Source organism: Saccharopolyspora thermophila, from assembly GCF_014646075.1.
GTDB lineage: Bacteria > Actinomycetota > Actinomycetes > Mycobacteriales > Pseudonocardiaceae > Saccharopolyspora > Saccharopolyspora thermophila.
The window spans coordinates 514072-571742 of record NZ_BMMT01000002.1 but is presented as its reverse complement, the minus strand read 5'-3'; the positions used below and the strand labels follow the sequence as shown (position 1 = coordinate 571742).

General features: G+C 70.6%; 51 protein-coding genes and 1 pseudogene (1 of these 52 running past the window's edge). 27 read left to right on the top strand and 25 right to left on the bottom strand.

Annotated features, from left to right (window positions below; all coding sequences use genetic code 11):
* From IEY17_RS25230 to IEY17_RS06045, 3 genes are all read left to right on the top strand, one after another.
* Positions 1-347, top strand: the 3' portion of a protein-coding gene (locus IEY17_RS25230; RefSeq protein ID WP_229679867.1) for a sugar phosphate isomerase/epimerase family protein. The gene continues 265 nt to the left of window position 1, outside the view; 347 of the gene's 612 nt are visible here — the last part of the coding sequence; its start codon lies off the left edge, out of view; its stop codon occupies positions 345-347.
* Positions 348-382: 35 nt separating this feature from the next.
* On the top strand, positions 383-547 hold the full coding sequence (locus IEY17_RS25225) for a hypothetical protein (RefSeq protein WP_229679866.1): 165 nt from the start codon (positions 383-385) through the stop codon (positions 545-547).
* A 181-nt stretch (positions 548-728) separates the two neighbouring features.
* Positions 729-1745, top strand: a complete 1017-nt coding sequence (locus tag IEY17_RS06045; protein ID WP_188986236.1) for a hypothetical protein — start codon at positions 729-731, stop codon at positions 1743-1745.
* Here IEY17_RS06045 and IEY17_RS26015 read toward each other — a convergent pair.
* On the bottom strand, positions 1718-1951 hold the full coding sequence (locus IEY17_RS26015; RefSeq protein ID WP_188986235.1) for a 3,4-dihydroxy-2-butanone-4-phosphate synthase: 234 nt from the start codon (positions 1949-1951) through the stop codon (positions 1718-1720). The genes IEY17_RS06045 and IEY17_RS26015 overlap by 28 nt on opposite strands.
* Before the next feature lie 83 nt (positions 1952-2034).
* Here IEY17_RS26015 and IEY17_RS06035 point away from each other — a divergent pair, with 83 nt between their 5' ends.
* On the top strand, positions 2035-2838 hold the full coding sequence (locus IEY17_RS06035) for an IclR family transcriptional regulator (RefSeq protein WP_188986234.1): 804 nt from the start codon (positions 2035-2037) through the stop codon (positions 2836-2838).
* 217 nt (positions 2839-3055) lie between these two features.
* Here IEY17_RS06035 and IEY17_RS06030 read toward each other — a convergent pair whose 3' ends face one another.
* On the bottom strand, positions 3056-4471 hold the full coding sequence (locus IEY17_RS06030) for an LLM class flavin-dependent oxidoreductase (protein WP_188986233.1): 1416 nt from the start codon (positions 4469-4471) through the stop codon (positions 3056-3058).
* A gap of 414 nt (positions 4472-4885) precedes the next feature.
* Here IEY17_RS06030 and IEY17_RS06025 point away from each other — a divergent pair, with 414 nt between their 5' ends.
* From IEY17_RS06025 to IEY17_RS06000, 6 genes are all read left to right on the top strand, one after another.
* Entirely contained in the window at positions 4886-5419 is a 534-nt protein-coding gene (locus IEY17_RS06025) for a flavin reductase family protein (RefSeq protein WP_188986232.1), read from the top strand.
* The gene (locus IEY17_RS06020; RefSeq protein WP_229679865.1) at positions 5416-5853 is read left to right on the top strand and encodes an ester cyclase; all 438 of its coding nucleotides are present in this window, start codon (positions 5416-5418) and stop codon (positions 5851-5853) included. Before IEY17_RS06025 ends, IEY17_RS06020 begins: the two co-directional genes overlap by 4 nt.
* Before the next feature lie 44 nt (positions 5854-5897).
* Positions 5898-6716 (top strand): 2-keto-4-pentenoate hydratase, encoded by an 819-nt coding sequence (locus IEY17_RS06015; protein WP_188986231.1) that lies wholly within the window; start codon positions 5898-5900, stop codon positions 6714-6716.
* A 206-nt stretch (positions 6717-6922) separates the two neighbouring features.
* On the top strand, positions 6923-8428 hold the full coding sequence (locus IEY17_RS06010) for an MFS transporter (RefSeq protein WP_188986230.1): 1506 nt from the start codon (positions 6923-6925) through the stop codon (positions 8426-8428).
* Positions 8429-8492: 64 nt separating this feature from the next.
* Positions 8493-9296, top strand: coding sequence for an HpcH/HpaI aldolase family protein (locus IEY17_RS06005; protein WP_229679864.1), 804 nt, complete (start codon positions 8493-8495; stop codon positions 9294-9296).
* A 40-nt stretch (positions 9297-9336) separates the two neighbouring features.
* Positions 9337-10443 carry a mandelate racemase/muconate lactonizing enzyme family protein gene (locus tag IEY17_RS06000; protein WP_188986229.1) on the top strand — a complete coding sequence of 369 codons (1107 nt, stop codon included), beginning with the start codon at positions 9337-9339 and terminating at the stop codon, positions 10441-10443.
* Between the two features lie 133 nt (positions 10444-10576).
* Here the strand turns inward: IEY17_RS06000 and IEY17_RS05995 are convergent, their stop codons facing one another.
* Positions 10577-11911: an MFS transporter gene (locus IEY17_RS05995; RefSeq protein ID WP_188986228.1), complete on the bottom strand. Its 1335-nt coding sequence runs from the start codon at positions 11909-11911 to the stop codon at positions 10577-10579.
* A complete protein-coding gene (locus tag IEY17_RS05990) occupies positions 11908-13182 on the bottom strand; it encodes a lyase family protein (RefSeq protein ID WP_188986227.1) in 1275 nt (424 codons plus the stop codon). Before IEY17_RS05990 ends, IEY17_RS05995 begins: the two co-directional genes overlap by 4 nt.
* Positions 13183-13305: 123 nt before the next feature.
* Between IEY17_RS05990 and IEY17_RS05985 the strand changes: the two genes are divergently transcribed.
* On the top strand, positions 13306-14205 hold the full coding sequence (locus IEY17_RS05985) for an IclR family transcriptional regulator (protein ID WP_229679863.1): 900 nt from the start codon (positions 13306-13308) through the stop codon (positions 14203-14205).
* Positions 14206-14288: 83 nt separating this feature from the next.
* Here the strand turns inward: IEY17_RS05985 and IEY17_RS05980 are convergent, their stop codons facing one another.
* Genes IEY17_RS05980 through IEY17_RS05960 form a run of 5 tightly spaced genes read right to left on the bottom strand, consistent with a single transcriptional unit; the run spans position 14289 to position 19956 of the window.
* Entirely contained in the window at positions 14289-15413 is a 1125-nt protein-coding gene (locus IEY17_RS05980; RefSeq protein ID WP_188986226.1) for a mandelate racemase/muconate lactonizing enzyme family protein, read from the bottom strand.
* Between the two features lie 32 nt (positions 15414-15445).
* Positions 15446-16567 carry an alcohol dehydrogenase family protein gene (locus tag IEY17_RS05975; RefSeq protein WP_229679862.1) on the bottom strand — a complete coding sequence of 374 codons (1122 nt, stop codon included), beginning with the start codon at positions 16565-16567 and terminating at the stop codon, positions 15446-15448.
* Positions 16564-18081, bottom strand: a complete 1518-nt coding sequence (locus IEY17_RS05970) for an aldehyde dehydrogenase (NADP(+)) (protein WP_188986225.1) — start codon at positions 18079-18081, stop codon at positions 16564-16566. The genes IEY17_RS05975 and IEY17_RS05970 overlap by 4 nt, the downstream gene beginning before the upstream one ends.
* A 40-nt stretch (positions 18082-18121) precedes the next feature.
* The gene (locus IEY17_RS05965) at positions 18122-18625 is read right to left on the bottom strand and encodes a flavin reductase family protein (protein ID WP_188986224.1); all 504 of its coding nucleotides are present in this window, start codon (positions 18623-18625) and stop codon (positions 18122-18124) included.
* A gap of 29 nt (positions 18626-18654) precedes the next feature.
* Positions 18655-19956: a flavin monoamine oxidase family protein gene (locus tag IEY17_RS05960; protein ID WP_188986223.1), complete on the bottom strand. Its 1302-nt coding sequence runs from the start codon at positions 19954-19956 to the stop codon at positions 18655-18657.
* Between the two features lie 350 nt (positions 19957-20306).
* Here IEY17_RS05960 and ribA point away from each other — a divergent pair, with 350 nt between their 5' ends.
* Complete coding sequence (ribA, locus tag IEY17_RS05955; protein WP_188986222.1) at positions 20307-21521, top strand: GTP cyclohydrolase II; 1215 nt, start codon at positions 20307-20309, stop codon at positions 21519-21521.
* Positions 21522-21735: 214 nt separating this feature from the next.
* On the opposite strand, the gene IEY17_RS05950 is transcribed toward ribA, so the two are convergent.
* Positions 21736-22839, bottom strand: a complete 1104-nt coding sequence (locus tag IEY17_RS05950) for an NAD(P)-dependent alcohol dehydrogenase (protein WP_188986221.1) — start codon at positions 22837-22839, stop codon at positions 21736-21738.
* Between the two features lie 121 nt (positions 22840-22960).
* Between IEY17_RS05950 and IEY17_RS25220 the strand changes: the two are divergent.
* Both IEY17_RS25220 and IEY17_RS05940 read left to right on the top strand, forming a co-directional pair.
* A pseudogene (locus IEY17_RS25220) lies at positions 22961-23146 on the top strand (response regulator transcription factor); the annotation flags it as partial.
* A gap of 480 nt (positions 23147-23626) precedes the next feature.
* Positions 23627-24865 (top strand): MFS transporter, encoded by a 1239-nt coding sequence (locus IEY17_RS05940; protein WP_188986219.1) that lies wholly within the window; start codon positions 23627-23629, stop codon positions 24863-24865.
* Between the two features lie 88 nt (positions 24866-24953).
* On the opposite strand, the gene IEY17_RS05935 is transcribed toward IEY17_RS05940, so the two are convergent.
* From IEY17_RS05935 to IEY17_RS05915, 5 genes are all read right to left on the bottom strand, one after another.
* Entirely contained in the window at positions 24954-25322 is a 369-nt protein-coding gene (locus IEY17_RS05935; protein ID WP_229679861.1) for a DUF742 domain-containing protein, read from the bottom strand.
* Positions 25323-25332: 10 nt separating this feature from the next.
* Entirely contained in the window at positions 25333-25758 is a 426-nt protein-coding gene (locus IEY17_RS05930; RefSeq protein ID WP_188986218.1) for a roadblock/LC7 domain-containing protein, read from the bottom strand.
* Between the two features lie 26 nt (positions 25759-25784).
* Positions 25785-27920 carry a sensor histidine kinase gene (locus IEY17_RS05925; protein WP_188986217.1) on the bottom strand — a complete coding sequence of 712 codons (2136 nt, stop codon included), beginning with the start codon at positions 27918-27920 and terminating at the stop codon, positions 25785-25787.
* 334 nt (positions 27921-28254) lie between these two features.
* Positions 28255-28974: a dipeptidase PepE gene (gene pepE, locus IEY17_RS05920; RefSeq protein ID WP_188986216.1), complete on the bottom strand. Its 720-nt coding sequence runs from the start codon at positions 28972-28974 to the stop codon at positions 28255-28257.
* 176 nt (positions 28975-29150) lie between these two features.
* Entirely contained in the window at positions 29151-30197 is a 1047-nt protein-coding gene (locus IEY17_RS05915; RefSeq protein ID WP_188986215.1) for an LLM class F420-dependent oxidoreductase, read from the bottom strand.
* A 245-nt stretch (positions 30198-30442) separates the two neighbouring features.
* On the opposite strand from IEY17_RS05915, the gene IEY17_RS05910 reads away from it, so the two are divergent.
* From IEY17_RS05910 to IEY17_RS05900, 3 genes are all read left to right on the top strand, one after another.
* Entirely contained in the window at positions 30443-31408 is a 966-nt protein-coding gene (locus IEY17_RS05910) for a Ppx/GppA phosphatase family protein (protein ID WP_188986214.1), read from the top strand.
* Between the two features lie 73 nt (positions 31409-31481).
* On the top strand, positions 31482-31871 hold the full coding sequence (locus IEY17_RS05905) for a phage holin family protein (RefSeq protein WP_188986213.1): 390 nt from the start codon (positions 31482-31484) through the stop codon (positions 31869-31871).
* Between the two features lie 96 nt (positions 31872-31967).
* Complete coding sequence (locus IEY17_RS05900; RefSeq protein ID WP_229679883.1) at positions 31968-32702, top strand: ESX secretion-associated protein EspG; 735 nt, start codon at positions 31968-31970, stop codon at positions 32700-32702.
* Between the two features lie 373 nt (positions 32703-33075).
* Here the strand turns inward: IEY17_RS05900 and IEY17_RS05895 are convergent, their stop codons facing one another.
* The 3 genes from IEY17_RS05895 to IEY17_RS05885 all read right to left on the bottom strand — a co-directional run bounded on the left by IEY17_RS05895 (position 33076) and on the right by IEY17_RS05885 (position 36522).
* Positions 33076-33861, bottom strand: coding sequence for a methyltransferase domain-containing protein (locus IEY17_RS05895; RefSeq protein ID WP_188986211.1), 786 nt, complete (start codon positions 33859-33861; stop codon positions 33076-33078).
* A 425-nt stretch (positions 33862-34286) separates the two neighbouring features.
* On the bottom strand, positions 34287-35480 hold the full coding sequence (lhgO, locus tag IEY17_RS05890) for an L-2-hydroxyglutarate oxidase (protein ID WP_188986210.1): 1194 nt from the start codon (positions 35478-35480) through the stop codon (positions 34287-34289).
* Positions 35481-35553: 73 nt separating this feature from the next.
* Entirely contained in the window at positions 35554-36522 is a 969-nt protein-coding gene (locus IEY17_RS05885; protein WP_188986209.1) for a D-2-hydroxyacid dehydrogenase family protein, read from the bottom strand.
* A 102-nt stretch (positions 36523-36624) separates the two neighbouring features.
* Here IEY17_RS05885 and IEY17_RS05880 point away from each other — a divergent pair, with 102 nt between their 5' ends.
* From IEY17_RS05880 to IEY17_RS05870, 3 genes are all read left to right on the top strand, one after another.
* The gene (locus IEY17_RS05880; RefSeq protein ID WP_188986208.1) at positions 36625-37401 is read left to right on the top strand and encodes a cupin domain-containing protein; all 777 of its coding nucleotides are present in this window, start codon (positions 36625-36627) and stop codon (positions 37399-37401) included.
* Positions 37402-38075: 674 nt separating this feature from the next.
* Positions 38076-38462, top strand: a complete 387-nt coding sequence (locus tag IEY17_RS05875) for a hypothetical protein (protein WP_188986207.1) — start codon at positions 38076-38078, stop codon at positions 38460-38462.
* Between the two features lie 225 nt (positions 38463-38687).
* Positions 38688-40187, top strand: coding sequence for an amino acid permease (locus IEY17_RS05870; protein WP_188986206.1), 1500 nt, complete (start codon positions 38688-38690; stop codon positions 40185-40187).
* A gap of 43 nt (positions 40188-40230) precedes the next feature.
* On the opposite strand, the gene IEY17_RS05865 is transcribed toward IEY17_RS05870, so the two are convergent.
* Positions 40231-40503, bottom strand: coding sequence for a UBP-type zinc finger domain-containing protein (locus IEY17_RS05865; RefSeq protein ID WP_188986205.1), 273 nt, complete (start codon positions 40501-40503; stop codon positions 40231-40233).
* A gap of 101 nt (positions 40504-40604) precedes the next feature.
* Here IEY17_RS05865 and IEY17_RS05860 point away from each other — a divergent pair, with 101 nt between their 5' ends.
* The gene (locus IEY17_RS05860; RefSeq protein WP_188986204.1) at positions 40605-42170 is read left to right on the top strand and encodes a Na+/H+ antiporter; all 1566 of its coding nucleotides are present in this window, start codon (positions 40605-40607) and stop codon (positions 42168-42170) included.
* Between the two features lie 53 nt (positions 42171-42223).
* Here the strand turns inward: IEY17_RS05860 and IEY17_RS05855 are convergent, their stop codons facing one another.
* Positions 42224-42967, bottom strand: coding sequence for an IclR family transcriptional regulator (locus IEY17_RS05855; RefSeq protein WP_188986203.1), 744 nt, complete (start codon positions 42965-42967; stop codon positions 42224-42226).
* A 219-nt stretch (positions 42968-43186) separates the two neighbouring features.
* Between IEY17_RS05855 and IEY17_RS05850 the strand changes: the two genes are divergently transcribed.
* Positions 43187-44383, top strand: coding sequence for an NAD(P)/FAD-dependent oxidoreductase (locus tag IEY17_RS05850; protein ID WP_188986202.1), 1197 nt, complete (start codon positions 43187-43189; stop codon positions 44381-44383).
* A gap of 72 nt (positions 44384-44455) precedes the next feature.
* On the opposite strand, the gene IEY17_RS05845 is transcribed toward IEY17_RS05850, so the two are convergent.
* The 4 genes from IEY17_RS05845 to IEY17_RS05830 are packed head-to-tail and all read right to left on the bottom strand — an operon-like array spanning position 44456 to position 49392.
* The gene (locus tag IEY17_RS05845) at positions 44456-45073 is read right to left on the bottom strand and encodes a sarcosine oxidase subunit gamma (protein WP_188986201.1); all 618 of its coding nucleotides are present in this window, start codon (positions 45071-45073) and stop codon (positions 44456-44458) included.
* Positions 45060-47894 carry a sarcosine oxidase subunit alpha family protein gene (locus tag IEY17_RS05840; RefSeq protein ID WP_188986200.1) on the bottom strand — a complete coding sequence of 945 codons (2835 nt, stop codon included), beginning with the start codon at positions 47892-47894 and terminating at the stop codon, positions 45060-45062. Before IEY17_RS05840 ends, IEY17_RS05845 begins: the two co-directional genes overlap by 14 nt.
* Positions 47891-48148 (bottom strand): sarcosine oxidase subunit delta, encoded by a 258-nt coding sequence (locus IEY17_RS05835; RefSeq protein WP_188986199.1) that lies wholly within the window; start codon positions 48146-48148, stop codon positions 47891-47893. The genes IEY17_RS05840 and IEY17_RS05835 overlap by 4 nt, the downstream gene beginning before the upstream one ends.
* Positions 48149-48171: 23 nt before the next feature.
* Positions 48172-49392 (bottom strand): sarcosine oxidase subunit beta family protein, encoded by a 1221-nt coding sequence (locus IEY17_RS05830; RefSeq protein ID WP_188986198.1) that lies wholly within the window; start codon positions 49390-49392, stop codon positions 48172-48174.
* Between the two features lie 96 nt (positions 49393-49488).
* On the opposite strand from IEY17_RS05830, the gene IEY17_RS05825 reads away from it, so the two are divergent.
* The 5 genes from IEY17_RS05825 to IEY17_RS05805 all read left to right on the top strand — a co-directional run bounded on the left by IEY17_RS05825 (position 49489) and on the right by IEY17_RS05805 (position 56737).
* Positions 49489-50145, top strand: coding sequence for a GntR family transcriptional regulator (locus tag IEY17_RS05825; protein WP_229679860.1), 657 nt, complete (start codon positions 49489-49491; stop codon positions 50143-50145).
* Positions 50146-50389: 244 nt separating this feature from the next.
* A complete protein-coding gene (locus IEY17_RS05820; RefSeq protein ID WP_188986196.1) occupies positions 50390-52870 on the top strand; it encodes a GcvT family protein in 2481 nt (826 codons plus the stop codon).
* 111 nt (positions 52871-52981) lie between these two features.
* Entirely contained in the window at positions 52982-54178 is a 1197-nt protein-coding gene (locus IEY17_RS05815) for a glycine cleavage T C-terminal barrel domain-containing protein (protein ID WP_188986195.1), read from the top strand.
* Between the two features lie 28 nt (positions 54179-54206).
* On the top strand, positions 54207-55043 hold the full coding sequence (locus tag IEY17_RS05810; protein WP_188986194.1) for a methylenetetrahydrofolate reductase: 837 nt from the start codon (positions 54207-54209) through the stop codon (positions 55041-55043).
* The gene (locus IEY17_RS05805) at positions 55040-56737 is read left to right on the top strand and encodes a formate--tetrahydrofolate ligase (protein ID WP_188986193.1); all 1698 of its coding nucleotides are present in this window, start codon (positions 55040-55042) and stop codon (positions 56735-56737) included. The genes IEY17_RS05810 and IEY17_RS05805 overlap by 4 nt, the downstream gene beginning before the upstream one ends.
* On the opposite strand, the gene IEY17_RS05800 is transcribed toward IEY17_RS05805, so the two are convergent.
* Complete coding sequence (locus tag IEY17_RS05800) at positions 56738-57157, bottom strand: ArsR/SmtB family transcription factor (RefSeq protein ID WP_308423952.1); 420 nt, start codon at positions 57155-57157, stop codon at positions 56738-56740. It lies immediately after the preceding gene.
* Between the last annotated feature and the right edge of the window lie 514 nt (positions 57158-57671).

Sequence of the window (57671 nt, the reverse complement as noted above, 5' to 3'; positions counted from 1 at the left end):
TCGGCATCGCCTCCCTCGGCGACACTCCCGGTGAGTACATCGGCCACATCGAACTTAACGATGCTCCAATGAACTTCGAAGGCGACATCATCGCGGACACGTTCACCGGACGGACCTTCTGCAGCGGCGAAGGAGAGTTCGACGTCGCAGGGTTCTCATCGATGCGATCAAGAAGACGGGCTTCCGCGGCCCCTGGGGTGTGGAGCTCCTGGGCTCCGCATACCGAAAGCTGCCCCTTGACGTCCGCGCTGCTTGCGACAGGATGCCGTGGCCCCATTGCCGCAACCCGACGAGTCCCCTGGTTCCTGTTTGCCGAGTCCGCGGCCCAGCCACCGAGACCTCGGTGATGCGGTACTGGTCCAGTGGCGGCAGGAACTTCTCCGTGCCGCTTCTGCCGACGATCGACGACCGCCTCTCCTACAACTGGCGTGTCACGCCGGTGGACGTCGGCTGGGAACTTCCCGAGCCGGCTGCTCTCCTGCGCTGCCTGCAGGAGTACCTGACCGACGGCGTCCGCCACGAGGCGGACGTGCCGATACCCGTGTAGGCACCGAGCGGTCGCGGGGCAGTCCCCGACCTGCCACCCCGAACTGCGACCGCTCGGGCGTCGGTGGGAGACCGAGGAGTGCGCAGTCCCCCACCGACCATGTTCCTGCTGCACGAGCGATTGCGCCGTCTGTGTGGTCGGGAGCTGGAGGGTTGTCGCTGGGTTTTGGGATCCTGCGGACATGTCGATCGGTGATCAGGCTCAACGGCCGGCGAGCACGTTGTCCAGGTTCTTGAGGCGTCACTTGCCTCATCTTGGTGATGTCGAGGCCAGCTGGAGGGAGTTGCTGCAGGCTTCCCCTGGGCCGGAGTGTGGTTTGCGCGATCGGTGGGAGGATGTCGGGCGGGCTTTCGAACTTCGGATTGGCCTTGATCTCGGTCATCATCCTGAGCCTGCGGAGTTGCTGTCCTACCTTCCTCCGGATCGGTATGTGGAGCTGCTGACGTCGGTGGGCATGGAGCGGAAGAGCGGGTGTGCGTCACGAGCTGCAGGTGCCACCAGTGAACCACTACTGTGGGAATGGGAACGGGTGCCCGGAAACTCCGAATCGGAGTGCGTCGACGAGGAGAAGGAACAAGGTGCCCTCACGACCTGCCTGGACCTGATGGAGGTCAGCGGTCTGGCCCACAAGCACCCGGATTGGTCGGTCGAGCGGCGGCGATTCTGGTTCATCACGAATACCGAAGACCGTTCCCTTGGGGAAGATCCCGAGGCGCGCGACGCGTTGGGCAAAGCATGGGCGCGGTACGCGGGGCAAGCGCGTGAGACGTTCCGGGACATGGGGGCTCCCGTCCTCGTGGCCCCCGAGATTGCTGGTGGGTTTGGCATTGCCGATCTCGTCGTCGGTGATGCGCTGGTCGAGGTCAAGATCACCACGCGTCCCGTGCCGCCGGTGGATGAGTGGCTGCGGCAGGTCCTGGGGTACCTGCTTGTGGACTGGGATGACGTGCTGGGCATCAGCACGCTGGTGGTGTACGCGGGTTGGCAGGGGGTCATGCTCACGTGCACTGTCAAGGAGCTGCTCGCGGCTGCGAGTTCCGGGACGACTCCGCGGTTGGCTGAGCTGCGTGAGGAGTTCCGCGCTGCCGTGCGCCCTGATTTCGCCACGTTCATCAGGAACAGGAAGCTGCAGCAGCAGAAGCGCGTGCTCCGCAATCCACGCCGGGGAACTCAGCCGCGGCGTGGTGGTGCGGAGTGAGGAGTCCGCAGCCGTAGTCTTTGGCAGGACCGGTGCCGTTGGTGACGGCTGCGATGCGCAGCGTCGGAGTTGGTGACGACGAGGCGTCTACCCCCGGCTTCGGTATGCCCCACCCGCTCCAGCACACCGCCAGGCTTCGCCCGCAGCGGCATGACGCGCCAAGGCGGGGCAAATCTGCACACGGGACGAGCGTCGAGGACAAACACTCGGCATGTCGTTCAGTATTTGGACAGCATGTACACTCCAGGGCGATGCAGCGAGGGAATACAGGCGGACTGAGGGGTGGCCGATGGGTGAGGCGTCCGAGCCGGCGGAGCTGCTGAACAAGTCCGTGTTGAAGGCGGTACGCCTGTTGCGGGAGCTTGCGATACAGCAGAAGAGCGGTGCCACGGCATCGACGCTGGCCAAGGCGGTCGGCCTCTCGCGCCCCACCGCGTTCCGGCTGCTCACCAGCCTCGAACGGGTGGGCATGGTGGATCGCATCGGCAACCACTACGTCCTCGGGTGGGAACTCGCCCGCCTGGGACAGAAGGCCGACCCCTACGCCGGCCTGGTCGCCCGCGTCCAGCCCTACCTGCAGGAACTGGCCGACGAGTTCAACGAGTCGATCACCTTGTCGGCGGTCAACTCCGCGGACCGGCTCGATCTGGTGGCGGAGGCACAGGGGTCGCACGTCGTCGGCGCCACGTCGTCCAGCCTGGCGCGGATGGTCGGGCAGCAGTACCCGCTGCACGCCAGTTCCAGCGGAAAGGTGCTCCTGTCCGAACTGCCGATCGAACGGGTCAACGAGCTCCTGCCCGCCGAGCTCGAAGCGTTCACCCCGCACACGATCACCGACCGGGACGTCCTCTTCCGGGAGCTCGAGCACGTTCGCGAACAGGGTTACGCGGTGATCGACAACGAACTCGAAGAAGGGCTGATCGCGCTGTCCTGCCCGATCCGGGACTCCGGCGGGGCGCTGGTCGCCGTGATCAACCTCAACGCACCGCGCTACCGGTTCGGCCGGGACAGGATTCCGCAGGCGGTGAGCCGGCTGCGCGCTGCCGCGGACCAAATGACCAGCGCACTGTGGACCACTGACGCCGAAGACTGACATTGCCCGGCAGGGCCGGGGGACGCACCGGGCTCGTCCACAGTGGAACCATCAGCGCCCGGCGGCGTCGGGGTCGCCGCGGCCCCGGAGAACCGCGCTGATGGGAATGTCCTCGGCCGTCCGGCATGTTCAAACGCGGGGAGCGGAGCACCCGGTGGTCCTGGTGCTCCGCTCCCGGACGGCGGACATGGCGGCAACCCTGCGACACGGGGTGCCGTCAGGCGAGTGCACTCGCCTCGGTCAACGGGGCCTCGGTGTGCCGGCCGCGCAGCGCGGAGGCCGGGTGGTCGGGCAGAGTCAGGTTCTGGCCCGCGCCGTAGAGCTTCTCCCGCAGGGTGACCGCGCTGCGGTCATAGCTGTCCTGCACGAGCTCCTGGCGGCGCAGCTCGGGCAGCGCGAGGTCGATGAAGTCGATCCAGCTGGCCGGTTTGCTGGCGTAGCTGAGGTTGATGCCGTCGATGTCGGCCACGTCCCGCCAGCGGCGCAGCTCGGCGGCCACGGTCTGCGGCGATCCGACGACGACCGCGCCGGTGCCGCCGATGCCCAGGAACTCGGCGATCTGACGCGGAGTCCAGGTCCGGCTCGGGTCGGCCTTGGAGAACATCTCGACGAGCGACCGCGAGGCGTCGGTTTCGACGTACTTCAGGGGCATGTCCGGGTCGTACCCGGACAGGTCGATGCCGGTCCACCCCGCGAACCGCGCCAGGGCGCCCACGTAGCTGACCGACCGCAGGTGGGACTCGTACTTCTGCTGCGCCTGCTCGTCGGTGGGGGCGACGATGACCGTGATCAACGCGGTGATCTTGATGCTGCGGGGATCACGGCCGGCAGCCGCGGCCGCCTGACGCACCTTGTCCACGCTGCGGCGGGTGAGCTCGGGCGTCATGGTGTTGATGAACACCGCCTCGGCGTGCGTGCCCGCGAACGTGACACCCTTCGACGAGGTGCCCGCCTGGAACAACACCGGGGTGCGCTGCGGCGACGGCTCGCACAGGTGGAATCCGGGCACCTGGAAGTACTGTCCGTGGTGGTTGATCGGGTGGATGCGGCTGGGCTCGATGTAGGTCGCCGTCTCCGGGTCCCGGACCACCGCGTCGTCCTGCCAGGAGTACTCCCACAGCTTGTAGCAGACCTGCAGGTACTCCTCGGCGCGGTTGTAGCGCTCGTCGTGGGGAATCTGCTTGCCCAGCCCCAGGTTCCGGGCGGCCGAGTCGGAGTAGGAGGTCACGATGTTCCAGCCGACCCGCCCACCGGTCAGGTGGTCCAGGGTGCTGAACTTGCGTGCCAGCGAGTACGGCTGCTCGTAGGTCAGCGAGCTGGTGACCCCGAAACTCAGGTGCTCGGTGACCGCGGCCATCCCCGACACCAGCAGCGTCGGATCGTTGATCGGGAACTGGGCGGCGTCCCGCAGGGCCGCGTCCGGCCCGCCGGCGTAGACGTCGTGGTAGCCGACGGTGTCGGCCAGGAAGAGACCGTCAAAGCACGCCTCCTCCAGCAGCTTCGCGGTGTCGGTCCAGTAGCGCAGGTCCGTGTAGCGGTGTCCCTGGTCGTCAGGGTTGCGCCACGAACCGGCGGTCAGATGCGCCGGGGCCTGAACATCGAAAGCGAACAGCTTGAGCGGACGATCGCCCATCACGCCTCCTTGGCGAGAACCTGGCCGAACAAGAACAGTGAACGAGTTGTTCAATAAGTGAACTATAGGCGCCAATTGTGCCCCGGCCGTGTGTCCGCGTCAAGGGTGCGGGCATGGGGCGCGAACTCACGAGAAGACGGCTGTGCAGGCCGACATCCGCGGGCGCGCGACCCCGGCTTCGGTATCGATTCGGGTGTTGACACGCGCCCGGCGTCGAAGCAGTATCTGAACGCAATCACCAGTAAGCGAACTGAATTCGCATCGTGTCAGGGGCCGACGAGGCTTACCCGTCCGGTCGGACCGGGCGGCCCGCATCGGGGGCCAGCGGCGGATTCGCGGCCTTCATCACCGGCTGGGCACCGCCCGCACCACGTCTGCATCTGCCACTCGTCAGGCACGGTAAGGAGACCGATCATGTCCGTCGTCGTCACGCGGAATCCTCCGTCCATCGATCCGGCGGTCCAGCGTCAGGTCTTCGGCGCGCTCCCCACCGGCGTCACGGCGATCACCGGCCTGACCTCGGATGGCGCTCCGCGTGGTTTCGTGGTCGGCACGTTCCAGTCCCTGTCACTGGACCCGCCGCTGGTCACCTTCTGCGTGGACAAGAGCTCCAGCACGTGGCCGACACTGCGCTGCCTCGGGCGCTTCACCGCGAACATCCTCTCCACCGAGCAGCTGCCCGTCTGCCGCGCGCTCTCGCGCAAGGGCGAGGAGAAGTTCCGCGGCATCGAGTACGAGGAGAGCCCGCTGGGGACCCCGCGCATCCCCGGCGCCGTCGCCTGGGTCGACTGCGAAGTCCTCTCCGAGGTCGTGGCCGGCGACCACTACGTCATCGTGGGCTCGATCGAGGAGCTCGTCGCCGGACAGGGCGAGGCCCTCCTGTTCCGCGGCGGCAAGTTCGGCGAATTCACCCTGTGGCCGACCCCGGCCTCGGACGGAAAGGCATGACGGTCATGACCACGATGCTCGAACGCGTCACCGACGCCTGGACCAGGGCCTGGGGCAACGGCGACACGGCCGCCTTCGAAAAGCTGGTCGACGCCGGCTACGTACGTCACTCGAAGTCCGGCGAGGAGTCCATCCAACAGGTCGTTCGCCAGATCGAGGAGCAGCACGCCGCGTTCAGTGGCTTCAGCATGCGGATTCTGCGCGCCATCGAGGACGACAACCTCGTCGCGATCCACTGGGAGAGCACCGGCACGCACACCGGCGAGTACATGGGCGTTCCCCCGACCGGCCGCACGGTCACCGTCACCGGCGCCTCCTTCGTGGCTCACCGCAACGGGAAGATCACCGACGAGTCCGTCGTCTGGGACCCGCGGGAGCTGCTCTCCGCCGTCGGAATCTGGCACCTGGGCGACCAGCGCAAGCGCAGCACCTGACCGGCGCTGTCCGGAAATCACCAACCAACAAAGGAATTCTCACCGTGGCGATCAACATCGTCGAGACCGCGGAGCGCATCATCGCGGCCCAGCAGTCCCGTTGCCCCGTCGACAAACTCATTGACGAAGCGGACGGCCCCACCAAAGCGGACGCCTTCCGCGCCCAGGAGGAGGTCATCCGGCGGCGCGTGGCTGCTGGGGACGCGGTCGCCGGTTTCAAGCTGGGCAACATCGCGAAGGCGATGCAGACCAAGTTCGGTGTGGACGAGCCCGACTACGGCTACCTGCTGGCCAGCCAGTTCCGCCCGGAGAACCTGACGATCACCGCTGACGAGTTCATCGAGCCGTTCGTCGAGGTGGAGCCGGCCTTCGTGCTGCACAAGGACGTCGGCGGTCCGCACGTCACGGCCGTGGACATCATGGCCGCCACCGACTTCGTCGTCCCCGCCCTGGAGATCATCGATTCCCGGGTGCGGAACTGGAACATCGGGATCTACGACACGCTGGCCGACTGCGGCTCCAGCGGTGCCGTGATCGTCGGTGGCTGTCCGCGCAAGCTCTCCGAGGTCAACCTCGCCGATACCCCCGGGGAGGTGCGCTTCGATGACGAGGTCAAGGCCACGGGCAACACCAACGCCGTCTACGGCAACCCCATCGGCGCGCTCGCCTGGCTCTGCCGTCGCATCGCCGAGTACGACGTCACGCTCAAGGCCGGCCAGCTGATCCTGCCGGGCAGCATCCTGGCGGCGGAGAAGCTGGTGCCGGGACACCGCATCACGGGCAGCTTCGCCGGGTGGGGAGAGGTGAGCTTCGAGTACGCGGCTGCCGCTGACTCCCACCTCGACCCGATCGCCGCGCGCTGAGTCCGGAAAGTATCGGCCGTGCCGCCTCTCGCTCATCGCCACCGCGACGAAGGGACCGACCCGACCACGGAGATCACTTGTCGGGTTAAGCCGGCTCCGCTCCCCGCGCTGTTCGGCCACAAAGGAAGCGCCCCTGGCTCTCCCCACCCCGAAGCCGCGGCCGCACCACGCTGACTCGCGGCAACCGCCAGAAACGAGGGACAACGATGTCTGATTCACCCAGAAGTCTCCGCTCCGGAGCCCGCAAGGGCACGCGCCGGCTCCGCGAAGAGGACTGCATCATCGTCGACAAACCGGCGCTCGTCCGCGCGCAAATCGGTGCTGGGGTGGGCAATTTCATCGAGTGGTACGACGTCGGGGTCTACGGCTACCTGGCCGTCACCCTGACCAAGGTGTTCACCGAGGGCATGGACCCGCAGCTCGGCCTGCTCGTGACACTGCTCGGTTTCGCCGTGTCGTTCCTGGTCCGGCCCCTCGGCGGCATGATCCTCGGCCCGATCGGGGACAAGATCGGCCGCCGCAAGGTCATGTTCTTCACCATCGCGCTCATGGCCGCTGCCACCACGCTGATCGGCCTGCTGCCCGAGGCGAGCACGATCGGCGGCTGGGCCGTGGTTCTGCTCTACCTGCTGCGCATGGCGCAGGGCTTCTCCACCGGCGGCGAATACGCCGGCGCGGCGACCTACGTCGCGGAGTTCTCGCCGGACCGCAGCCGCGGGTTCTGGACCTCGATGCTCAACAGCGGCTCACAGCTCGGATTCGCGGCAGGTGCCGCCGTCGTCGCGGCGACCACCGGCATCGCCACCCACTTCTGGGGCCCGGACGCCATGCTCAACGGCGGCTGGCGCGTCCCGTTCCTCATGGCGTTCGTCCTCGGCATCATCGCGATGCTGTTGCGCAGCCGCATCGCGGAGTCTCCGAGTTTCGAGGCCACCCGGGAGAAAACCGCGGTGCAGGATGTCGACCCGATCTTCGTGCGCCACAACCTGTCCGGAGTCCTGCGGCTCTACTGGCCGCAGGTCCTCATCGGCGTGGCCCTCATCGGTGCCGACGGCGCGTCGTCGTACACCCTGACCAGCTACATGCCCACGTACCTCGAGGTTGAAGTCGGAATCGCCTCGGTCCACACCGCGATCGCCACCGTCGCCATCCTCATCCTGCAGGCCATCCTGCTGCCGGTCTTCGGACGCATGTCGGACAAGCTCGGGCGCAAACCGGTCTACCTCATGGCGGCCATCGGCAACCTGATCCTGCTGACTCCCGCGTTCGCGCTGATGCACCTGGGGACCACGTGGTCGCTGTATGTCGCGCTGGCACTCGTGATGATCCCGGGAACGCTGTTTCTGAGCATGAACGCCGCCATCATGGCCGAGCTGTACCCGACGGCCTCGCGGTACTGCGCCGTCGGGTTCACGCAGAACATCGCCGCCTCGCTGTTCGGCGGCACCGTGCCGCTGGTGTCGCAGCTGCTCGTGGAGCTGACCGGGAACAGCTATGCGCCCGCCTTCTACGTCATGGGCTTTTCCGCCCTCGCCCTCGTCGCCGCCCTGTGCATGCGCGAGACCGCCTCGCGGCCGCTGCTCGGCTCGGTCCCGGTGGTGTCCAGCAGGGCGGAGGCCCGAGAGCTGGTCGCCGGCCAGGACACGAACGAGCGCCTGGACACCTCGACCATGCTCCTGGCGCCCCTGCCGGGCGTGAACGAGCGCGCCTGAGCCCACCGACACCGTGCGGCCAGCGGCCGGGCGCTGGCCGCACGGACCACGACGAGGAGGAAACTTGACGAGGGCGAACCAGTCAGCGACGCCGGTCGCGGACTTCGTACGGCGCGTGCGCGAGCGCGAGCCGCTCGTGGGGTACTGGCTGCTGGCCGATTCGCCCGTGATGACCGAGCGGCTGGCGCGGACCGGCTTCGACTACCTGTGCCTGGACCAGCAGCACGGGCTCATGGGCTACAGCGGCATCCGCGACGGCCTCATGGCCATCGATGCGGGCGGCGCCCTGGGTCCGCGCCCCACGGTGGGGCTCGTACGCACGGCCGCGAACGACCCGCGTTGCATCGGCCAGGCACTCGATGCCGGCGCGGCCGGCGTGATCGTGCCGATGATCGACGACGCGGAGGCGGCGCGCGAGGCGGTGCGGAACGCGAAGTACCCGCCGCTGGGGCGCCGCTCGTACGGGCCGATGCGTTCCGAGCTGCGGCGCGGTTCGGACCTTGCGGTGGTGAACGACACGACGCTGGTGGCCGTGATGATCGAGACCGCGGCGGGCCTGGACAACGTGGCGGAGATCGCAGCCGTGCCCGGCGTCGATGCGCTCTACGTGGGCCCGTACGACCTCACGCTCGCGATCGGCGGCGGCCACCCCGACGATCCGGCCGCCGTCGAGGCCCGGGACGCGGCGCTGCACCGCATCCTGCGCGCCGGACACGCCGCGGGCAAGGCGGTGGGCATCCACGCCGACGACGGGGACACCGCGGCAGCGCGCCTGGCCCTCGGCTTCGACTTCATCAGCATCGAGGGCGATCTGGTTCACCTCGAGCAGATCGCGCGGTCGCACCTGGACCGCGCCCGCCGGGTCTGACGGCCCCCACCCACGACCGCCATCAGCTGAGGGAGAGCGCGTGAAGATCTCCGAGATCGCCGTCTACTCGCACCAGATTCCCGTTGTCCACGGGCCCTACCGGATGTCCGTCGGCGAACTCACCACGCTGGAGACCACCCTGGTCAAGGTTGTCACCGACAGTGGCCTGGTCGGCTGGGGCGAAACCTGCCCCGTCGGCCCCGTCTACCAGCCACACCACGCGGCCGGCGCGCAGGCGGCGTTGGCCGAGCTGGCCCCGGGCCTGATCGGCGCGGACCCCACCCAGATCCTCAGCCTGCACCGCCGCATGAACGCGCTGCTGGACGGCCACGAGTACGCCAAGGCCGCCATTGACATCGCCGCGCACGACATCACGGGCAGGCACTTCGGCGTGCGCGTCGCCGACCTGCTCGGCGGAGTGCAGACCGAACGTGTGCCGTCGTACTACGCGCTGAGCGTCGGGGAACCCGATGAGGTCGCCGAGCAGGCCCACCAGCGCGCGAAGGAGGGTTATCCGCGCCTGCAGGTGAAGATCGGCAACCGTCCCGTGGACGTCGACATCGAGGTCGTGCGCAAGGTGTGGGAACGGGTAGGCGGGCGCGTGCGGCTGGCGGTGGACGCCAACCGCTCGCTGGTGACGCGGGACGTGCTGCGGCTGAGCCGCGAGTGCCGCGACATTCCGTTCATCCTCGAGCAGCCCACCCGCACCATGGACGAACTGCACGGAATCCGTGACCGGATCGAGCACGCGATCTACCTCGACGAGACCACAGTGGACGTCAACGCCGTGCTGCGAGCAGTGGGGTCCAACCTCTGCGACGGGTTCGGTCTCAAGGTCACCCGTCTCGGTGGTTTGCTGCCGATGACGACCGTGCGCGGGATCTGCGAGGCGCGGTCGCTGCCGCACACGTGCGACGACGCGTGGGGCGGGGACGTCATCGCGGCGGCCTGCACCCACATCGGCGCCACGGTGCATCCACGGCTCAACGAAGGCGTGTGGATCGCGCAGCCGTACCTCGGTGACCACTACGCCCCCGAGGGCGGCCTCAGGGTCGTCGACGGCCACATCGACCTGCCGTCCGGAACCGGCCTGGGCATCACGCCAGACGAGCGCCGGTTCGGCGCTCCGGTGACGGTCGTTGGCTGACGGTGCGCGCGAGCGGGTCTTCTGCGAGGGAAAGCGAGCCGACGGAACTGGCGAGCTGCCCGGAGCCTCTCGCCGGGCGCGGACAGCCGTATGGTGGTTGTCCGCGCCGGGCGAGGGTGGAGCTGGGGTGAAATCAGGTGCGGGTGTCGATGTCGTCCAGTGATTCCGTACCCGTCTCGGGTGCCCATGCCCAGCAGACGAGGGCACCGAGGACCAGCACGACCACGCAGCCGCCCAGCGCGACGTCCATGCCGTAGCCGCTGGCCACGAGCGGAAGCAGGAACGTGCTCGCTGCGGAGCCGATCCGGCTGGCGGCCACGGCGATGCCCACACCGGAGGCGCGGAGGTCGGTGGGAAAGAGCTCGGGCGGGTAGACGAACTCCAGATTCACCGCTGCCGCCAGGACGAACGCGAATGCCGTGAACAGGCCGACCGAAACGACCGGTCCGCCGATGTCGGCGAAGGCCGTCAGCGCGGCCAGCAGTGCGGCGCCGACGACGAAGGTCCCGATCAGAAACAGGCGTCGGGAGATCTTGTCGATGATGAGCAGGCCGACGATCGCGCCGGCCAGCAGGAAGACGTTGTAGAGGGCTCCGGCTCCCAGCTTGCTGGTGACCCCGAGCGCCTCCATCACCTGGGGTGAGAAGGTGCCGAGAGCGAAGAACGGGATGACCTGGCAGACGTAGAACAGGGCACCGACGGCGGTGCGCCTGCGGTGGGCCGGGCTGAACAGGGCGCGCATCCCGCGTCGGGCCGTGGCCGGTGTTGCGGTGGGTGGGAGCACGTTCGGGCCGAGGTGGCGCCGGACGACCGCGGCGGCTTCGGTGTCGCGCCCGTGCCGCGACAGCCACAGCGGCGCTTCGGGGACGCCGAGCCGGAAACCGAAGACGAGCAGCGCGGGAACGGCGCTGGTCGCGAGCATGAAGCGCCAGGAGTCTCCGCCCTGATCGGTGAGCAGGAAACCGATCAGGTAGGCGAAGACGTAGCCGGCGGCCCAGGCGACGGCCAGCAGACTCGTCAACCTGCCGCGGAATCTGACCGGTGCGTGTTCGGTGACCAGGGATTTGCTGACCACGTAGTCCGCCCCGAGAACCAGGCCCAGCAGCAGCCGCAGGACCAGCAGCTGGCCGGGTGTCTGGACGAAAAACTGCGCCAGCGACAGCACGGCGAAGGCCAGCATGTCCCAGGCAAAGATCTGGCGGCGTCCGATGCGGTCGGCGATCGGGCCGGTGAGGACCGCGCCGAAAAACAGGCCGGCCAGGGTGGCCGCGCCCAGCAACCCGACCCACAGCGGGGTCAGTCCGAGGGATTTGGTCGCCGCGGCGATGACGATCCCGATGATGCCCAGGATGAAGCCGTCGCTGAACTGCCCACCGGTACCGGCGATGGTCACCCTGATGTGGAAACGGGTGAGGGGTGCGTTCTCGTAAGCCAGCGGGGCGGTGGTGTTTCGGGCTGAGGTGCTCATTGCGTCGGTCCTCCGTTCCCGGAGACACCGCGCCGTCGGCTGGTGGCGGTCTCGTATCCCTCTGCCGCGGACAGCTCCACCCACTGGTCCAGCGCGCCGGTGAGGTTGCGTTCCCGGTGGACGCCGTTCCACGCCAGGCCGTCGACACAGCGCCGAGCGAAGGTGTCGGCTGCGGCGGCGATGTCGTCGAAGATGGTCGTCAGCGCGTCCAGGATGACCGGCTCCATCACGTTGAGTTCCAGTTCCCCTGCCGCGACGGCGCAGTCCACCGTGTGGCTCTGGCCCCGGACCCGGTAGCTGAGCTGCATGACGTACTCGGGGATCACCGGGTTGACCTTGGCCGGCATGATGGACGATCCGGCCTGCACAGCCGGGATCGTGAGGTCGCCGAACCCGCCGTGCGGGCCGGAGGAGAGGATTCGGAGGTCAGCGGCGATCTTCGCGATGGTGATCGCGGCACGGGTCCCGGCTGCGGCGATCTCGGCGTACGGGTCGAGGTGGGCCAGGCTGTCGTAGCGGTTCTCCGCACTCGTGATGCGGCGTCCGGTCAGGGCGGCCAGCATCTCTGCGCAGCGTTCGCCGAACCCAGCCGGGGCCCCGATGCCGGTGCCGATCGCGGTCGCCCCGATCGGCACCGCACTCAGCCCCGCGGCAGCATCGGCCAGCCCGGCCGCGACACGACTGATCGCCGCAGCGTGGCCCCGGTGGGTGTCCCCGGCGGTGACCGCGACTGCGTCCTGCAGGCACGTACGCCCGAGGTGCGGTGTCTGATCGAACTCAACTGCCTTGCGCTCGAACGCGGCGGACAGCTCGCGCAACGCCGCGACCGGCGCCTCAACCAGCTCCAGGATCGTCAGGGCCATCGCTGTCGGATAGGTGTCGTTCGTCGACTGCGACGCGTTGACGTGGTCGTTCGGGTGCACCGTGATCCCGGCGATCGCGCTCGCGCGGGTCGCGATCACCTCGTTGACGTTCATGTTCGCCGTGGTCCCGCCGCCGCCGTGCACCAGCGGCGTCGGGAACTGATCGGCGTGCTCGCCGGCGATGATCTCCTGGCACGCGGTGACGATGGCATCGCAGCGCGCCTGGTCGAGCACCCCGGACGCGTGGTTGACCCGCGCGGCCGCCAGCTTGACCCGCGCGTAGTTGCGCACGAACGGCACCACGTCACCGAAGGTGCGGCCACGCACCGGGAAGTTCTCCACCCCCAGCTCCGTCTGGAGCCCGTAGAGCTGATCTCGCGGCGTCGTGACATCCAGCTCGGCAGTCATCGACCGTCTCACTCTCCTCGTCGAAAGCGACCTGATCCCGCGGTTGTCCGCGGAGCCGCAACGCTAGGCACGCCTGCCCGAACGGTCCATCGGTGTTGCTGTCACAACAACGCCAGAAACAGTGTGACCTGGTACTTTCACGAAAGTTCGAACGATGGTGTTGTTCATGTAGCAACATGTGGGATGGTGCCCGCGATGGATTCGGCAGCGGAACGCGTCGCCGCACTGCTGCTCGCCTTCGGCGCAGGTGGGGCAGGAAACGACCATGGGGTGAGCGACCTCGCTCGGGCAGTGGGCCGCGAGCGCAGTCAGGTCTCACGCATGCTCAAGGCGCTCGAACGCGGCGGTCTGGTCGAGCAGGACCCCCAGACCCGGCGTTACCGCCTGGGATGGAGCCTGCTGGTGCTCGCCTCGAGTGCGGGAGATTCCGCCCTGCTGCGTGCGGCCCGACCGGCGCTGCGCCGAGTGGTGGCACGTACCGGGGAGGTGGCGCTGCTGTCCGTGCAACGGGGCAACCGTTCGTTCACCGTCCTGCGCGAGGAATCGACCCAGTCCCTCCGGGCAGGCGGCTGGGTGGGCCGGAGTTCCCCGATGCACTGCACGGCCTCCGGCAGGGCTCTGCTGTTCGACTCCGACGACGACCTCGTCGAAGCGCTCACCGAAGACGATCTCCGCATGCCGATCTCCGGCCCGGCAGCGCCCCGGACCGTCGACGAGCTCCTCGAACGACTGCACGTCGAGCGGGACAGGGGCTATGCGGTGGCCAGCGAGGAGGTGGAGATCGGCCTGACCTCGGTCGGCGTCCCGATCCGCGACCACACCGGCACCCTGATCGCCGTCATCAACATCTCCGGCCCCACCTCGCGCATGATCGGCCGGATCGACGAATCGGCCCGCCGACTTTGCATCGCGGCCGCGGAGATCGAGACGGCGCTCCAGCAGCCCTTCCAACGGGAGACCGGAACGCCGGCCGGCCGAACGACGAGAACACCAACCGGAAGCCGACCCCGGCAACCGCGGTAGGCACACGAGGACCTCCGGGGCCGGTGTGATCCACACCGGCCCCGGAGGTCCTCGAGATCCGATCCCGTGGCGCCCGCGACCTCCTAGGCTTGCCAGGTCATGGCCGGGTCGCCGAGAACGTCCTGGTTGACGACGATTCCCAGGCCGGGCGAGCTGGACGGCAGAACTCCGTCCCCGGTGAACACGGCGTCGAACTCCGCCGTCTGCAACGCCACCATGTCCGCGCAGTTCAGCACGCACCGAAGCGATCGCGGTGCGACGGTGGCACCCAGGTGGACGATGGCGGCGAAGGCGATGACGGACCCGACGGTGTCCTGCACGCTGACGGTGAGTCCGGCAGCGCGGCAGATGTCCCGATGGCGGCGGCCCCGCGTCAGCCCGCCGGCCTTGGAGATCTTCAGTCCGATGCCGTCGGCCACGTCGTGCGCCGCGGCGAACGCGATGTCCTCGTCGAGCTGGGCGAGCTCGTCGAGCAGGATGGGGTAGGGACACCTGCGGCGCAGTGACAGGGTTTCGCGCCACGTGGCGCAGGGTGCCTCGAGGGTGAAGTCAAGCCCGTGCGGCAGCAGCTGGATCATGCGCAGCGCGGTCTCCGGCAGGAGCCCGCCATTGGCGTCGACCAGGAAGAACTCGCCGGGGCGCCGGTCGGCCAGGCATGCGGTGATGCGTTCGGCGTCCAGCGCGGGCCCGCCTTCGCTGTCCAGGGCGCCGATCTTGATCGAGTGACCGCGATAGCCCTTGGCCCGGTGCTCGGCCACGCGGCTGCGCATCTCGTCCGGATCGCCCGCGTGGATCGAGGAGATCATGGGCAGGGCAACGCCGGTGGAGCCGCCGAGAAGTTCGCTCACCGGCAGACCCACCGACTTGCCGAAGATGTCCCAGCAGGCCACGTCGAGGGGCGTCTTGGCGTGATGGTGACCGGCCAGGGTGCTGTCCATGACGTCCGCGATCCGGTCGGTCTGCCGGGGGTCCCGTCCCAGCAGCGCCGGTGCCAGCTCGGCGATGCCGGCACGGGCGCCCGCCGCGTGTGCCGCGATGTAGGTCGAGCCGAACGGTGTGCTCTCGCCCCAGCCTTCGGTGCCGTCATCGCACGTGATGCGAACGATGGCGGCCTCGAACGACTCGTAGGTCCGGCCGCCGGACAGCCGGTAGACCCCACCCGCGTACGGGAGTTCCACGTTGTAGAGATCGATTCGTGAGATCTTCATTGCCGCTCCGTTGGTCGGCCGGTCTCTGGTGTTCATCCGGCCACGGCGGGCGGGACGAGCACCAGCTTCCCGAGGTGCTTCTTGGCGAGGAAGTCCGCCTGGGCCCGAGCGATCTCGGCCAGGGGGTAGGTGCGTGAGACGACGGGACGCAGTTCGCCGTGTTCGAGGTATGCGACGAGATTCTCGAACACGACGTCTTCCTGGAAGGTGCAGCCGAAGATCGACAGGTCGTTGAGGTACAACGTGCGCAGATCCAGCTCCGCGACCGGTCCGCCGATGGCACCCGCGATGGCGTACCGGCCGCCCGGGCGCAGCAGGTCCAGCAACTGCGCGGACTGCGGGCCGCCGACCAGGTCGATCACCACGTCGACGGATGTGCGGCCGAGCGCGGCGATCAGGTCCGCACCGCGCTCCACGGTGCGATCAGCGCCCTGTGCCCTGACATCGGCGGCTTTGGCGGCCGAGCAGACCGCGGTGACCGTCGCGCCGCGGCGCTTCGCGAGCTGCACCGCCGCGAGGCCGACTCCGCCCGAGGCGCCGGTGACCAGGACCCGCTCGGCCCCGACCGCGGCTCGGTGCAGCATGTTCTCCGCGGTCGAGTAGGCGCACGGCACGGCGGCCAGCTCCTCGTCGGACAGGTCGCTGCGGACGCGGTAGGTGTCCTGCGCTGGGGCGACCGTGAACTGCGCGAATCCACCGTCGCATTCGCTGCCGAAGGTCCAGCACTGAAACGGCCGGTGGCCGACGGGCGTGCGCAGCATGTTCCGGACCAGCACTCGCTCGCCGATGCGGTCGGGGGAAACACCGTCCCCCACCTCGACGATGCGACCGCAGACGTCCGCGCCCTGGATGCGCGGGAATTCCAGCGCCGCGCCCGACCACGTGGCGTCGCTGTCGTCGACGGTGGCGAAGCCCGTCTGTCCACCCTCGCCGGTCTCCGCTGTGACGCCTTTGGAATACCACCCGATCCGCGTGTTCACGTCCGTGTTGTTGATCCCGGCCGCGGCGACCTGGATGAGCACCTCGCCCGGTTTCGGCCGAGGAACCGGCACGTCGGTCCGGTACTCGAGTTTGTCCAGGCCACCGTGGCCGGTGAGCAGGACGGCGGCCATCGTCCTCGGCACGGCCGCGGCTTCCGCCATGGTCGTGGTCACCTCCAGTTCCGGGACTGGCCGGCCTCGTTGACGGTCCGCGGCAGATCCCACGGGTTCGCTTCCCGCAGTGCCTCCGGCAGCAGGGCATCAGGCGCGTTCTGGTAGGTCACCGGACGCAGGAACCGCTCGATCGCCGCCGTGCCCACCGAGGTGTGCGACACCGCGGTGGTGGCCGGGTAGGGGCCGCCGTGCTGCTGGGCCGGCGTGACCGCAACCCCGGTGGGCCACTCGTTGAAGACGATCCGGCCGCTGCGCTGGGCCGCGAGGTCCAGCAGCGGGGCGAGGCGGGCCCGTTCGGCGTCAGCCGGTTCGCTCGACGTGTGCACGGTGACGGTCAGGCTGCCGTCGACCGCCGCGACGATCTCCGCCGGGTCGTCGTCCGCGTCGTACTCGGCGATCACTGTGGACGGACCGAAGTTCTCTTCCAGCAGAACGGCGCGGTGCTCGAGCAGGTTGTGCGTCGAACCGGCGTGGAACAGGGTCGGCGTGAACGCGGGAACGCCGGAGGTGTCGGCCTGTTCGCGCCCGGCCACCAGGACCGTCACACCGGGAACACCAGCCAGTTCCTCGATCCGCTCCTGGTACCGCTGGGCGATTCCGGAGGTGAGCAGGCGTGCCGCCGGAACGTCGTGGACCAGCTTGGCCAGGCGTTCGGGCAGATCCGTTCCGCGTGGGAGCAGCAACACGCCCGGCTTGGTGCAGAACTGGCCCGCCCCGAGGGTGAAGGACCCGACGAAGCCCGCGGCGATCTGCTCGCCGCGTTCGCGCACCGCCTCGGCGGTGACCACCACCGGGTTGATGCTGCCGAGCTCGCCGAAGAACGGGATCGGTGACTCCCGGGACGAGGCGATGTCGAACAGGGCCCGGCCGCCGGCGACCGAGCCGGTGAACGCGGCGGCGGAGATGCGCGGGTCCCGCAGCGCCCGCACCCCGGCCTCCCGGCCGCTGATCAGGCTGAACGTTCCGTCCGGTGCGCCACTGCGCGCCAGCGCCGACCGCACGACCTCCGCCGTCCGCTGCGAGGTCACCGGATGGCCGGGGTGTGCCTTGAGCACCACGGGGCAGCCTGCCGCGAGCGCGGAGGCGGTGTCGCCGCCGGCGACCGAGAACGCGAACGGGAAGTTGCTCGCCGCGAACACCAGCACCGGCCCGAGCGGAACCAGCCAGCGGCGCAGGTCCGGCCGCGTGCCGAGCACGAAGTCGGGGTCGCGGCGGTCGAGGACGATCCGGAGGTAGGAGCCGTCCCGCAGCACGTCGGCGAACATGCGCAGCTGGACCGTCGTCCGCTTGACCTCACCGGTGAGCCGCGCCTCGCCAAGCCCGGTTTCCTGACCGGCGATGCTCACGAGGTCGGTGGCGGCGGCGTCCAGGGCGTCGGCGACCGCGGAGAGCGCCTCGGCTCGCCGGCGCGGGGTCCACCTCCCCCACTCGTCGGCGGCGGCGGCCGCCGCACCCAGGCAGCGATCGAGTTCCGCTGCCGACTCCTCGCGGCCTGTCTGGTCTACTGTGGTCATCGGGTACTCTCCGTTCGTACGTGGGTCGGTGCCGTGGCGCTCAGGCGCTGATCTCCCGATATCGGCCGAACCGTCCACGGTGGAAGATCAGCGGCTCGCCCTCGCCCGCTTCGAGGTGGCGCACGTCGGCCACCACGATCACGTGGTCACCGCCGTCCAGCTCGTGCCGGATCTCGCAGTCGATCCAGGCGTGTGCGCCCGAGATCCGGGGGTTACCGTCGGCGGACTCGTGCCAGGCCACCGCGCGGAACTTGTCGTCGCGTTTGCTGGACAGGACCCGGCAGACGTCGTTCTGCCCGCTGGCGAGCACGCTGGCGCTGAACCGACCAGCGGGGCGGATCTTCGGCCAGCTGGTGGACGTCAGCGCGACGCTGAAGTTGACCAGCGGGGGATCCAGCGACAGCGACTGGAAGGTCCCGACGACCAGTCCGGCCGGTTCGCCGGTGCCCACCTGGCGGCCTGCCACGACCACCACACCGGTGGGCAGGTGTCCCATCACGTCGCGGAAGTACCGCGGCTCGATCGTCGAAAGCGAGGCGGTCATGATCGGTTCCTCCAAGCAGGTGTCGGCGCCTAGCGCGAGGCGGTGAGTTGCGCGGTGAGTTCGCGTGCCACGCGAAGGCCGCTTTCGATGGCTCCGTCGATGAACCCGGCCCACAGGTTGGCGTTGTCGCTGCTGGCGAAGTGCAGGACGCCTTCCGGCCGTTGCTGGGCCTGGAGGTAGCGGGTGAGCTGGTGCGGCCGGTGCATCAGCCACGTCTCGCGGGAGTAAGGATCGGACATCCAGTCGTGGCCGGTGACCTCGAGGACCTCGAGATCGTCGCGCCACACGCGCAGCGCGGCGCGGACGGCGTCGAGGTCGTCCGGCGAGATCTTCTGCGCGTCCGCCCCGAAGGCGACGAGGACGGCGTCGTCGTCCCCGAGGTATTCGGTGCGCACGACCGACAGGGGGTGGGAGGCGGAGGAATAGGCGAAGAACGGCTTGATCGGACCGCGCACGCGGATCCACGCCTTGACGCCCTTCGAGGCCGTTTTCTCCTTGCTCGCCGCCAGTTTCTCCGCGCACAGTGCCGGCGACACGTCGAGGTCGCCGATGATGTTGTGCGGCAGCGTCACCACGACCCGCCGCGCGTGGATCTGTTCCCCGGACGCGGTGGTGATCACCGCGCCCTCAGCGTCGTGCTCGATGCGGCGCACTTCGGTGGACGTGCGGATCTCGGCGTCGACGTCGGCGACGATCGCCTCGACCAGGGATCGGGTTCCCGTCGCGAGCCGGAAGACCGCGGATGCCTCGTGCATGAGGTGCCAGGAGCCGGCGGTGGCGGCGGTCCAGCGCAGGCCGCTGGTGAAGGCACCCTCGTCGAGCGGGGCGTTGAAGTGCCCGACCCACGCGGCCTCGTTGGCCTGGCGCTCCTCCACCGGGAGGTGGAGTTCGTCGAGCTTGTCCTGGATGCTGCAGGCGTCGACCTCGGCGAGCTCCGGTTCCGCGAGCGGCTGGTCCGGCCGGGGGATCCAGCGCATCGTGTCGGCCAGCAGCCGCCGCATGCCCGGGTCGATGAGCTCCATGAAGCCGTCGAGCGTGCCCTTGCGGACCTCGTCGCCCGCCAGCCAGTACGCCTCTTCGGGCCGCGGCCCGCGGGTGACCTCCAGGCCGTAGCGGGTGATCTCGGCCCACACGTGCGGCTGCACCCAGTGCAGCCAGGTGCCGCCGATCTCCAGGTCGCGGCCGAGCCGGTGGTCGGTCCACACCCGGCCGCCCAGCCGGTCGCGGGCTTCCAACACGAGGACACGAAGGGAACTGCGGCTGAGCTCGCGGGCGGTGATCAGTCCGGCGATCCCACCGCCGATCACTACAACATCGGCTTTGTCAGGCACGGTGACACTCCGTCGTGGTCGGTTCTGCTGGGTTGGTCGTCCTGCGCTACACGCGACAGTCGATCACAAAACTGGTCGATTCGTTCACATCTTGAACAATCGCGCCTCAGTGTGAACCGCGCGGCCCGTCGCGTCAAGAGGCCAAGAGCGTCATGTCAACTGCTGGGCGGCGAATGCAGGATGACTCTTGACGCCGATGATGACACGTGTCATCGTATTCGAACGAACTAGTCACTATCTGAACGCCACCCGGTGGCAGTGGCGCAGGCAGTAGATCCGAACGCGGTCGCACGGGAAAAGAGGTGTGCCTCGATTCGTGCGCACCGGTGCACAGTCGCAGGAGTGAACCCATGCCTTGGTCGAGCGTTCCCGAAGCCGTTGCCGCACTCGCCGCAGGCGGGAAGGTGCTCGTCGTCGACGATGCGGACCGGGAGAACGAGGGCGACCTGATCATGGCCGCCGAGTACGCGACGACCGACGAGGTCGCGTTCTTCCTGGAACACACCTCGGGTTTCCTGTGCGTCGCGATCGACGGCGCCCGCGCGAACGCGCTTGAGCTGGACCTGATGGTGCGGGACAACACCGAGAGCCAGGGCACCGCCTTCCTGGTCAGCGTCGACTACAAGCACGGGACGACCACGGGGATCAGCGCGCAGGACCGGGCGAAGACGATCCGGGCGCTGGGCGACCCGCGGGTCGAGCCAGCCGACCTGGCGCGGCCGGGTCACGTGATGCCGCTGCTGGCCAAACCGGGTGGGGTGCGGCAACGCCCCGGGCACACCGAGGCGGGCGTGGACCTGTGCCGCCGGGCCGGGCTGAGTGGAGCCGCCCTGCTGTGCGAGGTCGTGACCCCGGACCGGCGGCAGATGATGCGCGGCCCGGAACTCGCGGAATTCGCCGCGCGACACGGCATCCCGATGATCTCCATCGCCGACCTCATCAGCTGGCTGCAGGATGCCGACTCGGGGGTGCGCCGGACGGGGCAGGCCACGATTCCCACCGATCTCGGGACTTTCCGGGCCAGCACCTACCAGTCAGGCGCCGACGACGTCGAACACCTGGTGCTGACAATGGGTGACACCGACGGTGCCGACGACGTTCTCGTCCGCCTGCACAGCGAGTGCCTCACCGGCGACCTGGTCGGCTCGTTGCGCTGCGACTGCGGCGCGCAACTGCGCATGGCGATGGCGGCGATCGCGGACGAGGGCCGCGGCGTGATCGTCTATATGCGCGGACACGAGGGACGTGGCATCGGCCTGGGGCAGAAGCTGCGCGCCTACGAGCTCCAGCAGCACCAGGGGCTGGACACCCTCGAGGCCAACGTGGCGCTCGGCCTGCCGGTGGACAGCCGCGACTACACGGCGGCGGCCGGCATCCTGGCCGACCTCGGGATCGCGTCGGTCCGGCTCATGACGAACAACCCGGACAAGTGCCGCGCACTCACCGCATGCGGGGTGACCGTCAGCGAGACCATCCCGCTCGAAGCCCAGCCGAACGAGCACAACGCGGCGTATCTCGCCACCAAGCGGAACCGGATGGGCCATCGGCTCGAGCAGATCGCCTGACCACCACGACACGACAACCGCGAAACAGCTCGCACGTTGATGACCGTGCCGGGGATTCGGCACGGTCATCAACGTGTTCGGATCCAACCTTGTTCAGTCGCCGCCGGACGATGCGCGCGTCAGGCCATGTCTCCGGCCGGCGAAAGTCGCCGGCGCGGCCGGGCCGCGGGCTTTCGCTGGCCGGCGCGGCCCGGGCCGCTGGTGCTCTGGTCGGTCAGGCGTCGAAGGTCAGCACGGCCTTGGCCACCTCGCCGTGGTGCGCCGCCTCGATCGCCTCGTTGATCTTGTCGAACGGGAACGTGGTGATGAGCTGGTCGAACGGGAAGCGGCCCGCTCGGTTGAGCTCGATCATGCGCGGAATGAACTCCGCGGGCACCGCGTCGCCCTCGATGACACCGACCAGCGAACGGCCGAACAGCAGGTGGCCCTGGTCGATCGTGACCTCGTTGTTCAAGCCCTGGAAGCCCACGGTGGCGCACACGCCGTAGGACTGCAGGCACTCCAGCGACTGCCGAACGACCTGCGGCAACCCGATGCAGTCCACCGAGTACCGGGCACCCGTCCCACCGGTGACCTCCCGGATCGCCTCGACCGGGTCGCGATCAGTCGGGTCCACGACGTGCGTGGCACCGAACCGCGACGCCAGCTCCCGCCGGCTCGCCATCGGATCCACCGCGATGATGGTGGAGCACCCCGCCGCCACCGCCGCCATGATCGCGCTGAGCCCCACCGAACCGGCCGCGAACACCGCGATGCTGGAGCCCTCCTCGGGGTTCAACGAGTTCAGCACCGCCCCCGCACCGGTCTGCACACCGCAACCAAGCGGCCCGAGCAGCTCCAGCGGCAGATCGGGGTCGACCTTGACCGTGTTGTTCACGGTTGCGATGGCGTGCCGGGCGAACGACGACTGCCCGAAGAAGTGCCCGAAGATCTTCTCCCCACCACGGCCGAGCGGCGACGAGCCGTCCAGCCGCGCCCCGACCAGGTTCAGCGGCACGAAGTTGCGACAGTGCACGGTCACGCCGCGCTCGCACAGGTCGCAGTTGTGGCAGGAGTTGTAGCTCAGGACCACGTGGTCACCCGGGGCCAGCGTCGTGACGCCCTCCCCGACCGCCTCCACCACACCCGCCCCCTCGTGACCGAGCACGACCGGCAGCTGCTCCGGGGCCGCGGTCGCGATCACGCCGAGATCGGTGTGGCACACCCCGACGCCGACCATGCGCACCAGCACCTCCCCCGCACGCGGCTCGTCGATGTCGACCTCCTCGACAACCAGCGGTTTGCCGGTTTCGCGAAGCACTGCTGCGGTGGTCTGCATGGAATCGGTCCTCTCGGTGATGGTTTTCACACTGCCGTCGAGTCGGCGCGACCGCAGCATGCTGCACCGAGCAGATCAGCGAGCACCTCCAGATGGGGGTTTTTCACACGATCTCACGCTGATCACGGCTCGCGAGTACGACGTGCTGCGCCGGGTGGCGCTGGGGCAGAGCAACCCGGAGATCGCCGAAGCGATGTTCTTGTCCCGCAACACTGTCAAGAGCTCCCTGCAGAACGCCTGCCGCAAGCTGGGTGCGCGCAACCGGGTCGAGGCCATCGCCAAGGCTCGCGACCTGGGACTGTTGTGAGCCGCCTCATGGTGCACGGTCCGGTATGGGGTGATGTGCACCATCTGCGGGTCGTGTCGTTGCGGTGCGCCAGGCGCGGGCCCCGGCGGCGGTTTGTCTACTGTGGAGGGTAGCTTTTCCAGGTCAGACCGGCCCGGAGCGCACCACTGCCGGTAGCCGGACGTTGGTCTCGGCGGACCCTGTTCGCCCTTTTGGGATGGTTACGTGATGTTGTGCTGACTGTGCGTGTTTGGAGTCACCGGGTTTCAGGTGGACATGGGGCCTGACACCCCTTGAGACTGGGTTCCAGACAGCCGAAAGCGTGAGCCTCTGGGGGGTTCCCGCCCACTCGTCTGTCTCCCTTTTCGGCCGGTGCTGCATCGATTCAGTACCACCACGCTCCCCCGAGCTCCTGCGGTGGCACCGGCCGGCCCGCCGTGCCTCGCGCGGTGCACCCCCACCCACAGCACGACTGCTTCTGCCTGCCCCGAGAGGAGAACTGTGCCCATCGCGCTGCTCGCACTCGCCGTTGGTGCCTTCGGCATCGGCACGACCGAGTTCGTCATGATGGGTGTGCTGCCGCAGGTAGCCGCCGACCTCGGTGTCTCGATCCCCACCGCCGGGCACCTGATCACCGGCTACGCCCTGGGCGTGGTGATCGGTGCCCCGTTGCTGACCGTCCTGGGCGCGCGGCTGTCCGGCAGGACCATGCTCGTCGCCACGATGGGCCTGTTCATCGCCGGGAACGCGCTGTTCGCGCTGGCCCCCAGCGCCGACCTCGGCATGGCTTTCCGGTTCCTGGCGGGTCTGCCGCACGGCGCCTTCTTCGGCGCCGGTGCCGTCGTGGCCGCCCGCCTCGTCGAGCCCGGCCAGCGCGCCAGGGCGGTCTCGATGATGTTCATGGGCCTCACCCTGGCCAACGTCGTCGGCGTGCCGCTCGGCACGCTGCTGGGCCAGCACGTGGGCTGGCGGGCCACCTTCGCCGTCGTGGCCGCCATCGGCGTCGTCACCGTCGCCGCCATCGCGCGGCTGGTGCCCGGCGAGGTGCGGCCGCGGGCCAGCCGGTCCTCGGTCCTGGACCAGCTCGCCGCGTTCCGCCAGCCCCAGATGTGGTTGGCGCTGGCGATCGTCACCTTCGGCCTCGGCGGCACCTTCGCCTGCCTCAGCTACCTGACCCCCGTGCTCACCGACGTCTCCGGGTTCTCCGGGACCGGCGTGACGCTGCTGCTGGTCGTGGCCGGCCTCGGCATGACCCTGGGCAACTACCTGGGCGGCCGGATCGCCGACCGGGCGGTGCTGCCGGGCCTGTGCGCCGCGCTGGTCGGCATCGCCGTCGTGCTCGGCGCGTTCACCCTCACCTCCGGCAACAAGGTCACCGCCGCGGTGACGGTGTTCGCCATCGGCGCCGTCGGTTTCATGGTCGCGCCGATCATGCAGGCCGTGGTCATGGACAGGGCCGGGGGCGCGCCCGCCCTGGTCTCGGCGGCCCTGCAGTCGGCGTTCAACATCGCCAACTCCATCGGTGCCCACGCGGGCGGTCTGGTCATCGCGCACGGCCTGGGCCTGCTGGCGCCCAGCGTGGTGGGCGTCGCGTTGTCGGTGCTTGGCCTGGTGCTCACCGGGGCGCTGGCCGCCGCGGACCGCCGGGCGCGGGTTCCGGTGTCCACACCGGACACCGAGCCGGTCGGGGACGACTGGGACCTGGCCGCGGAGCGCGAGCTGGCCGCCGTCCCCGCCTGAATCCTGGTGGTGGGCCCCGCACCCCCGACGTGGGGCCCACCACCGTCCACTGCGGACGATCGCCGGTATGCAGCAACGGTGCGGGACGTCAGAGCCGGCGCACACCCTCCAGGACCGCCTGCAGCAGCTTGCGGTCCGGGCGGGTTGGCCGCGGCCGTGCGCCCGTGACCAGGTAACCGCGTTCGATCAGGTCGCTGGCCAGCACCTTGACCACCACGATCGGTGTGTCCAGGTAGGCCGCCACCTCGGCGACCGACAGCGGACGCACGCACAGCTCCAGGATCTCCCGGTGCTCCACGCCGAGCCCGGAGCTCTCGGCGCGCCGTTCGGTGACCAGCTGCGTCACCACGTCCAGGTCCGGGCGGGTCGGCCGGGTGCGGCCGCGCGTGAGCGCATACGGCCGCACCATCGGGCCGTTCTCCTCGTCCCACCAGAGTTCACCCTCGTGCCGCGTCACGGCCGGGCCTTCACCGGCCACGCGGCTGCTCGGTCACCGCGACGCGCGGCGCCGAGCTCAGGTAGTCGCCCACGCGCACCACCAGCAGGTTCATCTCGTAGGCGATCATGCCGATGTCGGCCTCCGCCTCGGCCAGCACCGCCAGGCACGCCCCGCTGCCGGCGGCGGTGACGAGCAGGAAGGCGCGGTCGAGCTCGACCACGGTCTGCCGCACGTCCCCGCCGCGGAAGTGCCGACCGGCCTCGCGGGCCAGGCTTTGCATCGCCGAGGACATCGCCGCCAGGCGCTCGGCGTCCTCGGCGGGCAGCCCAGCGGACTTCGCCAGCAGCAGGCCGTCCGCGGACAGCACGACCCCGTCGCGGGCCCCGGCGACCCGCGTGACCAGGTCGTCCAACAGCCAGTTCAGCTCCCCGTCGGAACCGATCCCGTTGCTCATGCCCTCTTGCGCTCCTCCTGCTCGGGTCACTCGCCGCCCTCGGCGCGGCGCGCGGCCTGCGTCCCGCGTTGGAACGCGGTCATGTTGTCACGCGTGCGCTCCGGCGAGGGCTCAAACTGCCCGGCGCCCTCCGGTTGGAGCAGTCGCCCGGAACTGCGCTGGCCGGGCTTGCGCCGGGGCGGCGGCTCCGCGTCCGGGTCCGCCACCGGGAACTGCGGGGCATCGGCGTGGCTCGCCGCGGGAGCGGGGCCGCGGGCCCAGGTCGGGGAGTCGGCGCTGCCCGCCCCGCGGTCGAAGAGCGGCTCGGCGGCCACGATGTCGGGGGGCAGCCGGACGAACGCCACCGTGCCGCCCTCGGCGGCCTCGCGCAGGTCCACCTCGATGTTGCGGCGCGCGGCGAGCCGGGCCACCACGAACAGGCCCAGCCGGGAGTCACCGCGTCGCGTGATGTCCTCGAACCGCGGGGTGCTGGCGAGCAGCGCGTTGGCCTCGTCCCGGTCGGCCGGGCGCATCCCCAGCCCCTCGTCCTCGATCTGCAGCAGCACCCCGCGCGGAGTGTCGCTGCTGTAGACCTGGACCTGGGAGCGCGGCGAGGAGAACGACGTGGCGTTGTCCATCAGCTCCGCCAGCAGGTGGATGACGTCGCCGACGGCCGCGCCGACGAGGGAGACGTCGGGCGTGGGATGCACGTGGATCCGGTAGTAGTGCTCGGTTTCGGCGACCGCCGCGCGCACCACGTCGACCAGCCGCACCGGTTTGCGCCACTGCCGGCCCGGCTGCTCACCGGCCAGGATGATCAGATTCTCGGCGTTGCGGCGGGCGCGGGTGGCGAGGTGGTCCAGCTGGAACAGGCCGTCCAGCCGCTCCGGATGCTCCTCGCTGCGCTCCATCCGGTCGAGCACCTTCAGCTGGCGGTACACCAGACCCTGGTTGCGGTGCGCGATGCCGAGGAACACCTTGGTCGCGCCTTCGCGGGCCTCGCTCTCCCGCACCGCCGCGGCGACCGCCGTGTGGTGCGCGGCGCTGAACGCGTCCGCCACCTGCCCGATCTCGTCGACGCCGTGGTCCAGCGGCGCCAGTTCGGCCGCCACGTCGACGCGTTCGCCACGGTCCAGTTTGGACATGATGTCCGGCAGCCGCCGGCTGGTGAGTTCCAGCGTGTCGTCGCGCAGCTTCGCCAGCCGTGCCAGGAGGGTGCGGTCGACGAGCCGCCGGGCGTTGCGGGTCGTCAGGACGATGCCCAGCAGCATGGCCACCAGCACGGCGGCGCTACCCGCCAGCACCACGGCGAGCCGCGTGTTGGTGTCGTCCATGGCGATGTCGGAGGCGGAGTCGGCCTGCGCCGCCACGATTGCCGCCAGGTCGTCGGACACCTCACCGGTGGCCTCCCGCCAGGCGGCCTGGTCGACGCCGAACCGGCCGCTGCGCTGCGGCGGGTGCTCGACCAGCGTGTTCTCGACCGCGGTGACCCGCCGCCACGCCTCGCTGCCGATGAGTCGGCGGTACAGTTCCGCGGCGCGCGGTTCCGCGACGGCCATGGCGGTGTCCAGCCTGGTGCGGTAGGCGCCGACCAGGTGGACGAAGGACAGGTGGTCCTCGGTGCTGAACTGGCCGCGGGCCAGGGCCGCGGTGCCCAGCGACGTGGCGCGCGACATCTGGTCGGTGGCCCGCAGCATCTCGGTGGCGGTCAGCCTGGCCTGGCCGGCGCGCGCGTCCGGCATCACCCGCGCCTGGGTGTCCACCAGGGCGACTCCGGCGTCGAGGAGCCGGTTGTAGAAGTCGACGGTGGCGGTCCGGGACGCCTGTCCGGCGTCGTACCGGGCGCGTTGCTGCGGCAACTGGTCCAGCAGCGCGGTCAGGTCGCGGATGCGGGCGCCGATCTCCGGCGGGGCGTCGTTGGCGAGGGTCCGCAGGTGCATCCGCAGCTGGCCCACGGCCCGGTCGGTCGCGGCACGCTGGGCGGGCAGCGCGGCCGGGTCGGTGCCGGGGCGGTTCAGCCGCTCGAGTGCGAGCCGGCGTTCCTTCTGCAGCGCCGTCAGGCTGTGCACCGAGGGGAGCGACGCGTCCGTCACCCCGGCGGCCAGCAGTCGGGAGCAGTACGCCTCGTACACCGTCGCGGAGGCAAGACCGAGCCAGATGACCAGCAGGATCGCGCTGGGCATCACGCCAACCCGCGTCAGGCGGGCCCGGATCGCTCGGTACCCACCACCGGAACTGCTCGTCCGCGTCACCGTGCTCCGCAACTGTCGAACCGCTCCGCGACGCGCCCGGCCTCAGACCGGTGCGGGCGGTCGCGCCGCAACCCAGCACCACACCGGCTCGGCTGGGCGCCTTTCGGCGTGGCCATGCACCAGCAACCTCGTCTCGCAGCCGAACCGGTACCACTAACGTGGGCGCGCTTCCCTAAAGCCACCCAGCAGGGCGAACGCACCATAGCACAGTGTGATCAAGCGGGTGGGTTTCGGTTACCTTGTCGGGCCAAGCCCGGCGGTGACGTCACGCGTCGTAGCGCGGCTCCGTGCGCAGCAGGAACGAGACGTCGTTTCCCGGCCGCAGCTCGCGGGCCTGGGCACCGCGGGTGAACAGGCGGGCGCCGGTGCTGCCGCCCAGCTCGGCGTGGTCCCTGCGGACCCGCAGCCACGCCCCCTCCCGGAGTCCGAGCACCGGCACGTCGTTGTCCTCCAGGAACTCGACGATCCGCTGTTCGCGGGTCTCGCCCATGTGCGTGCTGGTCGGGTCCGGGTCCTGGTAGTGCGGGTTGATCTGGAACGGCACCAGGCCGATCGCGGTGAACGACGGCGGCTCCACGATCGGCATGTCGTTACTGGTCCGCAGCGTCGGGCAGGCCATGTTGGTGCCGGCGCTGGCCCCCAGGTACGGCGTGCCGCCGCGGACCACCTCGCGCAGCGCGGGCAGCAGGCCCAGTCGGTGCAGTGTGGACAGCAGGCGGAAGGTGTTGCCACCCCCGATGAACACGGCGTCGGCCTCGTGCACCGCGGCCACCGCGTCCGTGGCGCGGTGGATGCCGTCGACGGTGACGCCCAGCGGTTCCACGGCCGCCTGCACGGTGGCGGTGTAGCCGTCGTGGTCCCGTTTGGCGAACGGCACGAACAGCAGTCGATTCCGGTCGGCCAGCAGCTCGGCCACCGCGGGCATCGCGTGCTCGAGGAAACCCGTGCCGTGCGTCATCGAACTGGACAGCAGCAGCAGTTCCACGTTGTCCTTCTTTCCCCCGTCCGGCGCCGTTGCCCCCAGGCTAACGCGACCGCCGCACTCGCGATCCCGGAACGAAGGGCGCCGTCACCGGCACTCCTGGGCGACGGCGCCGGTGTCCACCGTGGCCGGTCGGTCGACGACCAGGTGACGGCTCACCCGATCAGACCGTCGGCGGATCAGGCGTCGGCGGCGAGTTCCCTGACGCGCTCGATCAGCTTCGCGCGGCCCGCCGCGTCCCCGGCCAGCGGGGTCACGTTGAGCGTGGTCACGCCCGACTCCTTCAACGCCGCCAGCCGCTCCCGGACGTGCCCCTCCGGCCCGATCAGCGAGGTCTTCTCCAGCAGGTCGCGCGGCACGGCCGCGGCGGCCTCGTCCTTCCTGCCGCTGAGGTAGAGGTCCTGGATCAGCTCCGCCTCGGCCTCGTAGCCGTAGCGACGGGCGAGGTTGTTGTAGAAGTTCCTGCCCTTCGCCCCCATGCCGCCGACGTAGAGCGCCACGTGCGGCCGGACGAGGTCCAGCAGGTCGTCCAGCCCGTCCCCGATGGCCAGCGGCGCCTGGGCGACCACGTCCAGCGGCGGCAGCGACGGGTCGCGCCTGGCCCGGCCCGCGGCCAGCGACTCGCCCCACACGTCCGCGGCCTTCTCCGGCAGGTAGAAGATCGGCTCCCACGCCTCGGCGATCTCGGCGACCAGCTCCACGTTCTTCGGCCCGATCGCGGCGATCATGATCGGGATCCGGTCCCGCACCGGATGGTTGATGATCTTCAGCGGCTTGCCCAGGCCGGTGCCCCGGTCAGCGGGCAGTGGGATCTGGTAGTGCTTGCCGCTGTGCTGCACCTTCTCCCGGCGCCACACCTGACGGCAGATCTCGACGATCTCGCGGGTGCGGCCCAGCGGGGCGTGGTAGGGCACCCCGTGGAAACCCTCGATGACCTGCGGCCCGGAGGCGCCGATGCCGAGGGTGAAGCGCCCGTCGGAGACGTAGTCGAGCCCGGCCGCGGTCATTGCCGTCAGGGTGGGTGTACGGGTGTAGATCTGCAGGATGCCGGAGGCGATCTCCAGCCGCTCGGTGCGGGCGGCGATGAAGCCCATCTGGCTCACCGCGTCGAAGGAGTACGCCTCCGGGACGAACACGATGTCCAGTCCCGCCTTCTCGTAGGTGGCCAGCTCGTCGACGGTTTCCTTGAAGCCCCCGCTGTAGTTCAGCGGCATCCCGATGCGCATCGGCTGTTCCTTCCGGTCGCGGCAGCGGCGATGCCCGGGGCCACGCCGCCGAGGTCGCCTCGAGGTTACCGCCGAGTACGGGCACCCCGGGAGCCGCCGCGAGCACCGCGGGTTGTGACGCACGTCTCAGGATTTTCTTGTCCTGGCGGGAACTTTCCCCCTGCCAACCCGGACAATGGGGGCATGCCGTCCGTCGAGTCCACCGCGTCGCCGTCCAGCCGGCCCGGTGCGCGGGTGGGCGCCGCATGAAACTGGCCCTGCTGGACATCGGTTCCACCGCCGCACGCCTGGAGATCGTTGATCTGGACCGCTCCCGCATGCCGCGCGCGGACTGGAGCGTGAAGGCGCGGACCCGGCTCGCCGAGCACACCGGCGCGGACGGAACGGTCAGCGCTTCGGGCATCGAGCACGCGGTGCGCGCGGTGCGGCACTGCGTGGCGGCCGCCGCCGACCAGCGGCCCGACGCGCTGGTCGCCTTCGGCACGTCCGCGGTCCGCGACGCCGCCAACGGCGCGGAGCTGCGGCAGCGGCTGAGCGAGGCGGCCGGAGTGCGTATCGGCGTGCTCAGCCCGCGCGACGAGGCCGCCGTCACCTACCACGCCGCACGCCGCTGGCACGGCCGCCGCGGATCCGTTCTGACCACTGTGGACATCGGGGGTGGCACGATCGACGTCGCCACCGGACGGGGCGCCGAACCGACCGAGGTGGTCACGCTGCCGTTCGGCGCCGCCCGGTTGACCCGGCAGTACCTGCCGGACGACCCGCCCCGGCCGCAGCAGGTCGACCAGCTGGTCGCGGCGGTGCGCGAGACCCTCCCCCGGTCGCTGCGCACCTTCGCCGGGACCGACCTGGGTCACCCGATCGCCCTGTCGAAGGTGCTGCGGCAGCTGGCGGTGCTCACCGAGAGCGAGCCGGGCCGCGTGGTCCGCCACCCCGACCGGCTGTCGCTGGCCAGGCTCCAGCCCTGGATCCCGCGGCTGGCCGCCCTCGACCAGCGGCAGCGGGCGGCCCTGCCCGGCGTGTCGCGCAGCCGGGCCCGGCGCATCCTGGCCGGGGCGATCGTCGCCGAGCTGGTGCTGCGCACGATCGGGGTCGCGGAGCTGGAGATCTGCCCGTGGGGCCTGCGCGAGGGCCTGGTGTTTCGCTTCGCCGAGGCCCACGATGACAGCGGCGGCGACGCCCTGCGGCTGGTCCCCACCCTCTTCCGCTGATCCGTCAGCGCGCGGCGCGCATCCGGACGCGGGTAGCGTCGATGATGTTCATCGCCGAAAAGGAGGACGGGTCGTGGCCGTCGTGCTGCACATCCTGATCACCATGGTGGCGGTGTGGATCACCACCGCGCTGCCGGGCATCCACCTCGGGGGCGAGGACACCGCCGCCAAGGTCCTCACCCTGCTGGCCGTGTCGGTGCTGTTCGGCCTCGTCAACGTGGTGCTCAAGCCGATCGCGAAAACCCTGGGCTGCCTGCTGTACCTGCTGACCCTGGGCCTGTTCGGGCTGGTGGTCAACGCCCTGCTGTTCTGGCTGACCAGCTACCTGGCCGGGGAGCTGCGGCTGCCGTTCCATGTCGACGGCTTCTGGGCCGCCTTCTGGGGAGCGCTCATCGTCACGATCGTCAGCAGCGCGCTGGCCGGGATCGTGCGCCGCACCCGCACCCCGGTGGACGAGCGCTGACGTTCGGGTGGTTGCGGCGCCGAACGACCGCGGCAAGTGCCGCCCACCGGATATATTGCCGACCAGGTCTGTCCACAGCGGAACCTGGTGACGACGATGCGATGCGGCTTGGACGAGTTCGGCGGCCTGCTGCGCGACCAGGCGGTGGCACCGGAGATCGGCGCGTTCCTGCTCGGCGGGACCGACGCCGGGCGGGCACCGCGGGATTCGCGGTGGGACGAGCTGGCCGACGGCCTGCGGCGGGCGTCGGTGTTCGGGTTCGTCGAGGTCACCGGCGGCCCTGAGCGGCGCGCGGTCGTCGCGGTGGGCAACCGGCACGCCGCGCGGATGGTGGTGGCGGACGGGACGGTGACCGCCAAGGAGATCCGGCCGGACGCGCCGTGGCCCGCCCTGGTCGGCGTGCTGCCGGACATGGCGGCGGCCGAGGGCTGCGAGGTGACGGTGCCGACGCGGGTGCTGGCCGAGGCGCGTGCCGAGGCCACCCGGCGCACCGAGCAGCGGGTGGACTGGCTGGCCTACGAGCTCAAGCTGCGCCAGGTGCCGCCGGACGACGCGCGGGCGATCAGCGACCTGATGCGGCGGGCCGACGGGATGGCCGCGCGGTTCACCGTGGGGTTGCGCGCGGCGTCCGGGGCACTGCGGATCGGGCCACTGGCCGTCGAGGTGCACCACGCACCGACAGGGCGGGTCGCGGTGATCCCCGAGTCACCGGACGACACGTACTGCATGGTGGCCCCGGCCGATGCCTACCTCCTCGGACGCACCCTGCAGGGCTTCGTCGAGGACCTGTGGACGACAACCAGCGAACAGACCCAACCCCTACCCCGCTAGACCTGCCGCCGGGCCCACGGGCACGGTGCGCACGCCCGTTTTTCGGAGAGCCCTAACCTGGGAGCGTCCAACTCGGTCCCGCCTGGTTGTCGATCCACACCGTGTGCGCACGATGAGAGACCGTAACCCCGAGCCGGGACCACTCCGGTCGCCCGTGTGCCGACCAGATGTCGCGAGCCTGCTCCACGGCCGACCACAACGACACGGGACCGGCCTCCCACACCTTCCGGCCGTCGCGGGTGGCGTCGAGCGAGACCTCACACCACGATCCGTCAGGGCAGCTCAGCGACACGGCGTCAGGTTGCCCGGTGACCGGGTTCAGGGTGTAGCCAAAGCGCCCCCCGAACGGCATGGACAGGCACGCCAGGAACCATCAGACCGGCGCCTCCCACGGGCGTTGTTCCCGCACCGACGTGTACCGGTGCCGCGCCTGCCGGCGGTCACGATCCGGGTATCCGGAGATCGGCGGGTGCGTCTCGCCGCGCATGAGCATGAACGCCGAGAACCCGTCGACGAAGTGGCCCTCGGCCCCGTTCTCGGTCCGCCGCAACGGAACGAGGTTACCCGTGCTCGTATAGACCTTGAGATCCGCGAGGATGATCCCGCCCTCACGGGTCTGCTCGATGCACGCCGCAGGAATCCGGTTCACCGCGCACGTCGCGATGAACCGATCGAACAATCCGCCGCCGGGCCAGCCTTCGGCGCCGTCGGCGGCGGCGAGGTTCGGTTCGTAGCCGACCCGGCGAATATTCTCCCTCGCCTGCTCGACGAGCTCGCCGTCCAGGTCCACCGAGTACACGTTCTCGGGTCCGAGCCGGTGCGCCAACAAAGCGTAGTTCCATCCGGTGCCCGTCCCGATCTCACACACCCGGTGCCCGTCGCGCACGTCGAGCACTTCAAGCATCCGCGCCATCAGCGCGGGCGACGAAGACGACGACGTCGGCCCGATACCGCCGTGATGCAGCTCGCCGAGCTGCGTCACAAGGGGTTTGTTCGCGTAGACCTGCGCCAACCACCGTTCCGGATCCGACTCGGCAGTGACCTCGCACCACTGCCGATCGCGCTGTTCGTCGTTCGGTACCGACGCGCCGGGGGCGCACCGCTGATCGGGGGCTATCCGCTCCAGTCCGACGAGCAGCCGTTCGAGCGAGTCCCGCATGATCGGGGCGAACTGCCACGGAGGGGTCTCGTCGCGTCCGGGAGGCGTGGGCGGAGATGCGGCGGGCCGGCGGGATGTCCGCACGGTTCACCGTGGGGCTACGCGAGGCGGCCAAGGCACGGCAGGTCGGCCCCCAATTCTAGGCAAACATGGAAACCCCTTTCGGGGATGGCTGACTCCCAACTTTATGCTGCAAACCTGGGAAACACGCACGTGAGCGTGAACGCCGAGGACCCGTTGACGACGTTGGCTTCGGGACCGTTCGCGGTCCGCCGCAACCGGACGAGGTTACCCGTGCTCGTACCGAGTTTGAGATCCGCGAGGGTGATCGCGTCCTCGCGGGGCTGCTCGGTCCACGCCGCGGGCATCATCAGCGCGGGCGGCGGAGGCGGCGACGTCGGGCCGCTGCCGCCGCCGGGCAGCGCTCACCGACGGGTCTTGATGCGTTCGGCGATGTCCTCGCCGATCAGCAGCGACGCGGTGGCCGCCGGGGAGGGCGCGTTGAGCACGTGCACCCAGTGCTCGTCCTCCACCACCAGGAAGTCGTCGACCAGCACCCCGTCCGCGGTGACCGCCTGGGCCCGTACCCCCGCCTCCGCGCGCAGCAGGTCACGCCCACGCAGCTCGGGCAGCAGCTGCTGGGCCGCGCGGACGAACAGCGGCTTGAGCGCCGAGCGGGCGATCTCGACCGCACCGGTGCGCCAGTACTTCCTGGCCAGCGCCCGAAGGCCGGGGTCGCGCACCAGGCGGCGCAGGTGCTCGGGCGACCAGGTCGTCCAGCCGTAGCCCTCGCGCGCCAGCGCGGGCACCGCGTTCGGCCCGACGTGCAGGCCGCCGTCAACCATCCGCGTCAGGTGCACGCCAAGGAACGGAAACGCCGGGTCGGGCACCGGGTACACCAGGGCGTTGACCAGGTCGCGGCGGAAGGACGTGGTCTCGTAGTACTCGCCGCGGAAGGGCAGGATCCGCGCGGGCGGGCGCGTTCCGGCGAGTTCGGCGACGACATCGCTGTGCAGCCCGGCGCAGTTGACCGCCCGCCGGGTGCGGATCTCGCCACCGGTGGTGCTCAGCACGAGGTCCGCGCCGTCGCGGTGCACGCCGACGAGTTCGGTGCCGGTGCGCAGGTCGGCGCCGCGTTCGGCGAGCAGTTCGGCGAGCTTGCGGCACACCGCGGAAAAGTCGGTGATTCCGGCTTCCGGCACGAGCAGGGCGCGCCGGCCGCGCACGTGCGGTTCGCGCTCGCGCAGCCGAGCGTGGTCGAGTTCGCTGACGCCGACCCCGTTGGCGCGTCCGCGCCGGGCCAGTTCGGCAAGCCTGCCGAACTGGTCCTCGGCGGTGGCGACCACCACCTTCCCGGTGCGCCGCACCGGGATCCCGTGTTCGGCGCAGAACCGGTACATCGCCTCGCCGCCGACGCGGGCGAACCGGGCCTTGGCGCTGCCCGGTGGGTAGTACAGTCCACTGTGGATGACACCGGAGTTGTGCCCGGTCTGGTGCGCGCCCCAGTGGCGTTCCTTGTCCAGCACGGTGATCCGGCAGCCGGGGTCCTGCCGGGCAAGGGCGTGCGCGGTGGCCAGCCCGACGATGCCGCCGCCGATGATCGTCACGTCCGCTGTCATGAGTGCCATCCTGACCACCCGTTCCGGCGGTTCTCAGCCCCGCCCGAACAGACCGACTGGTTTGTATCACCCTTCATTCGGCGTTGAGTACCCGAACCGGAGATCCCTGCAGGTAGGCCGCGATGCTCTCCACCGTGTCGCGGTAGAAGGCCCGGTAGGTCTCGTCGGTGACGTAGCCGAGGTGCGGCGTGAGGACGGTGCGCGGCGTGCTCCGCCACGGGTCGTCCGCCGGCAGCGGCTCGGTGCCGTACACGTCGAGCCCCGCACCCGCGATCCGGCCGGCGTGCAGCGCCTCCCGCAGCGCGACCTCGTCGACGACCGGTCCGCGCGAGGTGTTCACCAGGTACGCGGTCGGCTTCATCAGCGCCAGCTCGGCGGCACCGACCAGGCCGCGGGTGCGCTCGCTGAGCACGGTGTGGATGGTCAGCACGTCCGACCGCCGGAACAGCTCCTCCTTGGCCACCCGCTGCGCGCCGACCTCCGCCGCGGCCTCGTCGGTGAGGTTGTGGCTCCAGGCGATCACGTCCATGCCGAACGCCCGGCCGACGGTGGCGACCTGCCTGCCCAGCCTGCCCAGGCCCAGCACCCCCAGGGTCCGGCCCGCGGCCTCCACCCCGATGGTCCGCTGCCAGCCGCCCTCCCGGATCGCCCGGTCCTCGGCGGGAATGTTGCGCAGCAGCGCGAAGATCAGCCCCCAGGTCAGCTCGGCGGTCGGCGCCCACGGGCGCGCGGAACCGGCCCCGCCGGTGCCGGAGACGACGATCCCCAGCTCGCGGGCCGCGGCCAGGTCGATCGACGCGTTGCGCATCCCGGTGGTCACCAGCAGCCGCAGGTTCGGCAGCGCCTCGAGTACCTCCCGCGGAAACGGCGTACGCTCGCGCATCGCCGCGACCACCTGGAACGGCTGCAGCCGCCGCACCAGCTCGGCGCGGTCGCGCACGTGGTCGTGGAAGAACTCCACCTGCGCGGGCAGCGAATCCCAGTCGGCGTAGTCCCGCGCGACCTCCTGGTAGTCGTCCAGCACCGCGACCCGAACAGCCACGCCTCCTCCTTCGGCACGACCGGCAACCCGGAGGAGATCCTATGTCCCCGCCACGCCGTTCCCTGATCGCGCGCGGCCCGTCGGTCGCGAGAGACTGGCCGGGTGACTGACGCCACGCTGCTGCACCTGCTGCCGTTGAGCATCTTCCACGCCGATCGGACCGCGCCGATCCGCGGCACCCTCGACGTCGACGGATTCGTGCACTGCTCGCCAGACGTACACACCGCGCTGGCGGTCGCCAACCGGTTCTACCGCGACGTCGACGAACCGATGGTGGCGCTGGAACTGGACCCGGCGCGGCTGTCGGCGCCGGTGCGCTGGGAGGCCGCCGCCCCGGCACCTCCCGACGGCGTCCCCGCCGACGCGTTGTTCCCGCACGTCTACGGTCCACTCGAGCGGGAGGCGGTGATCGGGGTTCGCTACGCCCGGCGCGACGCCGCGGGCCGTTTCCTGGCCCTGGAGACGCGCTGCCGCACCGCCGAGGAGTTCGACCTGCTGCCGCACCCGGAGGGCGGCTGGTACCGGCGCACGTGGACCAGCGCGGTCCCGGTCGACGCACCGCAGGGCGAGCGCCCGTCGGCCACGGCGATCTACTTCCTGCTGCCGCCCGGGCAGCGTTCCGCCTGGCACACCGTGGGTTCCGACGAGCTGTGGCTGTGGCACCGGGGCGGACCGCTGACGCTGTCGCTGGGCGGGCGCGGCGCACAACCCGCGGCGAAGCCCGACCAGATCGTGCTCGGGGCGGGTGCCGGGCAGACGCCGCAGGCGGTGGTCCCGGCCGGGACCTGGCAGCGGGCGACCGCCGCTGCGACGGTCGAAACGCTGGTCACCTGCGTGGTCTCGCCCGGTTTCGACTTCGCCGACTGCCACGTGTTGTAGGCCGGTCGAAGCGGTGCCGCCGACCGGGCCGGCGCATCGCGCCCGGCCCGTCGGCACAGGCCGTGCACCGGCGGCGCCACGCGGGCACCGCGCCGGGCCAGCCGAGCGCCTTGTGGGCCATCGCCACCACCACGAGCACCGACGCACCGCGGCGCGCGGGTGTTCGAGTGCGTTCGGACTCACGCCGAAGCCGACCGGGGCCGAGCATCATCCGCTCCACCCACGCCATCACGACGAGCCACACCGGAATCGCTCCCAGACCGACCGTGGCAGCCAGCGCGAATCCAGCCAGTGAATTGGTCACCGGCATCACCCCCCCACCGCGTTGCAGACCGCACGTCCGGGGCGGACCGGCAGCCGCACCACTGCCCGGTTGACGCGGCGGACCTGCTGTGATTCACGGTAGTTCCGGCAGGTCGGGGCCGCTGGGCGCGTCGCTCGGCGCTCCCCCGAACAGGTGAAAAAAGATCACATTCGTCAGATTTCCCGACTTGTTCGCTCCGGTCGGTGCGGCGCGACGAGCGCTACCATCGGCGCCGGGGTCCGATCCCCTCGCGACGCGCCGTGTGACGCGGAACATGTCCGGGCAACCGCTCGCGAGCGGCGGGCGTGTTCGTTCCAGCCCGAAGATTCTTCCGGCTGCGCCATCGCATTCCAGGGGAGGTAACCGGGTCGTGAGAGGCTACGCCGTCCACCTGCTGTTCCACCTGCTGGCGATCGTGTGCGGCGTGGCGTGCGGGGTGCCAACGGCGCTGTGGTGGTTCGGCCGCGCCCCATGGGGCATGTGGCTGGCCGCGGGTTCGCTCGCGGTCGGCGTGGTCCTACTCGTCCTGCAGGGTCTGTACCTCAGCGGCAGCCAACCGGCCCCACCGCGGCCCCGCGCCATGGCCCCGCCGGCCCGGCGGCGCGAGCCGACCCGCCCGGACCTCGAACCGGTCGCCGCTCCTGGCACGCTGCGGCAACCGCGGGTCGACCCGGACAGGCTCGACGAGGAGACCACGACCACGGCGGCCGCCGCACTCGACGAGCAGTGGCGCAACCCGACAACCCGCCAGAACTGATTCACCGCAGCGGCAGCAGGACACCGCGTTCGTACGACCAGCTGCGCTCCGCGCTTTGCCGGCCCGGCGCGTCGCGCGAAGGCCGCCACGGCCCCGATCACGGCCGCCTCACGATGTCCTTGACCATCTTGCCACTTGTGATGTCAGCCACAATCCTGGTGCTCAGCGCGCCACGCGCGAGCGGGCCAACCGACCTGCTGGGGCACCAGGGTGAGGAGGCCACCCATGAGCATCATGCGCGTCAAATCGGTCGAGCAGTCCATTCGCGACGCGGAGGCCCCCGAGTTCCGGCTGCGACGGGTACTCCGCGCCGTCGATCTGCTGGGCATCGGCATCGGCGCCATCATCGGCACCGGCATCTTCGTCCTCACCGGGGTCGCCGCGGCCACCGACGCCGGGCCGGGCATCGCGATCTCGTTCGTCATCTCCGGCATCGCGTGCGGGCTGGCCGCGCTGTGCTACGCCGAGTTCGCCTCGGTCGTGCCGGTCGCCGGGTCCGCCTACACCTTCTCCTACGCGTCGCTGGGCGAGTTCCTCGCCTGGATCATCGGCTGGGACCTGATGCTGGAGTTCGTTGTGGGCGCCTCGACGGTGTCGGTGGGCTGGTCGAGGTACTTCGTCGCGGCGCTGCAGTCGGTCGGCCTGGCGCTGCCCGCGGAGCTGACCGCCGCGCCCGGCGCCGGGGGTGTGATGAACCTGCCGGCCGCGATCATCGCGCTGATCCTGACCGTCGTCCTGGTGGTCGGCATCCGGCTCAGCGCCGCGGTGACCAACGTGGTCGTGGCGATCAAGCTCGCCGTGGTGCTGTTCTTCGTCATCTTCGGCGCGTTCTTCATCAAGGCCGCCAACTGGAGCCCGTTCATCCCGCCGTACCAGCCTCCGGAACCCGGCGCCGTCTCCGCGCCGCTGGACGAACCGGTGGTCAACGTGCTCTTCGGGCAGACCGGGTCGTACGGGCTCAGCGGTCTGGTGGCCGGGGCCGCCCTGGTGTTCTTCGCATACATCGGCTTCGACATCGTCGCCAGCGGTGCGGAGGAGACCCGCAGGCCGCAGCGCGACATGCCGATCGGCATCATCGGTTCGCTGGCCGTCTGCTCGGTCCTGTACGTGCTGGTGTCGCTGGTGATGACCGGCATCGTCAAGTACGACCAGCTCAACACCGCGGCGCCGATGGCCACCGCGTTCGAGGCGATCGGGGCGCCCTGGGCGGCGGGCCTGGTCTCGCTCGGCGCCATCGCCGGGCTCACCACGGTCATCCTCATCCTGATGCTGGGGCAGGCCCGCGTGGGCTTCGCGATGAGCCGGGACGGCCTGCTGCCGGTGTGGTTCGCCAAGGTGCACAAGAAGTTCCGCACGCCCTACCGGATCACCGTGATCACCGGGATCGTGGTGGCGATCATCGCCTCGTTCACCCCGATCAACGTGCTCGCCGAGATGACCAACATCGGCACCCTGTTCGCGTTCGTGCTGGTGTCCATCGGCGTGCTGGTGCTGCGCAGGACCCGGCCGGACCTGCCGCGGGCGTTCCGGGTGCCTGGGTCGCCGGTCATCCCGATCCTGGCCGCGGTCGCGTGCCTGTACCTGATGATCAACCTGGTCGGCTGGACCTGGGTCCGGTTCGGCATCTGGATGCTGATCGGGCTGGTCGTCTACTTCGCCTACAGCCAGCACCGGAGCCGCCTCGGCCGGGGCGAGTCCATCGAGGAGGCCGCCGAGGAACTCTGAGGCGCACCGCGAACTCCCCTGGTGTCCCGCGGGCGCCGGGGGTTCACGGGGCGAGCTGCTCGTCGACGTAGCACCAGGTCCACGACTCGCCGGGCTCGAACGACCGGACCACCGGGTGTCCGGTCTGCCGGTAGTGCGCGGTGGCGTGCTTGTTCGGGCTGGAGTCGCAGCAGCCCACGTGCCCACACTCGGTGCACATCCGCAGGTGGGCCCACACGTGGTGGCCGGCGGCCAGGCAGTCCTCGCACCCGTCCGCGCTGCCCGGCACCGGAGTGCGGTTTACCGCGGCGAGCAGGTGCGCGCAGTTCGCGGACATCGAAACCTCCTGCTGGTCGACACGCGGTCTGCACCGAACAATGACGTGTCGAACGTACGTCACCGGTCGCGGTGCGCGCAGCGTTGCGGGGGGGGGAAGGCATGCACGAGCTACCCGAGCTGATGGCCCTGCTGGCCGGGGCCCTCGCGGTCACCGCCGTGGCCCGGCGGCTGGGCCTGTCCGCGCCGCTCGCGCTGGTGGTGGTCGGTCTCGCCGTGTCGTTGATCCCCGGGGTACCGGACTACGCGATCGAACCGTCGGTGATCCTGCTGCTGGTGCTGCCGCCGCTGCTGTACTCGGCGGCGCTGAACAGCTCCACGGTCGGTATCCGGGCCAACCTGCGCGCGATCGGGCTCCTCGCGTTCGGGTTCGTGCTGTTCTGCACCGCGGTCGCCGGGGTCATCGCGTGGTGGCTGGTACCGGGCATGCCGGTGAGCGCGGCTCTGGTCCTCGGCGCGGTGGTCGCCCCGCCCGACGCGGTGGCGGCCACCGCGATCGGGCGGCGGCTGGGGCTGCCGCGCCGGATCATGACCGTGCTCAGCGGCGAGAGCCTGGTCAACGACGCCACCGCGCTCACCGCCTACCGCGTCGCGGTCGCCGCCGCCATCGGCACCGCCTCCTCGCTGCTGGCCGGGGTCGGGATGTTCCTGTTGGCCGCGGTCGGCGGGGTGGTGATCGGGTACGCCATCGGCTGGCTGGTGCACCGGGTGCGGCGGCTGCTGCGCGACGACCTGTTGGAAAGCGCCGTCGGGTTGATCGTGCCGTTCGTGGCGTATTTGTTCGCCGAGGAGGTGCACGCCTCAGGCGTGCTGGCCGTGGTGGTCGCCGGGCTCTACCTGGGGCACCGGTCGCCGTGGCGCAGCGCGGCGACCCGGCTGCAGGACCGGGCGGTGTGGGCCGCGGCCGACACGCTGCTGGAGGCGGTCGTGTTCGCGTTGATCGGGCTCCAACTGCACAGTGTGGTCGAGGGTGTGTCGACCGCGTTCGCGCCGTTGGTGCTGGCTGGGCTGGCGCTGACCGCCGGGGTGGTGCTGGCGCGCTTCGCCTGGGTCTTCGCGGTGATGTACCTGCCCGAACTGCTGCGGCGCCGCGGCCCCGACTGGCGGCACAAGGTGGTCGTCGCGTGGGCGGGGATGCGCGGCGTGGTGTCGCTGGCCGCGGCCTCGGCGATCCCGACCAGCACGCTGACCGGGGCGCCGTTCCCGCACCGCGACGAGCTGCTGTTCCTGGCGTTCTTCGTGACGCTGGCGACGCTGCTGCTGCACGGCACCACGCTGCCCTGGGTCATCAGCGCCCTGGGCGTGCGCGGCACCGAGAACTACACCGACGCGCTCGCCGAGGCCGAGGCGCAGTACAACGCGGCGCGGGCCGCCCGCGAGCGGCTCGACGAGCTGACCGCGCAGTCCCAGCCGCCCGGCGACGTCGTCGAGCAGTTGCGGCGCGCCGCGCAGCAGCGCAGCAACCAGGCGTGGGAGCGGCTGGGCCGGTCGGCGGAGGAGATCGGCGAGAGCCCGACCGCGGCGTACCGCCGCCTGCGCGGCGAGATGCTCGCGGCCGAGCGCGCCGTCTTCGTCCAATTCCGTGACAACCGCCGCATCGACGACGAGGTGCTGCGCCGGGTCATGCACCAGCTCGACCTGGAAGAGCTCTGGCTCTCCCGCGACTGACCGGGGCACGCATCGGCGCGTCGGGGTGCACCCGCCTCCGGCTGCGCGGGGCGCTACGCGAGGAAGCCGAGCTGTTCGGAGAGTTCCTTCGCGGCCACGCGCATCGCGCCGACCACCTCACGCATGCGTTTGCGCGAGAAGCGGTACGACGGGCCCGAGGCGCTCAACGCCGCGATCACCTCGCCCTCGTTGTTGTAGACCGCCACCGCTGCGGCGTTGAGTCCGAGTTCCAGCTCCTCGTAGCTGGTCGCGTACCCGTCGCGGACGATGAGCTCGAAGTCCTTGCGCAACTGGGTGGCGTTGGTGACGGTACGGGTGGTGTACCGCTCCAGGGGCCGGGACAGGATCGCCTGTTGGTCCTCCGTCGGCGCGTGCGCCAGCAGCACCTTGCCACTGGAGGTGGCGTGCAGCGGCGTGCGCTGGCCGACCCAGTTGTGCGCCGTGACAGCGGCGGGGCCGCGAGCCTGGCTGATGTTGATGGCCACGTCGTTGTCCCGGATCGCGATGTTGACCGTCTCGCCCAGATCGGCGGCCAGCGACTCGCAGAACGGCCGTCCGAGCCGCGGCAGGTCCATCCGCTCGGTCGCCGCCCCGGCCAGCCGGACGATGCCGAAGCCGATGGCGTACTTGCCGCGCTCGCCGAGCTGCTCCACCAGGCCCCGTGCCTCGAGCACGCTGACCAGCCGGGAGGCCGTTGACTTGTGCACTCCCAGCTCCCCGGCGATCTCGGTAATGCCGGCCTCGCCGTTGCGCGCCAGCAGTTCCAAGACGGTCACAGCCCGATCGACGGACTGCACCAGAGCGCCAGAACTCCTTCCACGTGATTCAGCTGCGCTACCCACTGGTCAACCGTATCCGCTCAAGGTGCACATACCGGAACCAGCCGTTGTCCCTCTTGACGTTGTCGCAATAAAAGGGTCAGATTTGTTGCACATACTACGCGGTGTTCCATATTGTGCAACGGAGGTCGGCTTGTTGTCATTCCCTGGGGCCGCCGCACCGGCCGTGGTCCGAGCATGAACACCGTTGTGGTCGTCGGCTCGTCCCTGGCGGGCTGGCGAGCCGCACAGGAACTGCGTGAACAGGGATTCGACGGGCGCCTGGTCATCATCGGCGCGGAATCCCACCGGCCCTACGACCGCCCACCGCTGTCCAAGGAGTTCCTGGCAGGCACAGTACAGCCGGACGAGCTCCTGTTGGGCACCGAACAGGAGGAAGCGGACCTCAACGCGGAGTGGCGGTTGGGTGTGGCCGCCGTCCGGCTGGACCCCCGGCGCGGTGCCGTCGTGCTCGCCGACGGCAGCGAGGTCCGCGCCGACGGCGTCGTGCTGGCCACCGGTTCGACCAGGCGGACGCTGCCCGGCGAGGCCGACATCCCCGGCTGCCACCGGCTGCGCACGCTCGACGATGCGATGGCGCTGCGCGAGGACATCCGCGCGGGCGCGCGCGTGGTGGTGGTCGGTGGCGGGTTGATCGGCACCGAGATCGCCTCCACCTGCCGTTCGCTGGGCGCGCAGGTCACGCTGGTCGACGCCCAGCACCTGCCGCTGGCGCGAACCCTCGGCATCGAGCTGGCGCCGCTGTGCTTCGCCCAGCACGAGGACCACGGGGTCCGGGTGTGGTGCGGGACCCCGGCCAGCCGGGTGCTCGTCGAGGACCGGGTCACCGGCGTCGAACTCGCCGACGGGCGGGTCATCCCGGCCGACGTGGTGGTCGTCGAGGTGGGCGCGGAACCGGCCACGCGCTGGCTGCGCGGTTCCGGGCTGAAGCTGCGCGACGGCGTGGTCACCGACTCCGGCTGCGTGACGTCGCTGCCGAACGTGGTGGCGGTCGGCGCCGTCGCCCGCTACCAGCCGGTGCACCGCTCGCACACGGTGCGCAGCGACCACTGGTCCACGGCGATGAACCAGCCTCCGGTGGCGGTGCGCAACCTGCTGGCGGGCCACACGGTCGCCACCTACACGGGAGTGCCGCACTTCTGGTCCCGGCAGTACGGTTCGACGCTGCAGTTCGCGGGGTATGCGGGCCCGAAGGACCGGATCACCATCGTGGATGGCTCGCTGAAGGCACGCCGGTTCGTGGCGACCTACCAGCGCCGCGGCCGCACGACGGCGGTGTTCGCGATGAACAGCCCGAAGCAGTTCGCGGTCCACCGCCGTCGCCTGGTCACCGCGCTCGCCCCGTCCCCCGCTCCCCTGCTGGCCAGAACCTGACATCCGCGGTGGTCAGACGAGTGCGGGGTGCCCGGCGAAGGGCGCCCCGCATGTGGTCGGTGTCTCCGGTGATCAGGTGGTGAATTCACCCATCGCGTCCAGGAGGAGGTCCGCCAGGTAGTTCGCGAACGAGCAGCGGACCAGCAGGCGGTAGGCCGGTTCGGCACTCAGCTGCCAGAGAATCGCCTGGGTGCGGCCCACCAGGGTCTGGGCGCAGCGGCCCGGGCCGAAGGACCGCGGGTGCAGGTCCAGGGAGCACACCTTCTCCAGGACCTCGCGAGCCATCGGGCCGGACAGGCGCAGCGTCGTCCGGTTCGCCGAGACGTCCACTGTGGACCCCAAGGAGTCGGCGAGGGCGCCCCGGACCGCGCTTACCACGCGCTCGGCGTGGCCGTCGGGCGCCACCAGCAGCCACTCGTCCGGGCCCAGCCACAGCGCCGCCGCGGTCTCGTCGCCGCTGACCCGGTTCGGTTCGTGGTGCGGCAGCGCCAGGTTGAGGGCGTGCTCGATGCGCGCCACCGCCGGGCTGCCCGGGTGCACCCGCAGGTCCACCTGGGTCAGGAACGGCTCCTCGGTGAGGCGGACGCGCTCGCCGCCGCGCTCGGCGAGCTCGGCGGCCCGGTCCGCCAGCGGGCTGCGGCGCAGGGACAGGGCGGCGGCCCTCGGGTCTGCCGGGCTAGCGACCGTCACGGCGGGCTCCCTCCTCGTCGTAGAACACCGGCTTGGTCACCTCGACCGGAATCCTCCGGCCGTCGACCGGCACGTGCAGCACCTCGCCGATGCGCTGCCGCCCGCCCCGCACCAGAGCCAACGCGAAGGTGCGGCCCAGGGTGGCGCTGCGGTAGCTGGAGGTGACGTGCCCGAGCATCGGCACCGGCGGCTCCAGCGGCACATCCGGTTCGACCAGGTGCGCGCCTTCCGGCAACCGTTCGGCCGGATCCACCGGCAGCAGGCCGACGAGCTGCTTGCGGTCGGCGCGCGCGGTGTCGGGTCGGGCGAACGAGCGCTTGCCGACGAAGTCCTTGCGCGTGGACACCACCCAGTCCATGCCCAGGTCGTGGGGCGTCACCGTGCCGTCGGTGTCCTGGCCGACAATCACGAAGCCCTTCTCCGCGCGGAGCACGTGCATGGTCTCGGTGCCGTACGGCGTGATGCCGAAGTCCTGCCCGGCCTCGTACACCGCCTCCCACACCGCCAGCCCGTACCAGCTCGCCACGTTGATCTCGAAGGCGAGCTCGCCGGAGAACGAGATCCGGCAGATGCGGGCGGGAATCCCGTTGCGCAGCACGGTCTCCCGGAACTCCATGAACCCGAACGCCGCCGCCGAGACGTCCAGGTCCGGGGCCAGCCGGGCCACCACCTCGCGCGAGTCCGGACCGACGACCGCCACCGTGGCCCACTGCTCGGTGACCGAGGTGCAGTGCACCGCCAGCTGCGGCCACTCCGTCTGCAACCACTCCTCCAGCCAGTCCAGCACGGCCGCGGCGTTGCCGGTGGTGGTGCTCATCAGGTAGCGGTCCTCGGCCAACCGCAGGGTGACGCCGTCGTCGAAGACCATGCCGTCGGCGGTGCACATGACGCCGTAGCGCGCCTTGCCGACCGGCAGCTTCGCGAAGGCGTTGGTGTAGATGCGGTTGAGGAACTCCGGGGCGTCCGGGCCGACGATCTCGATCTTGCCCAGCGTGGTGGCGTCCATCATCGCCACCCCGGTGCGCGCGGCCAGGCACTCGCGCTGCACGGCGGCGTCCATGTCCTCGCCGGGTAGCGGGTAGTACCACGCGCGCTTCCACTGGCCGACGTTTTCGAACCTCGCCCCGTGGGCGACGTGCCAGGAGTGCATCGGGGTGGTGCGCACCGGGTCGTGCAGCTCGCCCCGGTCACGCCCGGCCAGCAGCGCGAACGACACCGGCGCGTAGGGCGGGCGGAACGTGGTGGTGCCCACCTCACCGGGCGATTCGGCCCGCAGCGCCTCGGCGATCACGCCGATCGCGTTCACCCCGGACGTCTTGCCCTGGTCATTGCCGGTGCCGATGGTGGTGTGGCGCTTGACGTGCTCCACCGACCGCAGGCCGGCCCCGACCGCGCGCCACACGTCGGCGACGGTGGAATCCCGTTGCAGGTCCACGAAGTGGTCCGTCCACTGCGCCGGGTCGCCGGTCTCGGCGGGCACCACCCACAGCGGGCGCGGCGGCGCGACGGGGCGGTCGCCCGCCACCGGCGGCACCGGGGGCGCGGCCACCCGGAACCCGCTGGCCGTCGCCGCCTCGGCCCCGGCGGCCAGGCCCTGCGCCAGACATCCCGCCAGGTCGTAGGTGCCGCGGGCGGCGCCGACCACCTTGGGCAGTCCGGGCGCCTGCTCCGGCACGAACCCCGCGACCAGCCGGTCCCAGCGCAGCGCGCCGCCCGCCTGGCTGAACAGGTGCACCGCGGGACTCCAGCCGCCGCACACGGCCAGCAGGTCGCAGTCCAGGTCCACCGGGTCGCCGCTGATCAGCCCCGCCTCGTCGATCCCGGCGACGCGGGCCGCGGAGATCCGCCCCGGGCCGGACGTGCCGATGACGGCCGAGCCGGTGAACACCTGCGCCCCGATCGCGTGGGCCTGCTCGACGAGCCGCTGCGGCGGCCGCGGCCGGGTGTCGACCACCGCACGGACCCGCGCCCCGGCCCCGGCCAGGTCGAACGCCGTCAGGTAGGCGCTGTCCGACGTGGTCACCACGACGGCGTCCCGCCCCGGCAGCACGGCGTACCGCTTGAGGTAGCTGCGCACCGCGGAGGCGAGCATGATCCCGGGCCGGTCGTTGTCGGCGAACACCATCGGCCGCTCGTGCGCCCCGGTGGCCAGCACGACGCGCTGGGCGCGGACGTGCCACAGCCGCTGGCGGTCGGCGCGGCGCTCGGCGATGAGCAGGTAGTTGTGGTCGTAGAGGCCGACGGTGGTGGCGCGGGTGAGCACCCGCACCTCCGGCGATTCGACGAACTCCCGCACCGCCCGGCTGATCCACTCGCCGGCGGGACGGCCGTCGATGCGCTCGCCGCCGTCCAGCAGCGTCCCGCCGAGCTCCCGCTCCTGCTCCACCAGCAGTACGCGGGCGCCGCTGCGCCCGGCGGCCAGCGCCGCGGCGATCCCGGCCGGCCCGGCGCCGACGACCACGACGTCGGCGTGCACGTACTTCTTGTCGTAGGTGGTGGGATCGGGTGCGTCGCTGAGCCAGCCGATGCCGGACAGGCTGGCCACCTGCAGTCCGTCGGACAGCTCCAGCCGCGTGGCGGGCACCATCGGCTCGGGTCCGCCGCTGAGCACCTGCACCAGGGCGTTCGGCTCGGTTCCGTCGGCGGTGAGGATGCCGCGGGGCCGGTCGCGGTAGATCGACGGGCCGACCTCGACGCGCCCGTTCGCCAGCAGCGCGGAGGCCAGCGTGTCGCCCGGGTGGCCGGTGAACTCCATGCCGTCGAAGGTGAACCGCAGGGTGCGGGTCCGGTCGATGCGACCGCCGATGCCGAGGCGGGTCATCGCGCCACCTCCTCGGGGTCCATCTCGTTGGTCGCGGTGTCGCGGACGACGGTGAACCACCTTCGGCAACCGTGGATGTGCACCCAGCGCTCGGGGAAGGACCCGAGCGGGTTGTCGCGCACGAACAGGTACTCGGCCCAGGCCGCGTCGTCCAGGTCGGCCGGGTTGTCCGGGTGGGCCACGTGGGCCTGGCCGCCGTAGCGGAACTCGGTCTCGTCCCGGGGCCCGCACCAGGGGCAGCGGATCAACAACATGGGATCTCCAGCCAGGATTCTCGCTAGTGGGCGACGGCGGCGGCGCCGTGTTCGTCGATCAGGGCTCCGGTGGTGAACCGCTCCAGGCCGTAGGGCTCGTTGAGCGGGTGCGGGCGGCCGGTGGCGATGGTGTGCGCGAAGACCCAGCCCACGGCGGGGGTGGCCTTGAACCCGCCTGTTCCCCAGCCGCAGTTGAGGAACAGGTTCTCGTAGGGCGTCGGTCCGATGATCGGCGAGGCGTCCGGCGTGACGTCCACTGTGCCCGCCCACGTGCGGATCACGTGTGCCCGCGCGAAGATCGGGAACAGCTCCAGCGCCGCGGCCATCTGGCGTTCGATCACGTGCACCGAGCCGCGCTGGCCGTAGCCGTTGTAGGAGTCGATGCCCGCGCCCAGCACCAGTTCGCCCTTGTGCGCCTGGCTGCAGTAGACGTGCACGTGGTTGGACATCACCACGCACGGATGCACCGGTTCCAGCAGTTCCGACACCAGCGCCTGCAGCGGGTGGCTCTGCAGCGGCAACCGCAGCCCCAGCGTGTCGGTGAGCAGCGTGGTGCGCCCGGCCGCGGCGAGGGCCACGCGGCCCGCGCCGATCGACCCGCGGGAGGTCCGCACCCCGGTCACCCGGTCCCCGTCGGTGAGGAATCCCGTGACCTCGCACCCCTGGATGAGGTCCACGCCGAACTCGTCGGCCTTGCGGGCGAAGGCCCACGCCACGTGGTCGTGCTTGGCGATGCCGCCGCGGCGCTGCAACGTCGCGCCCAGCACCGGGTAGCGGACGTCCGGGGAGAGGTTGAGGATCGGGCACAGCTCGGCGATCTCGGCCGGTTCCACCCACTCGGCGTCGACCCCGTTGAGCTGGTTGGCGAACACCCGCCGCCGCGAGTCGCGCACCTCCTGCTCGGTGTGCGCGAGGTTGAGCACCCCGCGCTGGCTGAGCAGGAAGTCGTAGTCCAGCTCGGCGGGCAACTGCTCCCAGAGGTTGAGCGCGTGGTTGTACAGCGCGGCGCTCTCGTCGAAGAGGTAGTTGGAGCGGATGATCGTGGTGTTGCGGGCCATGTTGCCACCCGCGAGCCAACCGCGCTCCAGCACCGCCACGTCCCGGATGCCGTGGTTGCGTGCCAGGTAGTAGGCCGTCGCCAGGCCGTGGCCGCCGGAGCCGACGATCACCACGTCGTAGTGCCGTCTGGGTTCGGGGTTGCGCCACAGCCGCGCGGGCGGCTCGGGCAGAAGGGGTGGGGCCACCGCAGCCTCCAGCAGGGCGAGGGAACGACCAGCGGAAAAGAAAGCGCAGACGTTATCGGCAACTGATATATCAGTATGTGGGGTAGGCTACGAGACGTGTCCGCAGGCGTCAATTCCCGTTCCGGCGACAACCTGTCGCAGGCCGAGCGCGCGTACCTGACGCTGCGCGATTTGATCCTGACCCTGCAGCTGCCGCCGGGGGCCCCGGTGCAGGAGGAGCCGCTGACCACCGAGCTGGGCATCGGGCGCACCCCGTTCCGGGAGGCGGTCAAGCGGTTGGAGGCCGAGTCGCTGGTGGCGATCTACCCGCGCCGCGGCAGCTTCGTCACCGAGGTCAACATCACCGACCACGCGCTGATCGCCGACGTGCGCCGCCGCCTGGAGGGGCACGCCGCGCGGCGCGCCGCCGAGCGCGCCAGCGAGGCCGAGCGGTCCGAGTTGGACCAGCTGCGGCTGCTCGCCAAGGACGTGTCCGGCGAGCAGGCGGTCATCATGGACGTCGACACCAGGGTGCACCGCGCGATCTACCGCTGCACGCACAACCGCTACCTCGAGGGCACCCTGAACCACTACTACAACCTGGCCCTGCGGATCTGGTACCTGTTCTTCGACCGGCTGCCCGACGTCTCCGATCACGTCGGCGAGCACGCCGAGCTGCTCAAGGCGGTCATCGCCGCGGACGCCGACCGGGCCGACCGCATCGCGGTGGCCCACGTCGACCACTTCGAGCAGGCGATCCGCCAGGTCCTCTGACCCTTCCGTCCGCCATCCCGAGCGGCCCAGGATGGCACGGCCTGGGGAACTTCCTTACCCATCAACGGATCCGTGGTCGCCGACGCGCGCCGGTGACCACGGAGTGTGCCGTCGTGCCGCCGGTGATCGACCACCGCCGGCGAATCGCAAATTGACTCGCACGTGTCATTGACGCGCCCCCTGCCGAAGGCGCACTGTTGCGGGTAACGCAGGGAGTTGTCGTAGACGCAACAAGGCGGAAGCGATGGATTCAACCGCCCAAGTGCTCGTCATCGGCGCCGGGATCGTCGGGTGCAGCACCGCCTACCACCTCGCCCGCCAGGGCGTCACCGACGTGCTCGTCGTCGAGCAGGGACCGCTGTTCGCGACCGGCGGCTCCAGCTCCCACGCGCCCGGGCTGGTCTTCCAGACCAATCCGTCGGAGATGCTCAGCCGGCTCGCCGCCCGCACCGTGCAGACCTACACCGAGCTCGAACTCGACGGGCGCCCCTGCTTCCACCGGGTCGGCGGCATCGAGGTGGCGGCGACCCCGCAGCGCTGGGACGACCTCAAACGCAAGCTCGGCCTGGCGGCCGCCTGGGGCATCGAGGCCGAACTGCTCGACCCGCGGCAGGTGCACGCCCGCATCCCGCAGCTCGACCCGGGCCGCATCCACGGCGGACTGCACGTGCCCAGCGACGGCATCGCCAAACCGGTCCGCGCCGCCGAGGCGATGGCCCGCGAGGCACGGCGGCGCGGGGTGCGTTTCGCCGGCAACACCGAGGTGATCGGGTTCGACGTCCACGGCGGGAAGGTCCGCGCCGTACGCACCACCCGGGGTGAGGTCGCGGTGCAGACCGTGGTGTGCTGTGCGGGGATCTGGGGACCGAAGATCGGCCGGCTCGCCGGGGTGTCCATCCCGGTCCAACCGCTGGCGCACCAGTACGCGGTGACCAGCCCGGTGCCCGGCCTGGTGGCGGGCGCCGAGGAGGTGGCGCAGCCGATCCTGCGGCACCAGGACAGCTCCATGTACTTCCGCCAGATCCACGACCGCTACGGCATCGGCTCCTACCAGCACCGCGCGATCCCGGTGGACAGCCGCGACCTGCAGCCCACCGCCGCGCCCGGTGCGGGTGCCGAGGCGCCCTCGGAGGGCGGCGGCTGGAAGGGCATGGCCTCGGTGCAGCAGTTCACGCCCGAGGACTTCGCCAAGCCCTGGGCCGACGCCCGGGAACTGCTGCCGGTGCTGGAGCGCACCGAGATCACCGAGGGCATGAACGGCCTGTTCCTGTTCACCGCGGACGGGATGCCGGTGCTGGGACCGTCCCACGAGATCGACAACTTCTGGGTGGCCGAGGCCGTGTGGATCACGCACGGCGCCGGGGTGGGCCGGGCGATGGCGCAGTGGCTGACCGGCGAGGTGCCCGACATCGACCTGCGGCAGGCGGATCTGCGCCGCTTCGAGGATTTCGCGCACAGTCCGTCCTATGTGGCCGAACGTAGCGCGCAGAACTTCCGCGAGGTCTACGACATCATCCACCCGCAGCAACCGCCGGAGCACCCGCGTCCGCTGCGCACCAGCCCGTTCTACGACCGCCAGCGCGAGCTGGGCGCGGTGTTCCTGGAGGCCAGCGGCTGGGAACGACCGCACTGGTACGCCAGCAACGCGCCGCTGGTCGACGGCCGCGACATCGCCCGGCCCGGCCCGTGGGCGGGGCGGTACTGGTCGCCCATCGTCGGCGCCGAGCACCAGGCCACCCGCGAGCGCGTCGCGATGTACGACATGACCTCCCTGGCCCGCGCGGAGGTCAGCGGCCCCGGTGCGCTGGGGCTGCTCCAGCGGCTGACCACCAACCAGCTGGACCGCCCGCCCGGCTACGTCACCTACACGCTGATTCTGGAGCCGACCGGCGGCATCCGGTCCGACATCACGGTCGCCCGGCTGGACCACGACACCTTCCAGGTCGGCTGCAACGGGCCGCGCGACATCGCGTGGCTGCGGCGGCACGCCGACGCCACCACGATGGTCCGCGACATCACCGGCGGAACCTGCTGCATCGGCCTGTGGGGGCCGCGCGCCCGGGACGTGCTCGCCCCGCTGGCCGACTGCGACGTCTCCCCCGAGGGGTTCCGGTTCTTCCGGGCGAGGCGCCTGCACGTCGGCGAGGTGCCGGTGGTCGCGCTGCGGCTGTCCTACGTGGGTGAACTCGGCTGGGAGCTGTACGCCTCGGCGGAGTTCGGCCGCCGGCTGTGGGACCTGCTGGCCGCGGCCGGCGCCGAGCACGGCATCTTCCCGGGCGGGCGGGGCGCGTTCAACGGCCTGCGCCTGGAGAAGGGATACCGCGCCTGGGGTGCGGACATGTGGAGCCTGCACGACCCGGATGAGGCTGGTCTGGCCTTCGCCGTGAAGGCCGACAAGGGCGACTTCATCGGGCGGGAGGCGCTGCTGCGGCGTCGCGAACGCGCACCGCGGCGGCGGTTGTGCTGTCTGACGATCGACGACGGCACCGTGTTGATGGGGTCCGAGCCGGTGTTCGCCGACGCGACCGCCCGCGAGGCGGTCGGGTTCACCACGAGCGCCGGCTACGGCCACAGCGTCGGGGCCAGCCTCGCGTACGCGTGGCTGCCCGCCGAGCTGTCCGAACCGGGCACCCCGGTGCGGGTGTCCTACTTCGACGAGCGACATCCGGCCACGGTCGTCGCTGATCCGGTGTTCGACCCCGAGATGTTTCGTATGCGCTGCTGAGCGGCGCGTTCACCACCCAACCGCAGAACGCCCCGCCGGTTCCCGGCCGGCGCGGTGGGATTGCCGCCACCCGGAAATCCGCCACGGCCGACCCCAGATTGGAGCCTCCCCATGAGCATCAACCCCAACCCCGGAGTCCTGCTCTACCCGCGCATCCGCAAGTCGCCGTTCTTCCACGCGTCGAAACGGCACGGCGTGGGGCTCTACAGCGTCTACAACCACACCTACCACCCGCGCCACTACGGCGACCCGGTCGGCGAGTACTGGGCGCTGCTGGACGGCGTCACGCTGTGGGACGTCGGCGTGGAACGGCAGGTGGAGATCACCGGGTCCGACGCGTTCGAGTTCACCAACATGCTCGTGCCGCGGGACCTGACCAAGTGCAAGGTCGGGCAGTGCAAGTACGTGTTCATCACCGCCGAGGACGGCGGCATCATCAACGACCCGGTGCTGCTCCGGCTCGGTGAGAACCACTTCTGGCTGTCGCTGGCCGACAGCGACGTCATGTTGTGGGCCAAGGGCCTGGCGTACCACCTCGGGATGGACGTGCAGATCCGCGAACCAGACGTGGGACCGGTGCAGATCCAGGGCCCGAAGTCCCGCGACGTGATGGTCGACCTGTTCGGGGAGTCCATTTTGGACGTCCCCTACTACTACGCGGTGGACCGCGAGCTCGACGGCATGCAGGTGGTGGTGTCGCGCACCGGCTACACCGCCGAGCTGGGCTACGAGATCTACCTGCACAACGCCAGCCGCGACGGTGTGAAGCTGTGGAACACCATCTGGGAGGCCGGCGAACCGCACGGCATGCGGGTGATCGGGCCGTGCCACATCCGTCGCATCGAGGCCGGAATCCTGTCCTGGGGCTGCGACATCACCTACGACACCAACCCGTTCGAGGTGGGCTACGGCTTCGAGAAGACCTGGATGGTCGATCTGGACCAGGAGGCGGACTTCATCGGCAAGGCCGCGCTGCAGCGGATCAAGAGCGAGGGCATCAGCCGCAAGCTGGTGGGCGTGGAGATCAGCGGCCCCAGCGTGGGGTCGTTCAACGACGGCGAGATGGTCGACGCCTTCGACGTGCACGACCCGCGCGGGCTGCGCATCGGCGAGGTCACCTCGGCCTGCTACTCGCCGCGGCTGCAGCGCAACATCGGCTACGCGATGGTGCCGATCGCCTACCACGAGCTGGGCACGGAACTGGTGGTGCACACCCAGCACGGCCCGCAGGAGGCGGTGGTGGTGGAAAAGCCGTTCCTGGACCCAACCAAGGACATTCCCAAGCGGCTCGTGCGCGCGAGCGCGTAGCGACGATCTGACTGGGGCGGTGAGCGCGATGAGCACCGAGCACCTGCAGGAATCCCTGGCACGAGCCCGCTTCGAGGTGCTGCCGCTGCGGGGCGCCGTCGACCAGGCCGAGCACCTGCCGCCGGGGACGACCGTGACGGTCACGGCGTCCCCGGCCAAGGGCACCGAGGCGACCCTGGACCTGTGCGCCCAGCTGGCGGGCCGGGGACTGCGGCCGGTGCCGCACCTGGCGGCCCGGCTGATCGCCGACCGCGCACACCTGGCCGCCGTGCTCGACCGCGTGGCCGAGCTCGGGTTGGCCGAGGTCTTCGTGGTGGCCGGGGACTCCCCGCAGCCCCGCGGCGAGTTCCCCGACGCGCTGGCCCTGCTGCGCGCGATGGAGGAGGTGGGGCGGCGGCCGCCGTGCGTGGGCATCACCGGCTACCCGGAGCGGCACGCGTTCATCTCCGATGTCTCCACCATCCGGGCGATGGCGGAGAAGTCGCGGCACGCCGACTACGTCGTCTCGCAGATCTGCTACGACCCGCGCACCATCGCCACCTGGATCGAGCAGGTGCGGGCCCGCGGCGTGTGGTTGCCGATCCACATCGGGATTCCCGGGGTGGTGGACGCGCACAGGCTGTTGCGGATCTCGTTGCGGATCGGGCTGGGCGAGTCGATGCGGTTCCTGCGCAAGCAGCACGGCGTGGTGTCGAAGCTGCTGACCCGCTACACGCCGGAGGAGTTGCTCGACGAGTTGTCCCCCCACCTCGTCGACCCCGCCTGCGGCATCGCGGGCTGGCACTTCTTCACGTTCAACGAAGTTGCGAAGACGGTGCAGTGGCGCCACGATCTGGTCGCCCGACTCCGGGAGGTTCCGGCATGACCATTCCGTCCGATCTGGACATCTCCCGCGCCACCCCGCTGACGCCGCTGGAGGACGTCGCCGCGCAGCTGGGCATCGGTGCGCACCTGCTCGAACCGCACGGGCGCAGCGTCGCGAAGATCTCGCTGGACGCCATGGAGGAGCTGTCCAACCGGCCGACCGCCCGCTACGTGGTGGTCTCGGCCATCACGCCCACCCCGCTGGGCGAGGGCAAGACGACCACGACGGTCGGTCTGGGGCAGGCGCTGCGGTATCTGGGCAAGCGGTCCGCGGTGGCGATCCGGCAGCCGTCGATGGGGCCGACGTTCGGCATCAAGGGCGGGGCCGCGGGCGGCGGGTACAGCCAGGTGGTGCCGATGGAGGCGCTGAACCTGCACCTGACCGGCGACATGCACGCGGTCACCGCGGCGCACAACCTGCTGGCCGCCATGCTGGACAACCACCTGCACAAGGGCAACGCGCTGGGCATCGACCCGCAGCGGATCACCTGGCGGCGGGTGCTGGACGTCAACGACCGCGACCTGCGCAACATCGTCACCGGGCTGGGCGGCCGCGCCGACGGCACCCCGCGGCAGACCGGGTTCGACATCACCGCGGCCAGCGAGGTGATGGCGGTGCTGGCGCTGTCCACGTCACTGCAGGACATGCGGCGGCGGCTGGGGCGGATCGTGGTCGGCTACACCCGCGACGGCGCGCCGGTGAGCGCCGAGCAGCTGCGCGCGGCGGGCGCGATGACGGTGATCATGCGGGACGCGATCAAGCCGAACCTGATGCAGACCACCGAAAACACGCCGGTGCTGGTGCACGCGGGCCCGTTCGGCAACATCGCGCACGGCAACTCCTCGGTGGTGGCCGACCGGATCGCCAGCCGGTGCGCGGACTACGTGGTCACCGAGGCCGGGTTCGGTGCGGACATGGGCGCCGAGCGGTTCTTCAACATCAAGTGCCGCGTCTCCGGGCTGCGTCCGGACGCGGCGGTGCTGGTGGCCACGGTGCGCGCGCTGAAGGCACACTCCGGGCGGTACACGGTGGTGGCGGGTCGGCCGCTGCCGCCCGCGATGCTCGCGGAGAACCCCGACGACGTGCTGGCCGGGGCGGCGAACCTGCGCAAGCAGATCGACAACATCCGGCTGCACGGGGTGTCCCCGGTGGTGGCGATCAACGCCTTCCCCACCGACCACCCCAGCGAGCACCAGGCGATCCGCGAGGTGGCCGAGGCCGAGGGCGCGCGCGTGGCGGTGAGCAACCACTACCTGGAGGGCGGCAAGGGCGCGGTGGAGCTGGCCGAAGCGGTGGTGGCGGCCGCCGAGCAACCCAGCGGTTTCCGGCTGCTGTACCCGGATTCAGCGGACCTGCGGACGAAGATCGAGACCATCGCGACCAGGGTGTACGGCGCGGCGGGCGTGTCCTACCAGCCGGCGGCGTCCCGCGCACTGGACGCCTACGAGGCCAACGGCTTCGGCGACCTGCCGGTGTGCATCGCCAAGACGCACCTCTCGCTGAGCTCCGACCCGACGCTGCTCGGCGCCCCGACGGGCTGGACCCTGCCGGTCCGCGAGGTCCGGGCCTCGGTGGGCGCGGGCTTCATCTACCCGATCTGCGGCGAGATGCGCACGATGCCGGGCCTGGGCTCCCACCCGGCAGCGGAATCCATCGACATCGACGAGAACGGCAACATCATCGGCCTCAACTGATCAGTCCGGGCTGCCCTTCGCCGAGCGGCTCGGCGAAGGGCAGCCCTCACTCGCGGTTCCAGGCGGCGACGAGGTCGAGCAGGCCCGGGAAGCGGGCGTTGAGGTCGTCGACGCGGACGTGGCTGCGGCGTTCCGCGCCGTACTGGCGCTGCGGATCAGGCCCGCCTCGCGGAGGGCCCTGAAGTGGTGCGTCAGCGACGACTTGGGCCGGTCGAAGCCGAACCAGCCGCAGGGGTGGTCGAACTCCTCCGACTCCAGCAGCAGCCTGCGCACGACCTCCATGCGCAGCGGGTCCGCCAGGGCCGCGAACACGGTCTCCAGGCGCAGTTCGTCCGCGGCGGGCTCGGGCAGCGGGTCCGGCAGGCCCGCGGGCTCCGGCTGCTTCCGGCGGGCAGCGGCGGCCGGTGACATCGGCAACATCCCTCGATTGTACGAGTTTCTTCGTACTTCGGCTAAGTTCGACTCGAATCGTACACCGCCCCCGAGGAAGCAGCCATGACCCAGCTCGCCCCGTCCTCGGCGACCGCCGCCCGCACCGACCAACCGCCCCGATGGGAGATCTGGCTGGCCGCCTGGCCGGTCACCGCCGTGCTCGCGCTCCAACGCGGCCACCCCGCTCTACGTGCTGTGGCAACGGGAAATGGGCTTCTCCGCGGGCGTGCTGACGGTCGTCTACGCCTGCGACATCGCGGGGGATCCTCGCGGGCGGCACGGCCTTCGTGATGTTCGCCGCCGCCACCGGGGTCCAGTTCGCCGTGCAGCGCCTGCGGATCCGCACGATCCTGCTCACCGGCACCGCGGCCACCGCGGCCAGCATGGTGGCGCTGGTCCTCGCCGTGCACTGGGCCTCAGCAGCCCTGCTGGTCGCGGCGGCGGTGCTGGCCGGGGCAGGACAGGGCTTCGGCCAGCTCGGCGGGTTGTCCCTGCTGAACAA

Bases quoted from the DNA above. Each gene is read 5' to 3' on its own strand.
- IEY17_RS06035 (WP_188986234.1), top strand. From the start codon at position 2,035: ATGGGTGAGGCGTCCGAGCCGGCGGAGCTGCTGAACAAGTCCGTGTTG.
- IEY17_RS05850 (WP_188986202.1), top strand. From the start codon at position 43,187: ATGAACACCGTTGTGGTCGTCGGCTCGTCCCTGGCGGGCTGGCGAGCC.
- IEY17_RS05970 (WP_188986225.1), bottom strand. From the start codon at position 18,081: ATGACCACAGTAGACCAGACAGGCCGCGAGGAGTCGGCAGCGGAACTC.
- IEY17_RS05815 (WP_188986195.1), top strand. From the start codon at position 52,982: ATGAGCATCAACCCCAACCCCGGAGTCCTGCTCTACCCGCGCATCCGC.
- ribA (WP_188986222.1), top strand. From the start codon at position 20,307: ATGCCTTGGTCGAGCGTTCCCGAAGCCGTTGCCGCACTCGCCGCAGGC.
- IEY17_RS05835 (WP_188986199.1), bottom strand. From the start codon at position 48,148: ATGTTGTTGATCCGCTGCCCCTGGTGCGGGCCCCGGGACGAGACCGAG.
- IEY17_RS05860 (WP_188986204.1), top strand. From the start codon at position 40,605: ATGCACGAGCTACCCGAGCTGATGGCCCTGCTGGCCGGGGCCCTCGCG.
- IEY17_RS05820 (WP_188986196.1), top strand. From the start codon at position 50,390: ATGGATTCAACCGCCCAAGTGCTCGTCATCGGCGCCGGGATCGTCGGG.
- IEY17_RS05930 (WP_188986218.1), bottom strand. From the start codon at position 25,758: ATGAGCAACGGGATCGGTTCCGACGGGGAGCTGAACTGGCTGTTGGAC.
- IEY17_RS05840 (WP_188986200.1), bottom strand. From the start codon at position 47,894: ATGACCCGCCTCGGCATCGGCGGTCGCATCGACCGGACCCGCACCCTG.
- IEY17_RS05925 (WP_188986217.1), bottom strand. From the start codon at position 27,920: ATGCCCAGCGCGATCCTGCTGGTCATCTGGCTCGGTCTTGCCTCCGCG.
- IEY17_RS05965 (WP_188986224.1), bottom strand. From the start codon at position 18,625: ATGACCGCCTCGCTTTCGACGATCGAGCCGCGGTACTTCCGCGACGTG.
- IEY17_RS05990 (WP_188986227.1), bottom strand. From the start codon at position 13,182: ATGACTGCCGAGCTGGATGTCACGACGCCGCGAGATCAGCTCTACGGG.
- IEY17_RS06025 (WP_188986232.1), top strand. From the start codon at position 4,886: ATGTCCGTCGTCGTCACGCGGAATCCTCCGTCCATCGATCCGGCGGTC.
- IEY17_RS06045 (WP_188986236.1), top strand. From the start codon at position 729: ATGTCGATCGGTGATCAGGCTCAACGGCCGGCGAGCACGTTGTCCAGG.
- IEY17_RS05910 (WP_188986214.1), top strand. From the start codon at position 30,443: ATGAAACTGGCCCTGCTGGACATCGGTTCCACCGCCGCACGCCTGGAG.
- lhgO (WP_188986210.1), bottom strand. From the start codon at position 35,480: ATGACAGCGGACGTGACGATCATCGGCGGCGGCATCGTCGGGCTGGCC.
- IEY17_RS06020 (WP_229679865.1), top strand. From the start codon at position 5,416: ATGACGGTCATGACCACGATGCTCGAACGCGTCACCGACGCCTGGACC.
- IEY17_RS05865 (WP_188986205.1), bottom strand. From the start codon at position 40,503: ATGTCCGCGAACTGCGCGCACCTGCTCGCCGCGGTAAACCGCACTCCG.
- IEY17_RS05800 (WP_308423952.1), bottom strand. From the start codon at position 57,157: ATGTTGCCGATGTCACCGGCCGCCGCTGCCCGCCGGAAGCAGCCGGAG.
- IEY17_RS06030 (WP_188986233.1), bottom strand. From the start codon at position 4,471: ATGGGCGATCGTCCGCTCAAGCTGTTCGCTTTCGATGTTCAGGCCCCG.
- IEY17_RS05980 (WP_188986226.1), bottom strand. From the start codon at position 15,413: ATGAAGATCTCACGAATCGATCTCTACAACGTGGAACTCCCGTACGCG.
- IEY17_RS05995 (WP_188986228.1), bottom strand. From the start codon at position 11,911: ATGAGCACCTCAGCCCGAAACACCACCGCCCCGCTGGCTTACGAGAAC.
- IEY17_RS06010 (WP_188986230.1), top strand. From the start codon at position 6,923: ATGTCTGATTCACCCAGAAGTCTCCGCTCCGGAGCCCGCAAGGGCACG.
- IEY17_RS05900 (WP_229679883.1), top strand. From the start codon at position 31,968: ATGCGATGCGGCTTGGACGAGTTCGGCGGCCTGCTGCGCGACCAGGCG.
- IEY17_RS05810 (WP_188986194.1), top strand. From the start codon at position 54,207: ATGAGCACCGAGCACCTGCAGGAATCCCTGGCACGAGCCCGCTTCGAG.
- IEY17_RS05805 (WP_188986193.1), top strand. From the start codon at position 55,040: ATGACCATTCCGTCCGATCTGGACATCTCCCGCGCCACCCCGCTGACG.
- IEY17_RS05950 (WP_188986221.1), bottom strand. From the start codon at position 22,839: ATGCAGACCACCGCAGCAGTGCTTCGCGAAACCGGCAAACCGCTGGTT.
- IEY17_RS05915 (WP_188986215.1), bottom strand. From the start codon at position 30,197: ATGCGCATCGGGATGCCGCTGAACTACAGCGGGGGCTTCAAGGAAACC.
- IEY17_RS05895 (WP_188986211.1), bottom strand. From the start codon at position 33,861: ATGCGGGACTCGCTCGAACGGCTGCTCGTCGGACTGGAGCGGATAGCC.
- IEY17_RS05870 (WP_188986206.1), top strand. From the start codon at position 38,688: ATGAGCATCATGCGCGTCAAATCGGTCGAGCAGTCCATTCGCGACGCG.